We start from the raw sequence: 48,323 nt of genomic DNA, 5'->3' as shown, positions 1-48,323 counted from the left end.
TTCAGCCCGATCTTCTGGCCGGCCTGCTGCAGCAGCACGGCCATCTCGATCGACCCGTTCGCGTCGGACGTCGCATAGATCGGCGGCAACGTCGCGCCGAGCGCGCCCGCCTTCTGGAGCAGGAACTTCGCCTTGTCCGGATCGTGCGCCCGCTGCGGCAGCGACGCGTTGAAGTAGCGGTGCCCCGGCGGAATCGGCTGGTCGTTGCCGATCACCGAGTAGCCGCGGAACACCGACGTGCGCAGCTGCTCGCGATCGAACAGGTACTTCATCCCTTCGACGAAATCGGGACTCGAGACGATCGGGTTGTCGCTGCGCATGATCAGGTCGGTATAGAGGCCCGACTTGGTCTCCTTCAGCGCGTAGCCCGGCGTCGACGAGACCCGCTGCGTCGAGCGCGGGTCGATCGCGTTGATCAGGTGCACGTCGCCCGACAGCAGCGCGTTCAGGCGCGCGGCGCTGTCGCTGATGCCGATCAGCTCGATCTCGTCGAGATACGGCTTGCCCGGCTTGAAGTAGCTGTCGTTGCGCACGCCGATGGTCGACACGCCCGGCTTGAACGACTTCAGCTTGTACGGGCCGCAGCCGATGCCGGTCGAGAAGTCGGTCGTGCCGTCCTTGACGATCACGAGCTGCGGCGTCGCGAGGATCACCGGCAGGTCCGCGTTCGCGCTGGTGAGCGTGAGCGTGACTTCGTCCGGGCCGCTCGCCTTCGCGTCCGCGAACTGTTCGGCAAGCGTCTTGACCTTCGACGCGGTGGCCGCGTTCTTGTGGCGCATCAGCGAGAACACCACGTCGGCCGGGCCGACCGGCTTGCCGTCGTGGAACGTGACGCCCTTGCGCAGCTTGATGATCCACGTCTTCGCATCGGTCGTCTGCAGCGATTCGGCGAGGTTCATCTGCGGCGTGAGGCTCGCGTCGAGCTGCGTGAGGCCGCTGTAGAACATGAAGAAGCGCGTGTAGTCCGCGCCCGTCGAGCCCTTGGCCGGGTCGAGCGTATCGGCCGTCGAGCCGGCTTCGTTCGCGACCCGGATCTTGCCGCCACGCTTCGGCGCGGGCGCGGCGAATGCAGCGCCGGGGGTCATCAGCAGTCCGCCGGCGCCGGCGGCCATCATGCCGCCCGCCGCCATGACCTTCATCATGTCGCGGCGCGTGATGCCGCCCTTGCCGCCATTGTCGATATCGTCGCTCATCCGAACTGCTCCTGACTGTGGGAAGTAGGTCCAAGGGTCCAGCGTGGTTGTTCAGTCCCGCCGCGCCCGCTTGCTGGTGGCGGGCGCGACGTCGTACACATGCAATTCATTTAAGCATCGCCAAAATGCGGTTTGTCGCGATTCGGGCGCCCCGCACGATACGAATCGACCGTTTTGGGTGGCCTGCGCAGCATGATTAGCTGCGTGCGCGCACGTGTCGCCGTGTGCCCGGCGGCGTGTCGCGGCGGCTGCCGAACCCGTGTCGATGCAGGAAATCGTAAGGCCGCAGCCGCCGCAGATTGCGCCGACAAAATTGCCCGTTCGGCATCCGGCGCGCGTTTGGCTCGCGCAAACCACACGTTTGTGTCGAATGCGTGCGCGCCTGCCGACGACGGCCGAAACGAGCGGTGCGTCGCGACAGATCGCCGCCCGCACGGGCGTCGGCGATGGGGATCGCGACGGTGCGCCGCGCGGGAAAGTTCAGAAGAATGCCGCTCGATCGGAACGGCTTTGGGGGAAGGCGGAAGGATGACGGGGCTGCCCGGAAACCTGGCCAGTGCAGCCGTCAGAAACCGCGCCGCCAGGCGGCGACGCGTCCGTCACCGGCACATCACCGGCATGTCGGCGCGCACGCCGGGCGTGTGCCGGCGTGGCGTGAAGGCGGCGGGGGTGATGCGCTGGCGGGCAGTGAGCGGCACGAAGCCGTCACGCAGCGAGCCGGAAGACCGATACGGCGGCCCGCAGGCGCGCCGCCTGCTCGTCTAGCGACGACGCGGCCGCAGCCGCCTGTTCGACGAGCGCCGCGTTCTGCTGGGTGACTTCGTCCATTTGCGCGACCGCCAGCCCGATCTGTTCGATGCCAAGACGTCGAGGAAACCCTCCAGTGACGTCGACGGCCGCCGGCCGTACCACTGCAGGGACTGCCGCAGGACCGCGCGCCGGGAGTTGGCCTTGGGGGTGTTGCCGGTGATGAGTGCGCGCGGTTCCAGTGCGGCGAAGGCGGATTCGACGGCCACCTCGTACTCGTCGCGGTCGTCGACGACGCTGGCGAAGTCGGGTAGCGGCTGAAACGACAGCGGTCTGCCGCCACCGCGACCCGGCGTCCACACCACCACCTCGGTGTTGGCCAGGTAGTCGGCGGCCCGGGGCGTGTCGGACGGCCGCCAGCCGCTCGGCGGCTCCGGCCACGGTGCGCCCAGCCGCGCCAGGTCGTTGTTGGGGTCCAACACGATCGACGAGACGCCGCGCAGCGCGCACTCCTCGACGATCCGGCGGATGAGCACCGTCTTGCCGGATCCGGAGCCGGCGAAGATCGCGGTGTGCTTGCGCAATGCCAACAGCTCCACGTCGAGCGCGTCACCCGAGGCGTCGTCGACGCCCAACGGGATCGCCGTCGTCGGCTCGTCTCGAAGGGGCTCGCGCTTCAGACTCTTCGAACGCTTGGCCCACGGTTCGATGTCCGGCGCAGGCTCGTCCTCGGGCTGGTCGACCACCTCGGGCATGTTGGGCGGGAGCGGTCCCGCATCGTCGCCGAGCGCCTCGCGGAGGAACGTCACCCCGTGCGCCGGTCTGCGGGACACCAGCCAGCCGACCAGATCGGGGTGGTTGTCGTCGACCAAGTCCCGCAGCGCTGATGCGGTGCGCAGGTCGTCCTCGGACAGCGTGAGCGTGCGCCCGCCTGCGGCTTCGAAGTCGGCGACCGTCTGCGCGGTCTTCGTGCCGCTGGGCCATGGATCGTTTCTCAACAGGAACAGCTGACGCCGGTCGGCGTTGGAGCCGAAACCCGCTGCCACACAGGCATTCTTGATGCGGTTCTGCACCGAGATCGGATGCGTGCTGGCGATGGCCCGGAAGGCCCAGTGGCGCTCGTCGTCGGTCGCGGCGTCGAGGCGCTCCCTCAACCGGCTGTGCAACCGGACCTGCTTGCCGGGCGGCGGGTCGAGGGAGAATGTCTGCTCGACGTCACCGCGCTCGACGATCCATGCGTCCAGCACCGCGGACAGCAGGCTGGGCACCGTGGTGTCCTCGCCCTCGGGGTCCAGTGCCGCCGCACCCACCGCTCGACGACGGTAATCGGCGAACCGGCGATCCAGATCGGTTGTCTCCGAGGGTGCTTCGCCTGTCTGCCGGGAGCTGGTGTCGATGGTGTCGGCGAGGTGTGTCAGCTCCTCCACCACGTCGTTGTCCAGGCACGCCCGCACGTGAGCGTCGACCCGCTGCAGCAGTCGGCGCGGGGTGTACTCCGGCGCGTCGTCGAATGCCGACGGCAGGATCGGCCAGCTCGGGTACGGCGGGGTGAAGTCGACCTCCCGGTAGCTCGCGGTGAAGCGGCGTTCCAGGATCGCCCGTCCGACGTCGGCGCTCGGCAAGCCCTCCAGAGTCGTCGTCACCCGGAACCGGTCACCCACGGTGGCCGTCGCCCTGGATCGGATCGACTCCCACACCGACGGGAGGCAGGCCACGACCTCCGCGGTGCGCCGCATCGTCTCCCGGACCGACATCAGTCCGTGGGCGACGTGTTCGAGGTCGCGGTTGTCCGTCACGCCGTCGTCGCGCCCCGTGGTCGACGTGGCCGATTGCGCCAGCAGGGTGTCGATCTGGTCGATCGCCATGACGGCGGGTCCGGCGAGCGCGACGAGGCGCGAGATGTCGCGAACGCATTCCTGTGGCGTCAGCGTCGACACCCCGATGCCCCAGGTCCTGCGGCCGGTGTCGTCGACGTCCTCGGCGGAGTTCAGATAGGCCTGTCCGACGTCCTGCACGCCGAGGTCCGTCGCACCGAGTAGCACCAGCGCGCGCAGCGTGTGATGGGCGGGTCGAACGGTCTGCGGCTCCACCCGGTGCAGTGCGTTGACGAAGGACGCCAGGACTTCAGGCGTCAGTTCGTCCTCACCGGCGATCGCACGACGGTCGGCGCGAGACACGTGCGCCACCGACGCCAGCTGCCACAACAGCTGCTTGAGCTGAGTCTCGCGGTCGACGCCGGGGCGGCCAAGGCTCTCGAGGATGCTGCTGCGAGCAGACTCCCAGAAGCTCGTCGCGTCGAGAAGCTGCAGCAGGAAGAAGAACCCGCCGCCGGCCTGGACCCGTTCGCGCACCTGCCCCAGCAGGTGGGTCTTGCCCGAGCCCGCCTGGCCTCGGACCACCACGCCCAGCGGGCTGGACTCCGGATGACGGTCAGCGTCGGCGAAGGCGTCCATGACCTGTTCGAGGGCCTTGTCGTGCACGCCGGGGACGTGGAAGGCGCCCTGGGCGTTCCACAGGTCGTCGGCCGACGGCGCGAAGGACAACCGTAGCGACTTGAGGGCGTCGCGTTCCCTGGGATCCATCACGACTCGATCGCGATCAGGTGCTTGTCCTGTGCACCGATCGACACGGCGGCAGCCCGATCGGCGTCGGTGAGCACCTTCTGGTTCTCCTCGGGGATGAGGCTGACGCCGGGGATGCGGTACATCTTGGTCAGCGCGGCGTCCAGGTCGTGCCTGGACACGTCGGACAGTTCGTCGCGCAGACGCACCAGGTCCACCCAGCCGCCGTGGTGCGCCGCGAGCCGCACGTAGGCGGTGCGGACCCTAGCCTCGATCTGATCGCCGATCGCGTCCGGCTCATCAGCCGGCGCGTCCTCGTCGAGGGGGACGAAGACGTCACCGGGAGCCAGGTCGGCCCGGTCGAGGTAGCGGCGCAACGCCCGAAGCAGCGTGTAGAGGGTCTTGCCCTGACCCGAGGGGCGTTCTGGCGTCTGCGCGCCGATGAGCTTGGCGCACGTCGCCCAGCCCTTGTCGGTCAGCTCGAGCACCATCGTTCTGCTTTCGGTGGTCACCTCGATCAGACCCCTGCGGACCAGTTCGTCGCGATCGACCTTCTTCAGTTCCGGTCCCAGCGTCGCCAACTCGGGATTGCGCACGGGCCGCGATTCGGCCATCAGAACCAGGAGCACGGCCTGCTTGGTGCCGGTCAGTTCGTCGGGTTCGACGCTCACGACGCATTCCCTTCGGTGGTTCGCACGTTGCCGTCCACGGAACGCCGACCATTGTGGCCCATCGGGGCGGCGGGGGTTCAGAACGCCAGCTCAGGCAGCCGCGTCGCGGTGCGTTACTTGGCGGGCAAGCTGGCGGCGTGGCGGGTGCCGCGCTCCACCCAGGTGCGCAGTTGGCGCGTGGTCGTCAGACCATCGGTGGCGACGCGGATCCAGCCGCGGGTCTCCCGTCCGGCCATCACCATCGGCTCGACGTGCTCACGGGTGAGTAGCGCCTCGGTCTCCTCGGCGGGAACGCGGACCATCAGCCCGCCCTGACCGCTGACGCAGACGGCCATGTTGCCGCCGACCAGGAAGGCCAGACCGCCGAACATCCGTCGCTCCTCGGCGCCCCCGACGAGCTCACGAACGCGGTTCGCCAGGTCTTCGTCGTAGGCCACGCGTCCAGGTTCTCACGTGCTGGGCGTCCAGCCCAGCCGTGGTCCGAGACGTTCTGCGAGATCGGTGACGATCTGGCGGTAGTCGGCCTCCTCGAACGAGAACGGGAGAGCGACGGCCATCTCGTCGGCGCGCTGGAACCCGGCGTGCTCGTGGAGTTGGTCGGCCAATTCGTCGGACGTGCCGACGTAGTCGGGGGAGAACAGCATGTGCTTCGGGCCCTGGGGCGTCTTCGTGCGTTCGAATCGGCTCGCCGCATACTCGCGGTAGCGCCGGGTCTGGTCGTCGGTGGCCGAGTCGGTGGGGATGATCACCAATCCCTGTGACACGCGCGCACTCTCGGGTCGTGGATGGTTTGCGCGGTAGGCGTCGATCTGTTCGCCCTGGATGGTGGCGAAGTCCAGGGATTCGGTTCCGTCGGTGCTGACCACCGAACTCGTCAGATAGTTGACGCCCTGGGTGCCAGCCCATTTCGCCGATTCGAGGCCGCCGCCGTACCAGACCCGGTCGGCGAGTCCGGGGGAGTGTGGCTGCACGCGGCGGCTGAAGTGCTCGATGCCGACGACGCCCTCGAAGTCACTGACGGGCTCACCGCGAAGGGCACGCAGCAGGCGCAGCACACGGTCCTTGGAGAAGTCCTCGAGCTCGTGAGTGTCGGGGTAGAGCGCGGCCTTGTAGTGGTCGTACATCATCGGGGTGCCGACCGAGACCCCGGGGTTGACGCGGCCACCGGAGAGGACGTCGACGGTGGCGAGATCCTCGGCGAGTCGAAACGGGTTCTCCAGGCCCAGGGGGATGACGGCGGTGCCCAGCTCGATGCGCGAAGTGCGTTGGCTGGCCGCGGCCATGATCGCCACCGGGCTCGAGATGCCCGGTTGGAGGTGCCGGTCACGCAGCCACACGCTGTCGAAGCCCAGCGCCTCGGCGCGTTCGATTACCTCGAGGGTCTCCTCGATGCCCGGGCCGGGGTCGTTCTCGTCGAATCGGCCGATGGTGAGGAATCCGAGCTTGCGCAACGGGTCTCCGCGTCTGGGCACGTGGTCGTCTCCTTGGCTTGGAGTGGGTCGGGGTGGCGGGTGTGGGGGTGTGGCGCGGTCGGGGGCGTCATCATTTGATGACGTTCGTCAACGGTTGGTGACGGTGTGTGGGGTGGTGGTGGGTCGGGCTGGCGGGTGCTACCCGGCCATGCTGTCAGACCTCCCTCGCATACTGCGTTCGTGACGGCACCGACGCCCTGGTGGGTCAACGACCCCGAGATGGAGAAGATCCGCCGGCGCACGGCCGAGGAATTCGGAATCGACCTGGACGCAGCCAGATCCTCCGATCCCGGTGATCCGGACGACTTCGACGACCTCGAGGATCTGATCCTCGTTGAGGAGTCCGCGGAGCCCGACCCGGTCATGGTCGAATTCCTCGACGGCCGCTGCAGGGTGGAACTCGGCGCAGCCCGCGACGCCCTCACCGACGCCCGCACTCGGTACGACGCAGCGGTCCTGGCGGCTCGGGCCGCGGGGTACTCGTGGAGTGAGATCGGCAACGTCCTCGGCGTCTCGAAGCAGCAACTGCACCGACGGTTCGGCACACGACAGCGGGGCCGACCGTAGTCGACCCCGCTGTGCGTGCCATTGGTCAGGCCGCGACCTCCGCCGCGTCCGCCACCGGCTCAAGTGCCTGTGCGACGATGTCGGCCACGTCGGTCATCGGTCGGACATCCAGCGCCGCAAGCACTTCGGCCGGGACGTCGTCCAGGTCCGGCTCGTTGCGAGCCGGGATGAACACCGTCTTCAGGCCGTTGCGCTGCGCGGCGAGCAACTTCTGCTTCACCCCGCCGATCGGGAGCACCCGACCGTTCAGCGTGACCTCGCCGGTCATCCCGACGTCACCGCGAACCTTGCGGCCGGTGGCCATCGACACCAGCGCCGTCACCATCGTGACGCCCGCCGACGGACCGTCCTTGGGCACCGCGCCCGCCGGGAAGTGCACGTGAATCTGACGATCCAGTTCCGCGCGGTCGACGCCCAACTGCTCGGCGTGCGCCTTGACGTAGGACAGCGCGATCTGCGCCGACTCCTTCATCACGTCACCCAGCTGACCCGTCAACTGCAGACCTGCGTCACCGGAGTTCGAGTTCGCCTCGATGAACAGCACGTCACCGCCCAAGCCCGTGACGGCCAGACCGGTCGCCACGCCGGGCACCGCGGTGCGTTCCTCGGACTCGGGTGTGAAGCGCGGACGGCCAAGGTAGCCAACGAGATCGGGCTCGTCGATGATCAAGGCGTCAGCACCGTCGGCGAGTTTCGTGGTCGCCTTGCGCAATGCCTTGGCCAACAGCCGCTCGAACTGGCGCATGCCAGGCTCACGGGTGTAGTCGGCGGCGATCTTGCGCAGCGCCTCGTCGGTGACCGCGACCTCCTCGGTGGTCAGCGCTGCGCGCTCCCGCTGCCTCGGCAGCAGGAAGTCACGGGCGATGGCAACCTTGTCGTCCTCGGTGTACCCGTCGATCTGCACCAACTCCATCCGATCCAGCAGGGCCGACGGGATGTTCTCGATCACGTTCGCCGTCGCCAGGAACACGACGTCGGACAGGTCGAGATCTAGATCCAGGTAGTGGTCGCGGAACGTGTGGTTCTGCGCCGGGTCCAGGACTTCCAGCAGCGCCGCGCTCGGATCGCCTCGGTAGTCCGAACCCACCTTGTCGATCTCGTCGAGCAGCACGACGGGGTTCATCGACCCAGCCTCGCCAATGGCACGGACCAGCCGGCCGGGTAGCGCGCCGACATAGGTGCGCCGGTGACCTCGAATCTCGGCCTCGTCGCGCACACCGCCGAGGGCGACGCGAACGAACTTGCGGCCCAACGCCCGCGCCACCGACTCACCCAGCGACGTCTTGCCGACGCCGGGAGGACCCGCCAGCACCATCACCGCACCGGAACCCCGGCCGCCGACGACCTGCAGACCCCGCTGCGTACGACGGGCCCGCACGGCCAGGTATTCGACGATGCGATCCTTCACGTCGTCCAGCCCGTGGTGGTCGGCGTCGAGTATCTCCCGTGCGGACTCGAGGTCGGTGGAGTCCTCGGTCGTCACGTTCCACGGCAGGTCGAGCACGGTGTCCAACCACGTCCGAATCCAGCCGCCCTCGGGGCTCTGGTCGCTCGAGCGTTCCAGCTTGCCAACCTCGCGCAGCGCGGCCTCGCGAACCTTCTCGGGAAGGTCGGCGGCCTCCACGCGCGCGCGGTAGTCGTCGGATCCGTCGGGTTCGCCCTCGCCGAGCTCCTTGCGGATCGCGGCCAGCTGCTGACGCAGCAGGAATTCCTTCTGGGTCTTCTCCATGCCACTGCGCACGTCGTCGGCGATCTTGTCGTTGACCTCGGTCTCGGCGAGATGCTCTGCGGTGACGTCGATCAGCAGCCGCAACCGCTGCGCCACGTCCTCGGTCTCCAGCAACTCACGCTTCTGGACGTCGGTCAGGTACGACGCATAGCCGGCGGTGTCGGCCAATGCCGACGGGTCGGTGATCTTGTTGACCACGTCGATGATCTGCCACGCCTCGCGGCGCTGCAGCATGGCCAGCAGCAGCTTCTTGTACTCCGCGGCAAGCGTCCTGGTTTCGTCGGTGATCTCGGGCTCGGTGGCTTCATCCACCAGGACCCACAGGGCCGCACCGGGTCCGGTGGTGCCGGAGCCGATGTGGGCTCTCTTCTCACCACGAATCACCGCGGCCGCACCGCCGCCGGGGACGCGACCAACCTGCACGATCGACGCGATCACGCCATAGGTGGGGTAGCGGTCCTCCAGCCGGGGAGCGATGAGCAGCTTGCCGCTCTCACTGGCCTGCGCGGCGTCGACCGCGGCGCGTGCGGCCTCGTCCAGCTCGATCGGGACGACCATTCCTGGCAGGACGATCGGTTCGCTGACGAACAAGACCGGCACTGCGATGTTGTCTGACATCCATCCTCCAAAGTTAAGCCTGTTGCGCTCAACTGTGGGTGGGGGTGGTTTGTTCCCGACTCTCAGGCGGTGGATTCGGCGGCCGCCGCGGCCCGGCGGCCGATCACGACAGTCGCCAATACGAGGATGCCGATGACCGGCAGGGTGATCGCCGAGTTCACGCCGTTGGCGGCGTCGACCGACAGGCGCGAGATCACCATCAGCCGAATGGCGACCTCGACCAACAGGCCGACTCCCCACATCGCCGACAGCAGAACGTGCACCCGCCGAATCCGCCGGGCCTCCTCCGGCGTGGGCGCCGCCTCCCCGGCGGGGCGGAACCGCTCGCCAACGACCTGGGTCAGCGGCATGCCGACGACGCAACTGCCGAGGAACAGCAGCCCGCCGATACCGTTGACGAGAGTGTTGCCGACCAGGATCAGCTTGGGGTCGGTGGTGGCCAGTCCGACGGCCAGGCTCAGGCCGAAGGTCAGCAGCAGGTAGGCGGCGAAGGGATCCAGCCGGCGACTCTTGATCACGCCGTAGACGACTCGGACCCCCGACAATACGGTCGCCGACAACAGGGCGACGTACTCCGAGACACCCAGTGCGCGTAGCCCGTAGTAGGCGACCAATGGCGGCGCCACGTCGAGCAGGATCGTCTGGAACAACGGGCGCATCGAACGGCGCTGTGCCGGGGCCTGTTGGCTCACGTTCCCACTCTATGTACGTCACCTGTTAACTCGCTGTGGGGGAATAGACCCGGCGGCCCACCCGTCGTAGCTCTCGTGACCGAAACCACGATGAGGGCAGTTCGATTCGACGAATACGGCGACGTCGACGTGTTGGACGTACGTGACGTCCCGCGTCCCGTGCCGGCGGATGGCGAGGTGCTCGTCGAGGTGAAGGCGGCCGGCGTCAATCCCGGCGAGGCGATGATCCGCCAGGGTCTTCTGCACGACCGGTATCCCGCCACGTTTCCTTCCGGCGAGGGCAGCGATCTCGCCGGTGTCGTTGTCGAGCTAGGCAGCGATTCAACGGGGTTCGCGCTGGGGGACGAGGTGCTCGGATTCTCGTTCGGACGTTCCAGCCACGCCGAGTTCGTGGCGGTGCCAGCCGAACAGTTGACGCACAAGCCGGCCGCGGTGTCCTGGGAGGTGGCGGGCGGCCTCTACGTCGCGGGGTCGACGGCCTACGCTGCCGTCCGGTCCGTCAACGTGGCCGCCGGCGACGTGGTCGCCGTGTCCGCGGCGGCCGGCGGCGTCGGCACCCTCGCCGTACAGCTCGCACGACTAACGGGCGCAACGGTTCTCGGCATCGCCGGACCCGCTAACGACGACTGGCTGGCCGACCACGGCGTCATTCCGGTCAACTACGGGGACGGTCTGGCCGACCGCCTGCGGGAAGCGGCGTCGTCTAGTGCGACCGGCCGGGTCGACGCCTTCGTCGACCTGTTCGGCGGCGGGTACGTGAAACTAGCGGTGGAGGAGCTCGGTGTCGCGCCCGAACGGGTCGACACCGTCATCGACTTCGCCGCCGTCGAGCGGTACGGGGTCAAGGTCGAGGGCAGTGCGGAGGCCTCGACCGCGGAGGTGCTCGCCGAACTGGCCGGGCAGATCGCCGCCGGTGACCTCGAGGTGCCCCTTGCCGGAGTGTTCCCGCTCGAGGACGTTCGGAAGGCGTATCGGACTCTCGAGCAACGACATTCACGCGGAAAGATCGTCCTGGTCACCGATCGGCGGCCGTAACCGGCTCCGGCATCAGGCGGGCCAGCACGTCGGTCATGGTGACGAGCCCCGTCTCGCGGCCGTCGCCGTTGAACACGATCGCCACGTGGGTCCTGGCGTCACGCATGGTCGTCAGCGCCGTATAGGCGGGCGTCGTCGCGGCCAACTGCAGTGCCGGGCGCATCAGGCTCGCCGCCGCCACGTCCGGCGCGGCCAGGGTGTCACGCACGTGCACCACCCCGACGGCGTCGCTGCCGTCTCGCACCACCACACGCATGTGCCCGGTGTGGTGGGACACCTCTTGAACGTCGCGCCCCGTCGCCTGCGCGGACACCTCGACCGGGTCACGGCCGGCGTCGACGATGTCGCCGACCTCCAATCCCTGGAGTTGCAGCGCCCCGCTGAGCCGTCGGTGGTACTGCTCGTCGAGGGTGCCCGCCGTCGCCGAGTGCTCGACCAGGTGCCTGAGGGTCTCTGGATCCTGGCCGGTCGAGACGTGGTCGACCGGTTCGACCCCGACGCGGCGCAGGCACCAGTTGGCGACGTGGTTGAGACCCACGATGACCGGTCGGGTCACCCACATGAAGGCGCGCATGGGAATCGCCAGCAGCACCGCTGATCGCTCGGGATGCGCGATGGCCCACGACTTGGGCGCCATCTCGCCGACCACCAGGTGCAGGAACGTCACCGCGGTCAAGGCCAGCACGAACCCGCCGGCGTCGGCCACCCACGACGGCGACCCCCACGACGCGATCAGCGGGGTGAGCCAGTCGTGTACGGCCGGTTTGGTCACCGCTCCCAACAGCAGTGTGCACACGGTGATGCCCAGCTGGGACCCGGCGAGCAGGACGGACAACTCCGACGAGCTGCGCAGGGCGGCGCGGGCCGAGCGGCTCTGCGTCGCAATGTCTTCCAACCGATGCTTGCGGGCAGCGATCAACGCGAACTCCACGGCGACGAAGAACGCACTGGCGGCGATCAGCCCCGCGGACACCAACACGATCACGGCGAGGTCATTCATGGCGTGATCCCGTGTGCGAGGTTCGCCCGACGGACACGAAGAGTTCTGCGGGGACGTGTCGTTCCACGGTGCGGACCTCGGCGGTCAACACCTCCGACGTTCCGTCGCCGGCGGCGATCTCGACGACGTCGCCGACCGCCGGCAACCCGCCGAACGCCCTCACCACCAGTCCGGCCAGGGTCTCGGCGTCGTGTCGGCGCAGGTCGACCGACAGGGCCCGACTGACTTCGTCCACGTGTGCCTGCCCGCCGACGTGCCAGCCGCCGTCCACGGCGACGATGTCCTGGAATGGGGGGTCGTGCTCGTCGGCGATCTCACCGACGAGTTCCTCGGCCATGTCCTCCACGGTCACGATCCCGGCGAAACCGCCGTATTCGTCTACGACGAGCGCCATTTCGTCGTCGGCCTCGACGAGCTGTGCCTGCACGGCCGTCAACGGCAGTGAGGTAGGCACGATCACCGCGGGCCGGCAATGCGATGCGACGCGGTCGTCGGGCGGCGCACCCAGCAGGTCGTGCAACCGGACCACCCCGAGGAGGTCGTCGGTGGAGTCACCGGTCACGGGATAACGGCTGTGACCCGTCGACGTCTTCGACAGCACTGCGGCGACGGACTCCCCGGCGCCGACCACGTCGATTCGCGTACGGGGTACCATCGCGTGTTCGGCAGTGCGAGTGGGGAAGTCGAGGATCCGGTCGAGCAGGGTGGACAGCTCGGCGGGCAGGTCACCCGAGCGGCGGGATTCGGCGACGATGTGCGCGAGGTCGCGCGGGGTGGCGGCATGCTCGACGTCGTGCACCGGCTCGATGCGCAGGAGTCGCAGCAGGGCGTTGGAGGCTGCGTCGAAGATCGAGATGAGCCAACCGAACACCGCCAGGTAGAGCGTCGTCGACCGGGCCAGCCAGCGGGCCACCGGTGCCGGCCGGGCAATGGCGAGGTTCTTCGGGAACAGCTCGCCGAAGACCATCTGCACTACCGTCGAGAACACCACGGCCGCTACGGCTCCCGCAGCGATCGACCAGCCGCGGGGAACGTCGCCGCCCACCAGGGTGGCGATGCTGCCACCGATGAGCGGCTCGGCGACGTAACCGACCAGCAGGCCGGTGACCGTGATGCCGAGTTGGGCGCCCGACAGCATGAACGACGTGCGGCGGGTCACGGCGAGTGCTCGCGTCGCCGCGCCGTCACCGGCCTCGGCGCGGGCCTTCAGCTGCGACCGGTCGACGGCCATGTAGGCGAATTCCTGGGCGACGAAGTAGCCGGTGAGGGCCGTGATCGCCAGCACGACGAGCAGTCCGACGAGCAGGGTCAGGATCGCGGTCACGATTGCGCTCCCGCGCGGTCGAGTTCGGTATCAGTTCGTCTGGGTGGGCGCGGCGCGCGTCTCATCGCTCTCTTCGGGTGGGTGGGTCTCGACGGGGTCTCAACTGTGTAGACGATCGAGCCGACCCGAGAGTTCCCGTCGCTGAGAGACTCTCAGCAACGCCGAGCCGTCGGCTACGGCGAGGCGCATCACCTCGGCTGCCGCCTCAGGCGAACTCCAGGGAATTCACCGACGTCGGCGTGACGCGCAGCACCGCCGTGGTGGACACGTCGTAGAACATGCCGTAGACCTCGACGTCGCCCCGGCGGTAGGCCTCCTCGATCATCGGGTGCCGAGTGAGGGCGGCGACCTGCTGGGCGACGTTGACCATGCTCAGCTGGTCGACGGGCCCGAAGCCGGCGTCGGCCGCGGAGCGCGCGACCGGATGCGCACCGCCGTCGAATGCCGCCACCGCGTTCCGGCCGTTGTCGAGCCATCTCGACATGTGCTGCTCACCCTGGCTGCGGGGGGCCTTGGCGCTCAGCAGGGCGTGCATGGCCCCGCAGCTGGAGTGCCCGCACACCACGATCGTCGAGACGCCCATCTTCTCCACCGCAAACGCCAGGGCCGCCTCGGTCGACGCGTCGGTCTGGTGTTCGGGTACGAGATTGCCGACGTTGCGCACCGTGAACAGGTCCCCGGGGCCGCTGCCGGTGATCTGGTCGGGCGCGATGCGCGAGTCGGTACAGGTGATGAACAACGTGTCGGGTCGTTGCGCGTGGGCCAGCGGTTCGACCAACGGTGACGTCCGGCTCGGGATGTCGCGAACCGGCGGTCCGTCGAGCGCACTGTCCATCTCGACCGTGCCGTGCTGGCGGATGTCCACCGAACCACCCGAGGCGCGATGCTGGCGACGCCAGTCGGCGATCGCACCGTGGGCCGCATGGTCGATGAAGTCCACCGACAGGTCGACGGTGACCCTGGCACCCGGTGGCACCGAGGCCAGCACACTGGTGAGGCGGGGCAGCGACAGGAAGCTGCACGAGCCCTCGATCACGATGCGCCACGCGCCGCCGTCGCCGCCGACGGATTCGGCGACGGATTCGGCGACGATGCGTGTGCGGACCACGCGCCAGACCGTCAGCGCGATGGACAGCGCCAGTCCGATCAGCACGCCCTCGAGCAGGTTGAGGAAGACGACGCCGAGGACGGTGACCGCGTAGACCGCGATGTCACCTGTGCGGCGGGCGGTTTCGATGTGCGCCCGCTTGACCAACTGAATGCCGACGACGATCAGCAGGCCGGCGAGGGCGGCCATCGGAATCCTTTCGGCCAGCCCGGCGAAGGGCAGCGCGAACACCAACACCCACACCCCGTGCATGACGGCAGAGGCGCGGGTCCGTGCGCCAGCCGCCACGTTCGTCGAACTCCGCACGATCACGCCCGTCACGGGTAGGCCGCCCAGGGTGCCCGACACGATGTTGGCGGTACCCTGGCCGATCAGTTCGCGGTCGAAGTTGGTGCGTGGACCGTTCTGCATCCGGTCGACCGACACCGCCGAGAGCAGGCTCTCCACGCTGGCGATCAGGGCGACGGTGAGCACGCCGACGGCGAAGGTGCCCCACTTGCCCTCGGGAAGACTCGGCAGTGCGATCGCATCGAGCAGCGATCCGTCCAAGGTGACGCGGTCGACGTCGAACCGGAAGACCACCGCGACCACCGTCGCCGCCACGATGGCGACCAGGGGGCCCGGCACCTTGCCGAGCCGCCCCGGGACCCGTTTCCAGCCCACCAGGATGGCGATGACGAGCACACCCAGGATCACCCCTGGGCCGTGCGCACCGAGCACCTGTCCTGGCAGTTCCGTCACGTTGGCCCACGCCGAACTCTGCGATGCGCCTCCCAGCAATACGTGGACCTGTTGTAGTGCGATCACGAGTCCGATGCCCGCCAGCATCGCGTGCACCACCACCGGCGAGATCGCCAGCGCGGCGCGCGCCACCTTGCTCAACCCGAAGAGCACCTGCAGGACGCCGGCCGCAACGGTGATGGCGCAGGTCACCTTCCAGCCGAACTCGCCGACGAGGCCGGCGACGATGACGGTGAGACCGGCTGCCGGCCCGCTGACCTGCAGCGGTGATCCGCCGAGCGCGCCGGCGACGATGCCGCCCACCACCGCCGCGATCAGGCCGGCCAGCGCGGGAGCGCCCGAGGCGATCGCGATGCCCAACGACAGCGGCAGCGCCACCAGGAACACCACCAGCGACGCGGGCAGGTCGTGCCGGAGAATGGGACCGATGCGTTGGGGGAGCGAAGCCTCCGAGCGTTCCTTGATGTCGAGCTCCTGTCGGTGACGGCTGCCGGGGGTCGGCCGCCTCTGCTGATTGGTTCGCGACATCGGGTATTGACGTAGGCGAAAGCGATTCTCCTGCAATTCAAATGGCGAGATGCAGGTCAATTGACAAGTGCGAGAGTATTAATCGTGATGTGACGCGGCAATGACATCGCTGCGACGCATAGAGAATGCAAAGACTCGACCGGTCGACCGGTGTTGGGGCCGTCACATCGTCGAGCGCCGTCGGCGCCGATCGGGTACGACCGAAGACGTTGAGTGACAATGGAGTACGAATCGAGACGAGCGCACGACCGGGGCGTTCCGCCGGGGCCGAACATGAGAAGAACCTGTGAGTTCAGTGACAGCTGCGCCGATCGTCGGGACACTCGCAGATATGACGACGACGCCGATGAACACCGGCACCCGGCAACCCCGCTCGGCCGTGCTGGGCCAGTTGCCCCCAATCCGTCGACCGGACGGGTCCGCGATCAAGGTACTGCTGGTCGACGACGAGCGCGCGTTGACCAACCTGGTCACCATGGCCTTGAAGTACGAGGGATGGGAGGTCGACGTCGCCCACGACGGGCGCGAGGCGCTCACCAAGTTCGCCGCGACCGATCCGGACATCCTGGTGCTGGACATCATGCTGCCCGACGTCGACGGCCTTCGGATCCTTCAGCGGGTTCGGGCCGCGGGCACCTACACCCCGGTGCTGTTCCTGACCGCGCGCGACTCCGTGAGCGATCGCGTCACCGGCCTGACCGCCGGCGCCGACGACTACCTCACCAAACCCTTCGACCTGGAGGAACTGGTGCTGCGGTTGCGCGGGCTGTTGCGCCGCGGCGTCGACCCCAACGCGTCGGTCGACGAACCCGAGGACGAGACGCTCCACGTCGCCGACCTCACCCTAGACGTGGCCAGCCGCGAGGTGACTCGCGGCGGCGAGCGCGTCGAGCTGACGACCACGGAGTTCGACCTGCTGCGGTACCTGATGCGCAATCCGCGCCGGGCGTTGACGCGCGAGCAGATCCTCGAGCAGGTGTGGAATTACTCCTTCGGCGGCCGGACGAGCATCGTCGACCTCTACGTGTCCTACCTTCGAAAGAAGATCGACCGCGGTCGCGAGCCGTTGATTCACACCATTCGCGGTGTGGGATACCAAATTCGGCCACCTCAGTGACCCCGTGGTGGCGTCCCCGGACGCTCAGTAGGCAGCTCGTCGGCGGCGTCGCCGTGCTCGTCACCGTGGTCACGTTCGGTACCGGTGCGCTCTCGGTCTACAGCCTGCACACCTACATGACGACGATGAGCGACGCCGAGGTCGAACACTCGCTGGCCGCCTTCGAGCATTCCTACGACAAGCTGAGCAAGGGTCCGTCGGACGCTGACGGCGAGCCGCTGACCGACTTCACCGGTCAGGCCCCGGGGACGCTCATCGCGGTGATGGACGGGGACTCGGTCGTCGACTCGGTGCTGTTCTCCGACGGCGACACCGATCCCACACCTGGCCCGGCGGTCAACTCACTGCAGTCCACGGCGTGGAACACCGATCAGCCGCAGACCGTCGAACTCAACGGGCTGGGCCGATACCGCGCCGCGAGCACGGAGGCGGCCGACGGCAGGCGGCTGGTGTCGGCGGTCTCGATGGAGAGTGCCAACAAGGTGGTGGCCTCGAAGACGGTCGCCGTCGTCGTCATGACGGTGGTGGCGGCACTGCTGGCTGGCGTCGGCACCGTGCTGCTGGTGCGCTGGGCGCTGCGTCCGCTGCGCCGGGTTGCGGCCACCGCGGCGAGGGCGGCCAAGATGCCGCTGGCCGACGAGGATCACCGCATCACCACACGCGTGCGGCAAGCCGACTCCGATCCCGACAACGAGGTCGGCATCGTCGGCGAGACGCTCAACCGTCTGCTGGCCAACATCGACTCTGCCTTGGCCGCCCGTGCGATGTCCGATCGACGCATGCGCCGCTTCCTGACCGACGCCAGTCACGAACTACGCACGCCACTGGCCGCCATCCACGGATACGCCCAGCTGACCCGTCAGGAGAGCGCGGCGCTGCCGCCCACGACGGAATATGCGTTGGCGCGCATCGAATCCGAGTCACGCCGGATGACGGCCCTGGTGGGCGACATGCTGCTCCTGTCCCGGCTCGACGAGAGGCAGGGTCTGGAGATCCAGCGGGTCGACCTGACCGGTCTGGTCGCCGACGCGGTCAACGACACCATCGTCTCCTCGCCGGACCATGAGTGGCCGGTCGACCTGCCCGAGGAGCCCGTGTGGGTGATGGGTGACCGGGCGAGGCTCCATCAGGTGGTGAGCAACCTGCTGTCCAACGCTCGCCACCACACGCCGCCGGGGACCACGATCACCACCGCATTGCGGCTGGTGACCGACGACGCCGGGACCAGGGTGCGGTTGACCGTCACCGACGACGGCCCGGGTATCGACGCCAAGTTGCTTCCGGAGCTCTTCGAGCGGTTCGTCCGGGGGAGTCGGGCGCGTGCCGACCAGCCGGAGTCGACGGGCCTGGGTCTGTCGATCGTGGCATCCATCACCGAGGCCCACGGTGGCTCCGTGTCGGCCCGATCCAGTGCGGGCCGCACGGAGTTCACGGTGCTGCTGCCTCCCGCCGAGGAGACACGCTAGGGGTTGTGGCACACGACGTCGACGTAGACCGTGCTGTGCAGGTCGGGGTCGATCTTGTTGCCCGACTCGTCGTAGTTGGACCCGTTCAAGCCGCTCATGCCGGTGACCTTGCACTGGGACAGTGGCACCGCACCCGTCGAGCCGTTGAGCTGAACATGGTGCCCCTGGGCTTCGAGCTGCGCAATGGTGTCGGCGGTCGAGCCGACGTTGCTCGCGGTAGCGGGGGCAGCCAAGCCGAGTCCCAGTGCGGCTGCGAAGCCGAAGGCCGCCGCCGAGATCCCGATCTTCGTCATCTGTGAACTCCTTTGTCCGTGGGTCTGTTTCGTACTTCGGCTACCAGCCTAGGGCGGTGCCGAACTACCCCGGGCAGGAGGGGAATTCAATTCGTGGAACGAAAATGACTGTCCAACAACATCTTTGATCGATATTCACGGTGTCGGCACGGCAACGGCCGTGTGCGGTTCAGGCCGGATTCACATGTTTGGCGGCTCGGGTGCCGAGTTACATTTGTGTTTCGCATGAACGGCGTCGCAGATGATGAAAGATGGTCTGCTGTCGGTAAATTGGATCTTGTCAGCCGAGAGGGAATCTCGAGGCACCGAGTAAGGGAGTAGAAGATGAAGATGCGTTACGTCGCAGCCAGCCTGATGACCGGATTCGCCGCAGCGGCCATTGCCGCGGCCCCGATCGCCGGCGCTGCCGCTAACCCCAGCACCGTCACCGACAACGGTCGTGCCACCATCACCGACAAGAAGGGGCACAACGCGATCGTCGTGCAACCGCCGTCGGTCTCGTCGCCCAATTCATACGGCAACTTCTCCTCGCCGGCGCCGTTCATGTTCTTCGATTGATGTTCGGCAGGCGGGTGACCGCCACACCGACGGCGCGAGAACCGTTGTCGACCAACGGCGAAGGGCCCTGACACACGGTGTGTGTCAGGGCCCTTCCTGGTTCCTCAGTGCTCCGTCAGGCGGAGGCTTGAGCTCCCAGCGTCCGCTGGACGTCGGGGATCATCTGCTGCAACTGCTGACCCCAGTAGCCCCAGCTGTGCGTGCCGGTGGCCGGGAAGTTGAACACACCGTTGGTGCCGCCCGCGGCGATGTAGTTGTCGCGGAAGGTCTGGTTGGTGCGCAACGTGAAGCCCTCGAGGAACTGCGCCGACATCAGGTTGCCGCCGTCACCGGTGTCGAGATCCGACGGCGTACCGGTGCCGCAGTAGATCCAGATGCGGGTGTTGTTGGCGACGAGCTGGTTGACGTTGACCATCGGATCGTTGCGCTTCCAGGCGGGGTCGCTGGACGGGCCCCACATGCTCTCGGCGTTGTAGCCGCCGGCGTCGTTCATCGCCAGCCCGATCAGCATCGGCCACCAGCCCTCGGAGGGGTTGAGGAAGCCCGACAGCGACGAGGCGTAGATCCAGTTCTGCGGGTGGTAGATCGCGTAGGTCAGCGCGCTACCACCGGCCATGGACAGGCCGACGACCGCGTTGCCGGTCTGCGAGACACCGTAGTTGGCCTCCAGGTAGGCGGGCAGCTCCTGGTTGAGGAACGTCTCCCACTTGTAGGTATAGTCCTGGCCGTTGCCCTGTGAAGGCTGGTACCAGTCGGTGTAGAAGCTGGACTGGCCGCCGACGGGCATCACCGTCGACAGGCCGGACTGGTAGGTCCACTCGAAGGCGCTGGTGTTGATGTCCCAGCCGTTGAAGTCGTCCTGGGCACGAAGACCGTCGAGCAGGTAGATGGCATGCGGTCCGCCACCCTGGAACTGGATCTTGATGTCACGGTTCATCGCGGCGGAGTGCACCATCAGGTATTCGACCGGCAGACCCGGCCGAGAGAACGCCCCAGCCGTCGCCGATCCTCCGACGAAGCCGATCAGCCCGGGCAAGGTCACCGCTGCCATCAGGCCAACGGCCAACCGGCGCAACCACGTACCACGAATCATTCTGTCGAACTTCATAACGGCAACAGACCGCCTCTCTCTTTGCTTCTCATGTCTTCAAGCAATCGCCGTTGCTCTTCGAAAGAGAGTGAATCACGTGGATGTGGTTCGACACCGCCCTCGACACCGTCTGGTGACGTCGCGGTTGGCTAACGATTCCGACTCGGGGCAGAGACCTTCGCTCCGGGCCTGGGGCCTAGTTGGCCTGTGACCTGTGTGATTGAAGTGGTCAGTGTGGTTCCGGTGGTATCGCGCCCCGTCACGTCAGGCGTCGGCCCCGATGCGCTGAACTGCGTATACGCGTCAATCAGTGAACCCGCGCCGTGCCGTCCGACCCCAGGGCGACCCGAACCGAGTGGGCCGTCACCCGGGCGTTCGATGACGGGGGCGTCGAATCTAGCAAACTCGACGGCGGGCGCCAGAGCCGGTCAGTCGGCGGTCGTGACGGCGAGCGCGCGCCGCACGTCCGCGTCGCGCTCCTCGATGGTGCGGCCGATCTCCTGCAGCAGCAGGGGCTTTCGCGCCACCAGCTCCTCGATGTCGGCCCGCTCGATCTGCAGCACCGTCACCTCGCCGAGGGCATAGGCCCCGCCGGTCACGGGTTCGCGCGTCAAGGTGCTGGCGCCGAGGAAATCGCCTTCCTCCAGCGTGCGAACCGGCACGATCTCACCGTCCGTGCCACGGGCGACCAGGCGTACCCGGCCGCTGACGATGAAGGTCATCCGCTTGGGCACCGTGCCGGGGGTCTGGATCGCCTCGTCGGCGCCATAGCGGGTGAGCCGAATGCTCGGGGTCAACGACTCCCGGTCGTCGTCGTTCAGTCGCAACGTCGGTGCGAGCATCCGCATCGACGTCTCGAGGCGCTTCTCGCTGCCGAAGTCGTCCTCGACCTCGTCGAGCCGCAATCCTGCCCGCCGAGACGCGTACCAGAGCCATCGCAGGAACGTGGCACGCGTGACGGAGTCGTCGGCGGGGGAGCGTAGCGGTATGGCGGTGGTGTACTCCCCGGCGCCGCTGGTGACGCTGGATGGTGCGGACTCGGGCCGCAGATGTGGCAGAGCGCTCGCCACCTGGGTCAGCAGGGCGCACACGTCGTCGGGTGGGTCGTTGGAGGCGAAGGTGGTCTTCACCGTGATGGAGTGCTCGCCGGGCGGGCGGCTCAGGTTGACGAAGGACGCCGCGGCCAGCACCGAGTTCGGAATGATGTGCAGACCGCTGCCGGTGTCGATGTGGGTTGCGCGCCAGTTGACTTCGACGACGCGGCCCCTCGCCGAGGTCACGTCGACCCAGTCACCGATCCGGAAGGGCTGCTCGAAGAGCAGCAACAGACCCGAGATGATCTGCCCGACCGAGTTCTGCAGGGTCAGGCCCAAGACGATCGAGGTGATGCCGAGCGCGGTGAAGAGGCCTCCGACGTTGGCGCCCCAGATGTAGGAGAAGATCACCGCCAAGCCAACGGCGATCACCACGAAGCGGGCGACGTCGAGGAAGATCGACGGAATTCGCTTGCGCCAGGACCCTTCCGGCGCGCCCTGGAAGAGCGTCGCATTCAATCCCGAGAGCATCAGTACCAGCAGGACGAAGCCGAGCACGGTGGCGAGGATGCGCACCGGTGTTGCCTGGGCGGGCACCTCGGTGGCCTTGATGAGCAGCAACAGCAGCGCGGCCAACGGCAGGATGTAGTTGCGCACCAACCCGACCGGGCGGGCCAGACCGCTGCCGCGGCGAGCCAGGGCGACCCGAATCTCGGTGAGCACGACCAAGCCGATCGGCAGTCCGATCGCCACGCCGACCGCCCAGTAGAACCAGGAGGAGTCGACCACCCTGGTCACGACTGACGCTCCCCGAGCCGCCAAATGGGTTGGGACTCCTCGCCCACCGTCACCTCGCCGGCCGGGGTGAACTCGCGGGTGTCGCGCATCGCGTCGTAGACGCCGGCCGTCACGTAGACCCCGGGCTGCGGCGAACCGCTCTGCACCTGATAGGCGAGATCGACCGCGGCGCCCCACATGTCGTAGGCCACGCTGGACCTGCCGACGAGTCCGCTGCTCACCCGGCCGGTGTCGATGCCCGCCCTCAGACGCAAGGAGTGACGGCCCTCGGCGTTGAACCGGTCCACGATGCGGTTCATCTCGACGGCGAAGTCGACCGTGCGCCGGACGTTGTCGATGCGCGGTACGTTCAGCCCGCAACTGGCGAGGTACCCGTTGCGCAGCGATCGGACCCGCTCGATCCCCAGACTCTCTGCCGCAGCGTCGAATTGCCGCACCAGCTTGTTCAGGATGGCCAGCGACTCCGCGGAGCTCAGGCCCGCCGACAGTTCGTCGAGACCGACGACGTCGGCGAAGATGACGGTGACGTCCTGATGGTCCTGGGAGATGGTCTCCTCGCCCTCGCGATAGCGCGCCACCACCTGCTCGGGCATCAACGACAGCATGATGCGGTCGTTCTCGCGTCGCTGCTCGTTGAGCAGATCCTCCTTGATGGCCAAGTTTCGGCTCATGTCGTTGAACGCCACGGTCAGATCCCCGAATTCGTCGCGGGACGCCACCGGGATCGTCGTGCCGTAATCGCCGGAACTGATCTGTTGCGCGCCGCTCTCCAACCGCCGGATCGGCCGCACGAACAACCGGGCCAGCAGCATCGCGGCGATGCAGACCACGAAGATGATGCCCACCGTCGAGAGCACCAGCCGTCTGGTGAATGCCGAGACGGGCTCGAACGCCTCGGACGTGTCGATCTTGGCCACCACCGCCCACCGCAGTCCTGGGATGTCGGCCGGCGCATAGGCCTGTAGCGTCTCGTGACCAAGGTAGTCATCGGCGATCAACGTTCCCCGCTGGCCCTGCTGCGCCAGTTTGGTGGCCTCGGTGGCGACCGGTTGGACGAGCGTGGTGCCGTGCTGGCGAATCGAGTCCTGGGCGACGTCGGGTGGCGTGCCCGCCTCGACGGCGTCGCGTTCGTAGGCCTTCGCGTCCTCGATGAACAGGCGCGAGTTGGACCGCATCAAATCGTCGGGGCCGACGATGAAGGTCTCTCCCGTCTGGCCCATTCCAGACCGCTCCCATTGACCGTCGAACGTCATCAGCTGGTTGATCTTCGAGATCGGGAACTGCAGCGCCAACACGCCTTCGACCCGGCCTTGCGGTCCGACCGGTGACACGAACCAGGCCGTCGGTTCGGTGGCGGGTTGATAGTCGCCGAAGTCGGTCAGCCCCACGTAGTCGACGGCGTTGGAGTCGACCGCCTCCTGGAACGCGTCGCCGAGTTTGCTTCCCTTGTAGGGCCCGGTGAGGATGTTGGTGCCGAGGTCGACGCCCTTGTAGGCGCTGTAGACCACGTTGCCGCGGGTGTCGAGCAGCAGGGCATCCTCGAATTTGAAGCGGGTGACGATCTCGCGGAAGAAGTCGTTGTAGCGGGCGTTCGCCGCCGACCAAGCGCTGCCGTCGCGCGCGTCGTCGTAGGCGATCGCTCGGTCCCAGTCGGCGGTGGGCTCGTCGTAGGCGCCGAACGGCACGGTGTAGAGCGACTGCAGGTACGCCGCCGCTCCGGAGGTCGGCAGCAGCGCCGCCACGTCGACGTCCGCGCCCGTTTGAGCGGCCTCGTCCACGGCGAAGCGTTTCGTGTAGTACTCCGCGAGAGCCTGTTCGCGCGCCGGGTCGACGGTGGCGGTCGCGAGTTGGTCGAAACCGGCGGTGAAGTCGCCGATGGCCTGTGTCGCCGTCGACCCTCGCGAGTACACCACCAGAGAGTTCTTCAGATCCTGCAGGCCGTTCTGCAGGCTGCGGCTCTGCGATTGCCGGATCTCGGTCAGCCGGTCGAACACCGACGCCCGCAGCGAGTTACGTCCCGACTGGTAGCCGATGGCGCCCACGACGGCCGCCGAGAGGATGCTCGTCAGCAGAAGCATCACCAGGAGCTTGGACTGGATGCTGACGCGCGACATCAGCCTGCGGCGGCTGCGCCTGGCCGATGCGGTCGAGTCGGCCGTCCCCACCTGCGCGTCGTCATCTGTCGAGGTCGTCATCGGTTGGTCAGACTAGCCGTCGAAACCGCTGGTGGCGCCGACTCGCGAATGTTCGGCGCGCTCGACGCGCACGCGCGCTTCGGGCACGGTGGACCCATGGACGATCCATACCGCCTGCAGCGCTTCCTCGAGGCCCAAGAACCCGTCGTCGACGCCGTGTTCGACGAACTGCGCGCCGGGCGCAAGCGGTCGCACTGGATGTGGTTCGTCTTCCCCCAGATGCGCGGGCTGGGTAGCACTCCGACGGCCCAGTTCTACGGGATCGGCTCCCGCGAGGAGGCGTCGGCCTACCTTGCCCACGACGTGCTCGGCCCCCGTCTGGGTCGGTGCGCGCGGGTGGTCGTCGAGTCGGGTGCGGTCAGCGCCGAGGCCCTGATGGGACCGGTCGACGCGCTCAAGCTGCGGTCGTCGATGACGCTGTTCGCCGAGGTGGCCGACGACGAGCGCGACTTCGTGGCGGTCCTCGAGACGTTCTACGGCGGCGTGCGGGACGCGACGACCCTGGGACTACTGGGCGGCCGCTAGACGGTCAGGACGGCCCAGCCGTGCGGCTCGACGTCGACCGAGTCGACGACGTCCTGCGGCGGTACGCCCGACCCGGCCACGACCGTGCCGCTGCCGAAACCCAATTCGGTCAACGACATTCGCAACGGCGAGTCGTCGACGTTGAGTGCGACGACGAGGGTCCCCTCCTCCGACGAGGTCCGGTAGACGTACTGGCCGTTGGTCAGGTGCAGGGCCGAGGAGCGCGCGCGATACAGCCACGGGTGCCGACGACGCAGGCCGATGAGGTGCTGATGCAGGCGGAACGTGTCGTGCCCGAGGTGCTCGGATTCACCTGGGTGAGAGGGGAATTCCGGGCGGACCGCGTCGTCGCCCCCGACGCGCTCCTCCTTGACACCGCGGTAGGCCCACTCGTCGCCGGCGTACACGCTGGGCGTGCCGCCGACGGTCAGCAGCACCGCGAGGGCGTGGCCGACGTGCCGCTCGTCGGAGAGTTGGCTGGCGATGCGCGTGACGTCGTGGTTGCCGACGAACGTCAACGGCGCGAACGTGTCGAGGAAGGTGTCATGGCGGGTCAGCGCGTGGTCGAGTTCGTGGAAGTTGACGTCGTTGAGACTGCTCCACGTCGCCTTCCACAGTTCGTACTGCGTCACCGAGTCGAACGTCGACGCCGACACCGTGCCCGCGTAGTCGCCGTGGATGACCTCGCCGACGAACCAGGCGTCGGGGAATTCGGCACGCACCCGGGGCAACACCTTCGCCCAGAACTCGTCGGGTACCGCATACGCGGCGTCCAGACGCCAACCGTCTGCGCCGCGGCGCAGCCAATGGGTCATGACGTCGACGACGTAGTCGACCACCTCGGGATTGCGGTGGTTCAGGGTGATCAGTCCGCCGTGACCCTCGAAGGTGGCGAAACCGTTGCGGCCCTTGCGGAACCAGGAGTCGTCACCACCGGCGAGTGCCTCCTGATGTCGCCCGAACTCGGTGCCGACGTGGTTGAAGACGCCGTCGAGCAGGAGCCGGAGGCCGCGGGTGCGGGCTTGTTCGACGAGGTGGTCGAAGTCGGTGTCGTCACCGAGACGGGGGTCGACGGCGTAGTGGTCGACCGTGTCGTAACCGTGGGTCTGGGAGGCGAACAGCGGACCGAGCGCGATCCCGGAGGCACCGAGTTCCAGGGCGTGGTCGAACCACTCCGCGACACGACGCAGTCGGTGTTCATCGGCGGTGGGTGCGGGATCGGCGGGGAACGCTCCCACGAAGCCCAACGGGTAGACCTGCCACCAGATGGCGTGTTCGACCCAGCCCGGGCCGCTCATGCTCTAAACGCCTTCTCGTACATCGCCTTCATCTCCTCGGCCAATTCGGGTGCTGGACCGTCGACCTGGACGCCGGGGGCGATGGTCGGGATCGGCAGCGGCGCCACCGGTGACGCGGACACCCCCCACCCTTGCTGCCAGGCGACGAGCTGCGCGCTGGACGCCGCGTAGACGATCCGACCTAGCCCTACCCACGCGTGGGCGGCGGCACACATCGGGCAGTGCTCACCGGAGGTGTACACCGTGGCGCGGGCCCGCTCGTCGGCGGAGAGGTTGGACGTCGACCAGCGGGCTATGGCGAATTCGGGATGCCGCGTCGCGTCGCCGTCCTTGATCCGGTTGCGGTCCTCGAAGCGGACCACGCCCTCGGCGTCGACCAGCAGCGAACCGAACGGCTCGTCACCCGCGATCAGCGCTTCTCTGGCCAACTCCACGCAGCGGCGGAGGTGCCCGAGGTCGTCTTCGCTGATCGCCACAGCCGGAGTGTACGCAGGCGCGGACGCGCCGCGGCCACGCGTCAGCGGGTAGCAGGCCAGTCCGATGAGCAGGGCGCAGAGATGGCCCAGGGAGGTGAAGGAGGTCTGGTACAGCAGGCCGCCGACGACGAGCGCGACCATCGCCGCCAGATATCCCCAGCGCCACCGCCGCGGCACCCGATAGAACAGCACCCCTGCGATCCCGACGACGAAGTAGCTCACCCCGACGTCACGCGCGTCGATCAGGCGCGAGGATGCGGCGTTCTCGTGGATGATCCAGTAGAGGTAGCCCTCGCTGAGGTAGGTCGCGCCCACGTGGCAGATCAGCCCGGCGACGGCCCAGCGCAGATGCCCCAGCCAGCGCTCTGCCGGTGCCACGAACACGGTGAAGATCAGCAGGTAGGGCCACCAGTAGCGGCCGTCGATCCACAGCAGACTCTGGAACAGCACCCGCAGAGGATCCGACGCGAGGTGGTGGATGTTCGTCGACGTCGACTGCAACAGCGTGCGAAGGGTCCGCGGCGTCAGCTGATGCTGCACCAACGTCGTCGCCAGCAGGACGGCGAGCCACGCGTACGTCAGGGGGGCGCTGCGGACGTAGTCCCGCGCCCGGTCCCACAGTCGGGTCACGGTCACCGACGATAGAGGGCGGAGACGACGGCCGTGGAGGTCTACGCCGGGCCGCAGCAATCGTCGGTCGCCTCCGCGACCCGGCCCTGCTCGAGGAGCAGCGCACCGTAGGCGTGCCGCGTCGGCTGCATCCAGCAACACGGTTCGTCGTAGGGCCTGGGTGGATGACCCACCTCAAGACCGCATTTGCGAAGGGCAACCTGCAGATTTGGAGTTGCCGTCAGCCCGAGACCCGATCGCGCTGGGCGGAATACCTCAGGCCCTGAACGGTGCGCGCCTCTTCACAAGCCAGTTCTCGATCGAGCACAAACCATGACTCTGATAACGGAACAATCAAACTATACCTGTATAAGCAGATCAGAGGCATTATTTAGACTTAGCCATTCCTTTACTAGCTCAACTGATCGATCGAGGCTGGAAAAGGCACTAGCGCTGGCCGCCGGAGCGGGTGGCGCCTGCGAGCCGTCAAATGGCCAAATAGGGATGACATGACGCGACACACGTCCGTTCCTTGACTTGACATCACGCATGCGTATGATTCTGGGCAGGACAAGTACCTTCTGCAGAACAAGGAATGGATTGACTACCCATGAGCACTTCCGAGTCCGAGCTCGAACCCGAAGATCCGATCCGGCAGGCGGCGGCAGCGGCCTTGGCCGATGTCGATGCCCTCGAGGCGTCCGGCGATGACCGGAGCATCCTCTTAAAGGCGCTACTCGAAGCCAGGTTACCGCGTCCAAACGGATTCTCACCGTTGCCTTTGCCCGTTGCCTCTGTTCAAGCACCCCCCGTCTCGCCGGGTGCACCTCCTAGCACCCAACACGTGGAGGCCGGCGACGTCTTGGGGCATATCTGCGCCGCATTAAAGGTCGACCGCGACCTCATCGACTTGGTTTACACATTGCAGGACGGTGAACCTCACATCGTGGTTTCCCCGAAGAGGATCGCGACCAACAAGGCGCAAGCCACAAGGCACCTTGCGCAGTTGGTGGCCGCCTCACGGCAGGCGGCTGGCCTGGAGGAGTGGACGTCTGTGACTAGCATCCGCAAGGTGGTCACAGACTATGGGCGGCTGGACAGCGGGAACTTCGCGTCGTACTTGCAAAACCTTGACGGTGTGGCACTCCTCCGAGGAAAGGGGCAGCAAAGGGAAATCAAGATCACCAAGCCGGGCTACGAGGCAACGGGTGATCTTGTTCGTGCCCTTGTGGGTACTGACTGATGCCGACCGCACTTGCTGCTGGCTCGGGCGAGAGCTTGCGCCTCCGGCTGCAAGGACTTCCGGCGCAGACGCGTGTCCTCGCAGTTGGGGCGCTGGCGGCACTATCCGCCGACAACGGCACGTTCAGCACGCGCCAGGTAGCCGATCTAATGTCGGAGCTGCGGCTACCCCCAATCGCCAATCTCAGCGACGCTTTGAGTCGCTTGAGGCAGCAGGACGTCTTGATGCGTCCGAGCCGTAATGTGTGGGCGTTGACTCCGAAAGGCGTGGCATACCTTGATGTGAGCGCTTCAAATGTGCCCGTGCAGGCTCTCGCGTCAGATCTTGGTCGAGCGCCAGGGTCGGACTTCGGCGACCGACAGCACACGCTAATTCCACCATTTCTTGGTCCGATGGGAGCGGCTCCGGGACTAACGCGAATTCTCAGCGACTCGGCATTTGAACAGAACGTCATGCTCATCACGCGATTCCCAAGAGGGATTGAGGACCATTTCGCACAACTGATTCTGAAGTTGAGGGGGGCTACCGCCGCCCACGGCCTGAAGTTGCAAGTCGCTAGCGATGGCATGGCTGAGGACACGCTATGGGCAAATGTCGTGACGTATATGTGGGCGTGCAAGTACGCAATCGTATTGATGGACAGTGCCGATGGCGTGCTCAACAGCAATGTGTTGATCGAGATTGGCGGCATGTTGATGACCGGGCGCCGGTGCGCAATCCTTCGCGACAAGTCCGTTCCTGCAATGCCTTCCGATCTGGTGGGCCATATCTACAAGTCAGCCGATTTGGCCGACCACAATTCCAGTGTTGCCGCTATTCACCAGTGGATTCGGGATGACCTCGGACTCGCTGCCTGCGCAGATTGTCCGTCGACTGAACTGCCGGCCCAACGGTAGGTCTAGGCGACACCGCAGAGCGTGACAGCCGAGTTTTCCCTTTGTCGTACCATCTATAGTGGAGCGCGCACCGGTTCTAAACTCGTTCGAGCACGGCTATAGATACTTGGAATATCGCCATCCCAATCTGCGGGCCGTTGTCAGCCGACGATGCCTACAACTTTCAGGCGTTCGTTACTGGCGAGGGCGAGGTCTCGTTCAAGGCCGTCCGGATTGAGCAGAAGGTCGTCAGGATCGTGAATGAAACAAACCAGCGTCGTCGCTCCTCGATTAGCCGCAGGGTCGCTGTAGCGCGTGACGTCCTCGGCCAACTCGCTTCCGACTTTGGCATCAAGCAGAGTAGGTCGTGTTTTCTTAACTTCGATGATTATGCCTCCGTCAGGCAATAAAAAGTCAGTTCGCGATGCGCCGCCCAAGTAGGTCGGGTTCCAGGACTCAGCACGGACGTCAGCGAACTCGATCCGGAGCAATGCGTGAATCAAGTCCTGAACGTCGTACTCATCCTTTATCTCAAACGGAGCGCGGCCTCCGTACCTGCGGAGTAGTTGGCGTCGTACGGCATTAAAGCGCCGACAGAGCTTTATCACGTGGTCGAGCGCATCCATCGGTTGCGCTAGGGATTGGATCGGTGACAGGGAGCCAGGTGCTTTTGTCACCCATTCGTTGGTGACGTCGAGCATCGACTTGAATAGGTCGTATTCCCCGAACCGTGTCCGGGCCGCATGCTCATCGACCTCATGATCGGTAGAAGCCACCTTCAAGTAGCTGATGTCGTCGCCGGGCAGAGTGCGTCCAGCCCACGTGATCGGCCGGCCCTCGTCGTGGGGAGCGACAAATCGATCGCGGAGCTGTTCCTCGGTGAGGTTAAAGGCGTACAGCTCACCGAGATGCTTTTGGTCTGTGCTCTTTGGCCAGATGGTCACGTGAAACGGCACGTGGAGGACTCTAACGGAATGGCACTGGACTAAGAGAAGCGAAACCACATTGACGTTAAGACTGTTGGTCAAGTTCTGGATAGGTAATCGGCGGCACCATCGCTGTACCGCTGGCGACCCGTGTCGACGTTGACCGTTGAGGGCGATGGGGGCCTGGTCGACTTCTGGCTGGAGCGCGTGGCGTTCAGCTAGCAGCACCCGGTGTCGAGCCGGCACGCGCACGACGCCACGATCGGTACGTCGGCCCGGGCGGCGGCCTCGTGCAACTCCTCGGCGACGGCGGCCGCCTCGTCCGCGCGCCCCAACCGCGTCAGGCATTCGTGGTACCCGTGCAGGCTCCACACGTTGCCCGGGTGCTGGCAGCAGCGGCTCAGCGTGCCGTCGAGCCCGAGGTCGGCGGCGTACACCGTGGCCGCCTCCTCGACGCGGTCCCGTTCGAGTAGCAGCGCGCCCAAGGCATGTCGGGTCGGCTGCATCCAGCCCCACGGCTCGTCATAGGGCAGCGCGTCGTCGAGTTCGACCGCCTGCCGCAGACGTTCGAACGCCTCGTCGAAACGTCCTTCGCGATAAGCGATCTCACCGTCGAGCATCGCCACGGCGACCGCGAGGATGTCGCGGCTGGTGTTGTTGAACAGGTATCTGCTCTCGGGGATCGTGGCGTACGCGGCGTGCAGGGCGTCCCGCTCGGCGCGCGCCCGGGTCACCCGCGCGGTCGCTGCGTAGGCGATGCCCCGGCCGTAGTGGACGGTCGCCGCGGTGGTGCAGTACAGCTCGGGATCGTCGGGGAGGGGGTGGGCGAGAAGGTCCTCCCACCGACCGAAGCGGATCAGCACGTGCACCCGCAGCGGGACGAATGCCTCGAGCCAGTCGGCCATCGGGGGCGAGTCGATGGACAGCAGTTCGGGCGTCAGCTGGGCGGCCAGTTCCTCGGCCGCCGCGATCGCCGTCCGATATTGGCCCTCGAACATCGCCGAGTAGACGACGAAGTGCAGGTCGTGCGCCCGGTACAGGGAGTAGAAGTTGAGCGGGCCCTCGCGTTCGACGAACCGTCGATCTGCTTGCACTGCAGCGGTATTGGAGTCGATCGAGCTGCGGTAGTCCCCGCAGAGCACGTCGATGTGGCTGGGCATGTGCTGCAGATGGCCGGCGTCTGGCACCAACCCCCGCAACAGGTTGGCCGCCGGAAGGGCCACCTCGGGACGGGCGGACATCTCCATCGCGTGCAGGTAGAGGTGCAGGACGCCGGGGTGCCGTCGGCCCTCGTCGGTGGCGAGGGCGGCCTCCAGGATCCGGGTGGCCTCCAGCACGCGCGAACCCGACGCCGGCTCACCGGTTCTGGTGTCCCACAAGGCCCATGCCGAGACGTTCATGGCCGCGTCGGCCGCCAGTGCCGCCACGTCGACGTCCTGCGGGAATTCGACGGCCAGGGCGGCCATGGCGTCGGCGTAGCGGGCGTGCCCGGCCGCCAGGTCGTCGGTGGGAAAGCGCGTGGCGAGCGCGGCGATCAGCCCCCGCTCGACGTCGGAGGCTCGGCCGTCGACCGCCAGGTCGAGCTCGCCGCGCGCCCGGGCCAATGACGCTGCCAGATCCTGCGGGTCGAACGCGTCCCAGGCCTTGTTGTAGTTGGGGCCGACCGCATAGGCGATGCCCCACCGGGCGATCGCGAGATCGGGATCCAATGCCAGGGCCCGCTCGAAGCAGCGAATCGATTCCTCGTGGTTGAACGCGTACGCCCAGACCAGGCCGCGGTCGAACCACAGCTGGGCCTGGGCGGACGGCGTCTCAGTCGACCGATGAAAGGACCCGAGGTCGTAGTACGGCTCCTCCGGCGCGGACGCGGTAACGGTCATGACTGGCACGATAAGTCGTCCACGCCTTGGGGGCGAGCACGGCGATCACGGCGAGCACCAGGCCGGCCGCGCCCCACGTGGTGAGCACGAGGATCGGGGTCAGCGCGCCGTTGCCGCCGAAGTAGGTGACGCTGCGCAACAGCGCTACGCCCGAGCCTTGGGGGACGATCGCGTTGAACGTCCGGTAGAAGCCCGTCAGCAGCGGTAGTCCGACCGGCCCGGCGGCCGCGGCGTTGCCGACGATGATCAGGAACAGCGTCACCACGGCCGACGCGACGGTGCCGAAGGCGGCGGCGACGCCGGTGACGGCGCCCGCGACGCCGAAGGCGTAGAGCCACAGTGCGCCGAACACCTGCCACGTGTGCGCGGTCAGCGCGCCGAGGACGGCGTCGACGTACACGGTTACCGCACCCGCCAGGAGCGCGGAGTACGCGGCGAGGCTCAGCGTGCGCAGCGCGAGGGTCGACAACCTGCGGACGCTGCCCATCATCAAGCCGAATGCCGCGGCGCCCATGGTCGCCCCGATCGACAGGAAGATGACGGCGTAGAACTCGACGGTGCCCTGCGGGTCGGCGGCCGGGGTGGGCGCGACGTCCTCGACGCTGGGCGTCAATCCGGCCTTCGCCGCGATGGCTCGGCCGACGGCCTCCGAGGCGTTGGCGACGCTGCGTCCGCCGCCACCGGCGACGTAGATCTTCAGCTCACCGGTTGGGCCGACGGCCAGCGCGGCGTCGGTCTTGCGTTCGTAGACCTGCGCGCGGGCGGCCGCGGCGTCGGCCACCGGCGTCACCTCGAGGTTGCCCTGGGCTGCCATGCCGTCCACCAGCCGTTGAGGCCCGGCGACGGCCACGTCGAGGTGGTGCAGGGTCGGCTTGGCGAACGCTCCGGAGTAGCTCGCGATCATCGCGACGACGAAGACGGTCAGCGCCGCCATCGCCAGGGCCATCTTGCGGACGTCGGCGCGCGAGACGTGCCGGTTGGCCAGGGGCAGATCGTGGGCGAGGTGTAGTTGGTGTTCGTGGGGGGCTTCGTGCTTACCCATGGGTGGGTGCCTTTCTCAGCGGGTGGGGTCGGTGGGTGAGGGCAGACGCAGCAGTGCGTCCACCGTGTCGAGTGCGGCGCCCACGCGGGCGCGAAGGTCCGAGGCCGGGTCCTCGGGTGAGGGGTCCTCCATCCAGGACCGCAGCACCTCCTGGAAGCCGCCGACCAGGAAGCGGCTGACGGCCTCGGGTGCCACGTCGGCGATCGGGCCGACGACGGCCATGCCCTGCGCGGCGATCTCCTCGCAAGCGGGCAGCAGTTCGTCGCGAAACGCCATCACCACGCGCTGGGTGACGGCGCTGGGCACCACGTTGCGGTACATCGCGCGGTGCTCGGCGGCGAAGGCGAACAGGCCGGTGATCCGGGCCCGGGCGTCACCCTCGATCTCGGCTACCGCGGCGGCGAAGGCCGCGGTGACGGCGGTCGCGACCGCGTCGTCGCGATCGGTGAAGTGCCGGTAGAACACCTGTCGGCTCACTCCGGCGCGGGCGACCAGGTCGCCGACGGTGATCTCGTCGACCGGCCGCTCGTGTGCGAGGTCGAACGCGGCGGTACGCAGCAGGCTGCGGACGCGTTCGGCGCGCGGATCGGCGCTGAGGGTGCGACTGGGCATGCGTTCAGCGTAGGCCACTTCGTGGACAAGTGACTACGAAGTGAGGCGTTAGATGCGGCACCCCAACGCGGTGATGTGACGGCCGCCTCCGCCAATCGATCTAGTGGCCCGCCACCACGTCGGCCTCGTCGACCGTGACCGGATCCTTGGCCCCCGGAAGGAACGAATACGCCACGCACACGACGCCGAAGAACAGATAGCCAAGGGCGACCGAGGGATTCGCGGCCCAGGCGACCTGCGGGGCGTGGATCAGCCCGATGAACGACAGCACCGCGCCGACGCCGGATGCGATGGCCGCGTAGAGGAACTTCTTCTCCAGGATGAAGGTGACCATCGTGCCGAGAACCAACCCGACCAACACCGCACCCTCGCCCAAGGTCTGCAGTCCCTCGTAGACCACGCCGGCGCCGTTGAGCTTCTCCATGCCGACCGCGCTCGCCGACGTGCCCGCCGCGTTCAACGCGTTGTCGATCAGGCCGCTGGCCCACTGGGCGAGGTTCGGCAGGATGGCCGCCACCACGGCGATCGCGTGCAACCGCGGCACGGCCTGAAACGCCTGCGCGCCGATGAGCAACCCGATGTACAACAGGATCGGCACGATCGCCGGTACGGGCAGCAGCGCGTCGAGCACGCCGAAGAGGCCCAGGAAGCAGAGGATTCCGATGACGACGCCACTGGCCAGGGAGTAGCCGGCGCGGCCACCCGCGTCCTTCCAGCCCGGGTGTCCGATGTACACCGCCGGCGGAAAGGGCGACCCGAAGGCCGACCCGATGCAGGCTCCGGCGCCGTCGGCCAGCAGGACGCTGCGCAGGTTGTAGTCGTCACCGGCCGCGGCGGCGCTCTCGACGTTGCTCATGGCCTCGGTGAAGTTGTAGACGCCCAACGGAATCGCGGTGCCGAGCAACGGCGCGAGGTTGGCCAGTCCCGAGACGAGCATGTCGACCCGCAGATCCGGCACCCCGATCGCGATGTCCGAGACCGCCTTGGCGACGTCCGGTGCCGACATGTACCCGCCGATCCAGCCGATCGCCGTGCCGACCAGCAACGCCACCAACCCGACGGGGATGCCGAAGGGCAGACGCACGTCGGTGAAGAACCCGATCAGGATGATCGCCATGACGGGCAGGCCGATCCACGCGGCCTCCCACATCTGCGCGGCCGGCCGCATGGAGATGAACGTGATCGAGATGCCGGCCAGCGTGCCCAGCATGGCGGCGCGAGGCGTCAGCCGACGAATGTGCGGTCCGACGAACGCGCCGATCATCACGATGACACCGATCATGAACGCCCATGCCAGACCTGCCTGCCAGGCCTGCATCGCGTCCCTGGTGTTCAGATACACCGGCAGCATCACCACGAAGACGACGATGAACATGTGCGGGACGCTCGGGCCGTAGGGCAATGCCGTGACGTCCGTGCGGTTCTCGCGCTTGGCCAGACGCCGTGCGAGGAACGTGTAATACAGATTCCCGAGGATCAGCGCCACCCCGAGCGCCGGAAGTACCGTCCCCAGCACGTCACCGGCGGGCACGTTGACCACGCCGATCATCAGACCGGTCAGAGTGAGCACGTTGACGAGGATGTTGAACCCCAGGCCGAAGAACGCGTTCGTGTCACCCCGCGTCCACCACGGAATCGACGCCAGTGGGTCGGACGGGGTCTCGGTGACGTCGGTAGACATGGCTGGTCCTCTCAGGACTCGGAAGTCGTTGCGATGGAGAGAGATTGAATCGCCGATATCACGGCGGCGCTGTCGGCGACCCATCCGAAGATGCCGCCCTGGGCCTTGATCATCTCCAGGCCGACGCGTTGAAACTCCGGGAAGTACGAACCGACGCAGTCGGATACGACCAGGCACTCGTAGCCGCGGTCGTTGGCCTCCCTGGTGGTGGTGTGTACGCACACCTCGGTCGTCACGCCGGTGATCAGTAGCTGGGTGACGCCTGCGTCGGTGAGGATCGTCGACAGGTCGGTGGCGTAGAAGGCGCCCTTGCCTGGCTTGTCGATCACCACTTCGCCCTCAATCGGGGCGAGTTCGTCGACGATGTCGTGGCCGTACTCGCCGCGGATCAGGATGCGGCCGTACTTGCCCGGATCACCGATGCGCTTGCTCGGCGCACCGCGGTTGAGCTTGGCCGGCGGGCAATCCGACAGATCCGGCCGGTGACCCTCACGGGTGTGCACGATCAACATCCCGGCCTCGCGCGCCGCCGCGATCAGGGCCGCCAGCGGCGGCACCACCGCGTGCAGTTGGTCGACGTCGTTGCCCAGGCTCTCGCCGAACCCGCCGGGCAGGATGAAGTCGCGCTGCATGTCGATGACGATCAGAGCGGTGCGGCCGGCGACGAGCGGGAACTCGAACGGCTCGGCATCGACCTCGGCCCTGGCGGTCATGCCGGCAGCTCCTGCGGCGAGGTCGCGGCGACGGCCGCCGGACTGGCGGCACGGGGCTCGTCGAGCACCCGGGCCGCCACGTGGAGCACCGTGTCGTCGCTCAGGGCCGGACCGAGAAGCATTGCGCTGTAGGGCCGCCCGTCGGTGGTGGTGCCCAGCGGCACCGCGACGCCGAGCAGATCCAGCAGGTTGCCGAAGTGGGTGTAGTGGCCGAGGACGGTGTTGCACTCGATGGGCCGGGCCAGCACCTCGGAGACGGTGAAGGTGGTCCCGATGGTGGGGACGACGAGCACGTCGACCCTCGCCCACAGTCGCCCGACCTCCGCCTTGAGCTCTTGCAGCCGCTGCAGTGCGGCGAACGCGTCGACGGCGGTGTACTTCTCACCGCTGCGCAGGATGTCGCGCACCACTGGGTGGATCGACTCCGGCTTCGCGGCGAGGAAGTCGCCGAATTCGACGAGACGTTCGGCGACCCAGGGCCCTTGGTAGAGCAGCGCGCCGGCGGCCAGGAACGGTGCCAGGGAGATCTCGACCACCGTGGCGTGGTGGGCGAGTTGCTCGCGAAAGCCCAGATGCGCGGTGCGCATGGCGTCGTCGCCGAAGAAGTCGAGTTCCTCGACCGGGGGCAGTCCGATGCGGACGTCGTCGCCGCGCAGGCGCGGCCCGCGGTCCCGCGACCACGGGTCGGCGTCATCCCGTCCGGCGATCACGTCCATCACGCGGTCGACGTCGTCGACGGACCCCGCCATCAGGCTGATGCAGTCCAGGGACTTGCACGCCGGTACCAAGCCGACCGTGCTGATCAGCCCGCGCGAGGGTTTGTAGCCGACGACGCCGTTGAGCGCCGCCGGCACCCGGCCCGAGCCCGCGGTGTCGGTGGCCACCGCGAACGGCACCTGGCCCAAGGCGACCGCCAGGGCCGAGCCCGAACTGGAGCCGCCTGAGATCAGATCGCCGCCGTACACGCTGCGGGGCACGGTGTAGGGCGTCCTCGTGCCGTTCAGTCCGGTCGCGAACTGATCCAGGTTGGTCTTGCCGACGTAGAGTGCGCCGGCGTCGAGCAGGCGTTGCACCGCGGGCGCCGTCGCCGTCGCGACATAGCCGTAGTCGGGGCACGAGAGCGTGGTGGGCACGCCCTCGACGTCGATGCTGTCCTTGACTCCGAACGGCACGCCGTAGAGCGGCAGAGTCCTTGCACCAGAACGGTTCTCGACGTCAGCCGCCGCCGCCAGCAGTTGGTCGCGTGGCACCGTTGACAGCCAGGTGCCGTCGTCACCGCGGGCGGCGATCGCGTCGGCCACCCGGGCCGCGGTCTTCGTCGGTGATCCCGTCCCCGCGGCATGGGAGGCGAGGATCTCGGCCACCGAGGGGCCGACCGACGGTCCGCGTGCGTTCTGAGCCATAACCGTCGATTGTCGGCGGATTCATTCCGGTCGCAGTACGGCCGTGTGTCGATCGTGTTAGCAGTTCGTCGTCACCCGGCGGTGCTCGGCAGCAGGCACTCCCGGCGCACCAAGTCCTCGAATGTCTCCCGGCGCACCGCCAGCCGTGACTCGCCGTCGCGGCAGAACACCACCGGCGGTCGCAACGCCGCGTTGTAGTTGTTCGACATCGTGTAGCAGTACGCGCCGGTCACCGGGACGGTCACCAGGTCGCCCACCCGTGGCGAGACCATCTCGACGCCGTGGGCCAGTTCGTCGCCAGATTCGCAATGCCGCCCCACGAGGTCGACGATCTCGGCCGGACCGCTGCGGTCGACGACCGACGGTTGGAAGGCCTGTCCGTACAGCGAGACCTCGAGATTGTCGCCCATGCCGCCGTCGACGGCGACGTGGGTCCGTATGCCCCGCTTGACCGTCACCACCCGGTAGGCGGTGATGGCGTTGCGCGCCACCATCGAGCGGCCGGGCTCGACCAACAACTCGACGTCGGCACCCAGGTGCCGGTGCACGGCCTTGACGAGTCGCTCGGCGTACTCGTCGACCGACGGCGCGGCGTCGGTGCTGGTGTATCGAACGCCCAGACCGCCGCCCAGGTCGTAGACGCCGAATCGCCCGAAGGCGGCCACCGCCCGGACCGCCGCCTCGAACTGGTCCAGGTCGAGCAGTTGAGACCCGACGTGGGCGTGCAGACCGCGCAAATCGAGCATCGGTTCCCGCCGGATTCGTCGGATCACGTCGTCGACCTGATCCGACGGGATGCCGAACTTGGACGCGTCATGACCGGTCATCATGGCCGCGTGGGTCTTCGCGTCCAGGGACGGACTCACCCGCAGCAACACCGGCACCGGTTGGCGAGCCAGTCGGGCGATGCGCTCGACGTCGTCGAGATTGTCGACCACGACGTAACGCACGCCCGCGGTGAGGGCTGCCCGGACGTCGTCGTCGGTCTTCGCGTTGCCGTGGAAGACGGCCTTCGCGGGGTCGGCTCCGGCCGCGAGCGCCACTCCCAGTTCACCTGCCGAGGCGGCGTCGACGCCGCACCCCTCCTGCGTCAGTACGCCGATCACCGATGCCGACGGGAAGCTCTTGGAGGCGAACAGCACCAGGGAGTTGGGATGACGGCTGGTGAACGCCTCGACGTAGGAGCGTGCCGTGCGGCGAAGGGCGCCCTCGTCGACGAGATAGGCGGGCGTGCCGTACGTCTCGGCGAGTTCGGCGACCGCACACCCTCCGATCAGCAACCGCCCGGCGGCGTCGATGGACGTGCCGTCGGGGTACAGGCTCAGGTCGACGGCCGGGGACGTGGGCGAGTCGGTCATGGTGGCCAGTGTCGCAGGCGTGGTGCCACCAGGTGAGCGGCCACGGGCGACCCGCGCTCGACACCGGAGCTGGAACGTGTTCTAGTTCAGACGTGCTTGACTTCCCCGTGGAGAACCTCAGCGCCGAGGACGTCGCACGCCTGCGCGGCATCTTCGAGCCGCTCACCAACTCCGTGCGTGACCTGATCGACGCGACCATCCGCACCGAGGCCGACGCCGAGGCCGTCGCCCTGGCGAAGGCCGAGATCGACGCCGCCACCGCCCGGCTGCGAGAACGACAGCTCGAGGGGTCGTTCGGCGTCCGCTTCGGCAGCGACGGCGACCAAATGCCGTGGGGCAACGTCGTCATCGGCATGCGCAACCCCGTGGCCCCGCCGCTGGTGTTCCTGCCGACCGACGACGGCGGGGTGCGTGCCGACTTCCATCTCGGCGCGGCCTACGAGGGGCCGCCCGGGCACGTCCACGGCGGGGTCGCCGCTCTGATCCTCGACCACGCGCTCGGCGGAGCGGCGAGCTCGTCGGACGAGCCGCGACTGACCGGCACCATCACCGTGCGCTACCGACGGCTGACGCCGCTGGGCGACCTCCACGTCGACGCCGCGGTCGTCCGCACCGAGGGCGTCAAGACCTTCGCCGTCGGCCACCTGTCCGACTCCGAGGGCGTCACGGTCGAGGCCGAGGGCGTGTTCATCCGGCCCCGATGGGCCCGCGACTGAGTCCGACGGTCAGTCGGTGATGCCGACGAGACTGCGCGTGATGTCGCCGATCTCGGCCACCAGGACGCGGCTCGACGTGTCGTCGGGCCCCAGATTGCGGCCGGCCTCGCGGATGCGTTGCTCGGCGGCGGCCAGCCGGTCTCCGTCGAGACGCCACGGAGCACCGGGTGCGGTGGGTGCACCCGACAGCGCCTCGGCGTACTCGTCGACCGCGACCACGAAGTCGGTGTGCAGCGTGGCCGGCGGCTGCGCGGGCAGATTCGACTCCAGCGTCGCGCACGACGTGGTGATCGCGTTGAGTGCCGTGCGGTAGGACTTGAGCCAGCGCCGCAGGTCACCGGAGTCCGACGTGGTCGCCCCGGCGGCGGCCTCGAACGCCGCCCGTGCGCGGAAGGCCCGCTCCCACGCCGCCGCGAGGGCCTCGCCGGGATGGTCGAGATCGTGCACGAACGCCTTGATCACCGTCGCGGCGTAGTCGATCTCGGTCTTGAGCAGCTCACCGGCCCGCTGCCGAAGGCGCACGAGGGAGTCGTCGGGCAGGACGACGTGGACGAGCACCGCCATCGCCCCGCCGATCAACGTCGCGATCAACCGGTCGGTCGCGGTGCCGGCGTCGGCGGCAGCACTGACGTCGACGAGGAACACCACCACCGCGGCCAGGGCGGCGCTCGTCGCGACGTACCCGTAGCCGGACACGACGTAGGCGATTCCGAGGGCGAGTAGCGCGAGGACGGCGGCCGCCACTCCGGTCGGGTGCCAGATCACGGTCACCACCGACGCGGCGACGATGCCGACGGCGTTGCCGGCCACCCGGCCCGCGCAGCGCGTATAGGTGTGGGCGGTCTCGGGCCGCAGCACCATCAGCACGGTCAGCGGAATCCAGTACCCGTAGGGCACGTCGGCGAACCGCTCCACGGCCACCGCGGCGCCGACGCCCGCGGCGAGACGGACCGCGTGCCGCAGGATGGGCGAACCCCAGACCAGGTGGGACCTGATCGCGGCCGCGGCGATCGGCATCGCCGACAGTGCGCCGCGGCGCCGCAGGCGCGAGACGTGCTCGACGTCGGGCGTCAGCTCGCCGAAGCGCAGCGCGACGGCCTCCCGTAGCTGGTGGGAAAGGCGATGTGCGAGCGCCACGTTGGCGATCGCAACGGCGTCGCAGGCGGCTTCGACCTGCAGCACCCCGAGGCTGGCGTCACGTTTCGCGGTGCGGCTGCGGCTCGCGACCACGTCCAGCACCCCTGCCGCGGCGCGCAACACGGTGGCCACCGCCGGGTCCTCGGCCGAACGGCCCGCCAGCGCGGTCAGCGTCACCGATATGCGTTGGGGCAGGCCGTACCAGGCCCGGTAGGCCAACGGCCGGCGCTTGGCCTGGCGGTCGCTCATGGTCACCGTGTCACGCAGCCATTGCAGCGGCGACGGGTCGACGCCCGCGGCCGGGTCGGCGGCCAAGCGGGTGGCGTCGGCGCCGAGTGACCGGTAGGCCCTCGTCAGGGCGTCACGCTGCATCCGCCACCGGCGCCGCGGCCACAGCCCGATCAACACGGCCTGCACCAAACCTCCGCCGAGCGCCAGCACGGTCGCCGACAGCACGCTCACCGGAGTCGGCGCCACGGGCGGGGCGGTGACGAGCAGCGCGCCCGACGCGGCCGCGATCAACCCGGCATTGGTGCTGACCGCCCACTGGATGCCTGCGAGGAAGCACCACGCCGTGGCCGCCAGCACGAAGAGCACGCCGTAGGACGAGGTGGACGTGCCCAACGCCACCGCCAGGCTCATCTGCACCGAGATGGCACCGACCAGGACCAGTGGTCCGCGCGGACTGTCTTGCAGCGCAGCGGCTCCCGCGATCGCGGCCGCACCGGCGGCGGCCGTCGCCGCACCACCCGTGCCCCAGTGCAAGCCGGCGATCGCGGCGAGCAGGACGCCGACGAGGCTGCGTCCCACCGCGCCGAGATCGGGCATGGCGAGTCGCTGCGGTAGCCCCTTCATCGCCTGCCCGTCACAACGCCACAAAACTACCGGGCCGATCGGCGATTGTGGGTCAGGGCGACCGCCGTGGCGGTACGTTCGACCCGTGGAGAAGGTGATCGTCACCCTCAGGGCGGCCCCGGGCGACGACGCATGGTGCACGCGACTGCGCACCGAGGTCGCCGACGACCTGCTGGCACTGGGGGCCCCGGGGCTCGTCGTCAACGTCCGGGACGCCGCGGTCGGCGACTCGTTGATGACGCTGACGACACTCGACCCGCCCGTCGTGGGTTTCGTCGGGATCTGGACCCAGCAGTCCTACGGTCCGCACGTGACGGGCGCGCTGGCGCGACTCGAGGCCGAGTGCGACCGGGTCGACGCCTACCTGGTGACCGAATCGGTGCCGCTGCCGCCGCCGCCCACGGCGCCCGGCGCCCGCACGCCCGGCTTCGCGAACGTCGCGCTGCTGCGGCGTCCGGCCGAACTCGACGAGGAAACCTGGCTGGCGCGTTGGCATGTCGACCACACCCCGGTGGCGATCGCGACCCAGTCGACGTTCGGCTACGTCCAGAATGCCGTCGTGCGCCCGTTGACCACCGGCGCACCGGTTCTCGACGCGATCGTCGAGGAGCTCTTCCCGCTGGAGGCGACGAGGGATCTGCACGCCTTCTTCGGGGCGGCCGACGACGCCGACCTCGGCGACCGGATGAACCGCATGGTGGCCAGCACGTCGGCGTTCGGCGCGAACCGCGACGTCGACACCGTGCCCACGAGCCGCTACGTGCTGCGCTCGCCGTTCGCCGCGGAGCTGTCGCGATGACCCTCGACGAGGCCGTCGCGCTGGCGTCGGGGGAGAGCGGGTTGGCGGTGGTCTCCACCGTCCGCGGTGACGGCACCGTGCAGGCGTCGCTGGTCAACGCGGGCGTCGTCGCCCATCCCGGAACCGGGAAACCGGCGTGTGCGTTCGTCACCTACGGCAAGGTCAAACTGGCCAACCTGCGTGCGCGGCCGCCGATCGCGGTGACGTTCCGCGACGGGTGGCGGTGGGCCACGGTCGAGGGCAGCGCCGAACTCGCGGGCCCCGACGACCCGCAGCCGTGGGTGACCGGCGACGCGCTGCGGCTGCTGCTGCGGGAGGTGTTCACCGCCGCCGGTGGCACGCACGACGACTGGGCCTCCTACGACCGTGTGATGGCCGAGCAACGGCGGACGGTCGTCCTCGTCGCACCCAGCCGCGTGTACTCCAACGGCTAGCGCATACGCTGCAGCCGTGCTGGTCGAGATCGATGACGCCCACGGGGTGCGAACCCTGACCCTGAATCGTCCGGAGGCGCTCAACGCGTTCAACGAGGCGCTCTACGACGCGACCACCGTCGCCCTGCGCGACGCCGACGAGGACCCGTCGGTCGCAGTCGTGCTGCTGACCGGTTCCGGCCGGGCGTTCAGCGCCGGCAACGACCTGGTCGAGATGCAGGCCCGGATCACCGACCCGGACTTCCAAACCGGTCGGTACGGGTTCCCCGGCATGATCGAAACCCTTACGGCACTTCGGAAGCCGCTGATCCTCGCGGTCAACGGACTCGGAGTCGGCATCGGGGCGACGATCCTCGGTTATGCCGACCTGGTGTTCATGTCCACCTCGGCCCGGCTGAAGTGTCCGTTCACCAGCCTTGGCGTCGCGCCGGAGGCGGCGTCGTCCTACCTGATGCCGCAACTCGTCGGGCGGCAGAACGCGGCGTGGATGCTGCTGTCCTCGGAGTGGGTCGACGCCGCCGAAGCCCAGCGGATGGGCGTCGTCTGGAAGGTGTGCGAGCCCGAGGACCTGCTGCCCGAAGCTCGCCGGCACGCCGAAATCCTTGCCGCGCGGCCAATCTCGAGCCTGATCGCGGTCAAGCAGACGATGGTCGAGCCCACCCGCGGTGAGATCGCGGCGGCCGCGGCGCGCGAGTACGCACAGTTCGAGGAACTGCTCGGGGGAGTGGCCAATGCCGATGCGCTGGCGTCGTTCGCCGATCGGCGCGAGACGAGCTAGTCAGCTGGCGGCATGCAGGGGGCAGGCCGTCTTCGCGCTGGCGGCCTCGATGATGGCGCGCACCGTGCGCCGGCAGCGGCCGCAGTCGAGCCCTGCTCCGCAGGCGTCGGCGACCTGCTTCGACGTCGACGCCCCCGAGGCGACGAGCTCGGTGACGGCTTGACTCGTCACGCCGGTGCACAGGCAGACGAACATCAGTGTGTCGCGTCCTTGCTCATCAGCTGCGTGCTCATCGACTCCGCCTCGACGTCGGGTGGGCGCCCGGAACGCCGAGCCACCACATCAGGTTAGCTCAGACTAACCTTACTAAGGGTAGCCAGTCCATCCCGGGGTGCAGATCTCGCCGGAGCGGTCATCCTCGGCTGCGGGTTGCGCTTCAGAATGGTCACCGGCGACACGCCAGCGGCGGCCCGTGTTACCTCTCCTCCCCGCGCCCGGTGAACTAGATTGTGGGGGCGATCGCGCCTCGCACGAGGCGTTCGGCACAGCCCACGGCCGACACGTGATCAGCCCTCACGATGTCGTTAGGAGCGAGGTACATGTACGGCGATCCCGAGGTCCTTAAGCTGCTCAACGAGCAACTGACCAGCGAGTTGACGGCGATCAACCAGTACTTCCTGCATTCGAAGATGCAGGAGAACTGGGGCTTCACCGAACTCGCCGCGCACACCCGCAAGGAAGCCTTCGAGGAGATGAACCACGCGGAGGCCATCACCGACCGCATCCTGCTGCTCGACGGCCTGCCGAACTACCAGCGCCTGTTCTCCCTCAAGGTCGGTCAGACCCTACGTGAGCAGTTCGAGGCCGACCTGACGATCGAGTACGACGTGATGGCACGGCTCAAGCCGGGTGTCATCATGTGCCGCCAGAAGGAGGATTCGACCAGCGCGATCCTGCTCGAGGGCATCCTCGCCGACGAGGAAGGGCACATCGACTACCTCGAGACCCAGCTCGAGCTGATGGACAAGCTCGGCGAGCAGCTCTACGCCGCGCAGTGCGTGGCGCGCCCGCCGCAGTAGTACGCACCCAGCGCCCTAGACGCGCAGGGAGTCGACCATGCTCCGCAGGATTCGACGTGCGGTGTCCTGGTCGGCGCGGGTCAATCCCGAGGTCATCCTGAGTTCGACGGCCCGGACCGCGGTGGACGCCTCGGCCAGGCTGCGCCGACCGCGGGCGGTGAGCCGCGTCGGAAGTGTCTTGCCGACGGGCGCCTCCGCGGGTCTGGTCACATAACCGTCTCGCTCCAGATTCTGCAGCAGCACGTTCATGGACTGCCGCGTGACGAATGTGCCCCGGGCGAGGTCGGAGTTCGACGATCCGGGGCGTTGTGCCAGCAGCTCCAGGCACGAGTAGTGGGTGATGCTCATGCCCAAGGGCCGCAACACTTCTTCCATGGCGGTGCGCAGCGCGCTCGACGCCTCCTTCAGCAGGTAGCCCAGTGACGTCTCCAGGTCGACCGCGTCTTGACTCATGTCAGTATTCTGACATACGCTCCGTCATGTGTCAGATAACTGACACGAAGACCCCGACCAAGGAGCGTTCCATGCCCGTCACCGGCCCCGACTTCATCTCCCTGCAGGCGCGAGACCTCGACGCCTCGCGTGCCTTCTACGAGCACTACCTCGGACTGGTTCGCTCGGAAGCCGGGCCACCGCACGCCGTGGTCTTCGACACTGCGCCGATCGCCTTCGCGCTGCGCGAGGTCGTGCCGGGCACCGATCTGGCGGCCGCCCAACCCGGCATCGGTGCCGGGATCTGGTTGCACGCCAACGGGGTTCAGGCCATTCACGACGCGCTGGCCGCCGACGGGCACACCGTCGTCACGGCACCGTTCGACGGGCCCTTCGGCCGAACGTTCACCTTCGCCGACCCCGACGGGTACCAGATCACGCTGCACGATCGGGCCTGATCGCGAGAAACTAGAACCTGTTCCAGAAATTGGGTCTCCGGCGTAGGATGCGCCCATGAGCAGAATCGGAGACTTCGCCGACGACGACGCCGCCGCTTGGATCACGCGCTCACCCGACATCGGCGTGGCCATGGCCGGCTTCACCCACGCGGTCTACCAGAAGAACCGGTTGCCCATGCGCACCCGCGAACTGGCTCGCATGGTGCTCGCGCTGGACAACGAATGCGTGGTCTGCCAGAACACCCGCGACGCCGAGGGCGCGGCGGCGGGTGTGGACGAAGACCTCTACGACCACGCCGCGCAATGGCAGACCTGGCCCGGCTACTCCCCGCAGGAGCGCGTCGCCGCCGAGTTCGCCGCCCGTTTCGCCAAGGGACACACGGAGTTACGTGACGACGAGGACTTCTGGGAGCGCTGCAACGAGCAGTTCAGTCCCGAACTGCTGACCGACCTGGCTCTGTCGTGCGCGATGTGGCTGGGCATGGGCCGCATGCTGCGGACGCTGGACATCGGTCAAGCCTGCAAAGTCACGCTCTAACCTGCGCCGCCGCCCAGCCCGTGCAGAATGGGGCCATGGCAGCCACTCCGTTCACCGCCGCGGCCACGTCCACTCTCGAGTCGGCGGGCGTCGTCACCCTGGTCGGCACCGTCGTCAACGCCGCGGGTCTTTGTCACGCCAAGACCGTCCCGCTGAGCAGGATGAGCGCCTTCGCCAATCCCGGTCTCGGCGCCAGCCCGGTGTGGCACGTGTTCACCGTCGACCAGACGGGCATTGCCCTTGGCGGCGCGATCGGTGTCGTCGGCGACCAACGGATCCGCATCGACACCGACGCGCTGCGGATCCTCGGAGACGGTCTGGCGTGGGCGCCGGGATCGTTCTTCGGCCAAGACGGTGCCCCGGACCCGTTCTGCAGCCGAGGCGCCCTGGCGCGCATCGAAGACCGCCTCGCCGCAGCGGGTCTCACCGCACTGGTCGGCCACGAGATGGAATTCGTCCTGGTGGGACCCGACGGTTCTGCGTTGCCCTCGCACCTGTGGGCACAGTACGGATTGGCCGGCGTCCTGGAGTTCGAGGACTTCGTCCGCGACGTCACCGACGCGGCGGCCGTCGCCGGCGTGTCGATCGAGCAGTTCCACCCCGAGTACGGCGCGAACCAGTTCGAGATCTCCCTGGCACCCAAGACGCCGATCGCCGCCGCCGATCAACTGATCGCCGCGCGCATCGTGATCGGCAGGACCGCGAGGAAGCATGGTCTGCGGGTGAGCCTCTCGCCGGTGCCGTTCGCCGGTAGCGTCGGTTCCGGCGCGCATCAACACTTCTCGCTACGTCACGATGGCGTTCCGCTGTTCTCCGGCGGCCAGGGAGCCCAGGGGATGCGCCCCGCGGGTGAGGCCGCCGTCGCCGGGGTGCTGGCCGGTCTGTCCGAGGCGCAGGCCCTGTTGTGCGGCTCCATCCTCTCCGGCCTTCGGATGCAGCTGGGCAGCTGGTCGGGCGCCAGCATCTGCTGGGGCACCGAGAACCGGGAGGCAGCGGTCCGCTTCCTGCGCGGTGGCCCGGGCAACGCGCACGGGGCCAACGTCGAGGTGAAGGTCGTCGACCCCTCGGCCAACCCCTACCTCGCGTCTGCGGCGATCCTGGGCCTTGCCCTCGACGGCATCGAACGCGAACTCCCGTTGCCGGCGGAGGTGCCGATGGATCCCGGGACGCTCTCGGCCGACGAGCGCAGCGCCGCGGGGATCGGTCTGCTGTCCGACGACCAGGGGGTCGTCGTCGATGCCCTGGCCGAATCAGCCCTGCTGCGAGGTATTCTCGGCGATCCCGCGGTGGACTCGGTCGTGGCGGTGCGCCGCTACGAACACGAACACTTCGCTGATCTGGCGCCGGACGAACTGGCGGAGCGGTTCAGGCTGGCGTGGAGCGTCTAGGGGCGCAGGGGCTTTACCACCCACCTCCGACGATTCTGGGCGTCTAGGCGGGGTTGTCCACAGATCTGCCAGTTGTCCACAGAACGCTTGTAGCAGAACGAACACTTCGCTGATCTGGCGCCGGACGAACTGGCGGAGCGGTTCAGGCTGGCGTGGAGCGTCTAGGAGCGCAGGGGCTTTACCACCCACCTCCGACAATTCAGGGCGTCTAGGCGGGGTTGTCCACAGATCTGCCAGTTGTCCACAGAACGCTTGTAGCAGAACGATTTTCGTCAGTATTACGCCCTAGACTGAACTCATGTTCGATCAGTTGGTGGACGCGACGACCGGCACCCGCGGTGCCGGAGCGCTGTCGGCGTGGACGCGGACGGAATCGGCCGCTTGCGCCCGCAAGGTCGCGACGATGGCCGCCATGCTCGACGAGGCCTATGCGCTGTCCGGATCCGCCGATCGGGACCAATGGTGCCTGGACGATTTCGACGCCGTCGCCGCCCACATCGGCGCCGCCCAAAACATCACCCCCGGAGCGGCCGGCAATCAACTGCTGATTGCGGTCGCACTGCACGAACGGTTCCCGAAGGTGGCGGCGGT

Annotated in this window: 45 protein-coding genes and 1 pseudogene; 18 read left to right on the top strand and 28 right to left on the bottom strand. The window is 67.8% G+C overall.

Annotated features, from left to right (window positions below; all coding sequences use genetic code 11):
• A partial coding sequence (locus ABZ195_RS27105; RefSeq protein ID WP_355222986.1) for an ABC transporter substrate-binding protein occupies nt 1-1,193 on the bottom strand: 1,193 nt, incomplete at its 3' end.
• Between the two features lie 528 nt (nt 1,194-1,721).
• On the opposite strand from ABZ195_RS27105, the gene ABZ195_RS27100 reads away from it, so the two are divergent.
• Nucleotides 1,722-1,958: a hypothetical protein gene (locus tag ABZ195_RS27100; RefSeq protein ID WP_355222985.1), complete on the top strand. Its 237-nt coding sequence runs from the start codon at nt 1,722-1,724 to the stop codon at nt 1,956-1,958.
• Here the strand turns inward: ABZ195_RS27100 and ABZ195_RS27095 are convergent.
• The 4 genes from ABZ195_RS27095 to ABZ195_RS27080 form a co-directional block, all read right to left on the bottom strand.
• Entirely contained in the window at nt 1,955-4,522 is a 2,568-nt protein-coding gene (locus ABZ195_RS27095; protein WP_355222984.1) for a DUF87 domain-containing protein, read from the bottom strand. The two genes, ABZ195_RS27100 and ABZ195_RS27095, sit on opposite strands and share 4 nt — an antisense overlap.
• Entirely contained in the window at nt 4,522-5,172 is a 651-nt protein-coding gene (locus ABZ195_RS27090; protein ID WP_355222983.1) for a hypothetical protein, read from the bottom strand. The genes ABZ195_RS27095 and ABZ195_RS27090 overlap by 1 nt, the downstream gene beginning before the upstream one ends.
• A 113-nt stretch (nt 5,173-5,285) precedes the next feature.
• A complete protein-coding gene (locus ABZ195_RS27085) occupies nt 5,286-5,609 on the bottom strand; it encodes a TfoX/Sxy family protein (protein ID WP_355222982.1) in 324 nt (107 codons plus the stop codon).
• A 12-nt stretch (nt 5,610-5,621) separates the two neighbouring features.
• Nucleotides 5,622-6,644 carry an LLM class flavin-dependent oxidoreductase gene (locus ABZ195_RS27080; RefSeq protein WP_355222981.1) on the bottom strand — a complete coding sequence of 341 codons (1,023 nt, stop codon included), beginning with the start codon at nt 6,642-6,644 and terminating at the stop codon, nt 5,622-5,624.
• A gap of 180 nt (nt 6,645-6,824) precedes the next feature.
• On the opposite strand from ABZ195_RS27080, the gene ABZ195_RS27075 reads away from it, so the two are divergent.
• The gene (locus tag ABZ195_RS27075) at nt 6,825-7,211 is read left to right on the top strand and encodes a hypothetical protein (protein WP_355222980.1); all 387 of its coding nucleotides are present in this window, start codon (nt 6,825-6,827) and stop codon (nt 7,209-7,211) included.
• A 25-nt stretch (nt 7,212-7,236) separates the two neighbouring features.
• On the opposite strand, the gene lon is transcribed toward ABZ195_RS27075, so the two are convergent.
• Entirely contained in the window at nt 7,237-9,558 is a 2,322-nt protein-coding gene (gene lon, locus ABZ195_RS27070; protein WP_355222979.1) for an endopeptidase La, read from the bottom strand.
• 62 nt (nt 9,559-9,620) lie between these two features.
• The gene (locus ABZ195_RS27065) at nt 9,621-10,250 is read right to left on the bottom strand and encodes a VC0807 family protein (RefSeq protein WP_355222978.1); all 630 of its coding nucleotides are present in this window, start codon (nt 10,248-10,250) and stop codon (nt 9,621-9,623) included.
• Between the two features lie 90 nt (nt 10,251-10,340).
• On the opposite strand from ABZ195_RS27065, the gene ABZ195_RS27060 reads away from it, so the two are divergent.
• Nucleotides 10,341-11,285 carry an NADP-dependent oxidoreductase gene (locus ABZ195_RS27060; protein ID WP_355222977.1) on the top strand — a complete coding sequence of 315 codons (945 nt, stop codon included), beginning with the start codon at nt 10,341-10,343 and terminating at the stop codon, nt 11,283-11,285.
• Here the strand turns inward: ABZ195_RS27060 and ABZ195_RS27055 are convergent.
• The 3 genes from ABZ195_RS27055 to ABZ195_RS27045 all read right to left on the bottom strand — a co-directional run bounded on the left by ABZ195_RS27055 (nt 11,266) and on the right by ABZ195_RS27045 (nt 15,986).
• Entirely contained in the window at nt 11,266-12,285 is a 1,020-nt protein-coding gene (locus ABZ195_RS27055; protein WP_355222976.1) for a hemolysin family protein, read from the bottom strand. The two genes, ABZ195_RS27060 and ABZ195_RS27055, sit on opposite strands and share 20 nt — an antisense overlap.
• On the bottom strand, nt 12,278-13,612 hold the full coding sequence (locus tag ABZ195_RS27050) for a hemolysin family protein (protein WP_355222989.1): 1,335 nt from the start codon (nt 13,610-13,612) through the stop codon (nt 12,278-12,280). The genes ABZ195_RS27055 and ABZ195_RS27050 overlap by 8 nt, the downstream gene beginning before the upstream one ends.
• A gap of 202 nt (nt 13,613-13,814) precedes the next feature.
• A complete protein-coding gene (locus tag ABZ195_RS27045) occupies nt 13,815-15,986 on the bottom strand; it encodes a bifunctional SulP family inorganic anion transporter/carbonic anhydrase (protein ID WP_355222975.1) in 2,172 nt (723 codons plus the stop codon).
• A gap of 331 nt (nt 15,987-16,317) precedes the next feature.
• Here ABZ195_RS27045 and ABZ195_RS27040 point away from each other — a divergent pair, with 331 nt between their 5' ends.
• Together ABZ195_RS27040 and ABZ195_RS27035 are read left to right on the top strand one after the other, a co-directional pair.
• Nucleotides 16,318-17,103: a response regulator transcription factor gene (locus tag ABZ195_RS27040; protein WP_355222974.1), complete on the top strand. Its 786-nt coding sequence runs from the start codon at nt 16,318-16,320 to the stop codon at nt 17,101-17,103.
• Nucleotides 17,100-18,569, top strand: coding sequence for a HAMP domain-containing sensor histidine kinase (locus tag ABZ195_RS27035; RefSeq protein ID WP_355222973.1), 1,470 nt, complete (start codon nt 17,100-17,102; stop codon nt 18,567-18,569). The genes ABZ195_RS27040 and ABZ195_RS27035 overlap by 4 nt, the downstream gene beginning before the upstream one ends.
• Here ABZ195_RS27035 and ABZ195_RS27030 read toward each other — a convergent pair.
• Entirely contained in the window at nt 18,566-18,862 is a 297-nt protein-coding gene (locus tag ABZ195_RS27030; RefSeq protein ID WP_355222972.1) for a hypothetical protein, read from the bottom strand. The two genes, ABZ195_RS27035 and ABZ195_RS27030, sit on opposite strands and share 4 nt — an antisense overlap.
• 324 nt (nt 18,863-19,186) lie before the next feature.
• Here ABZ195_RS27030 and ABZ195_RS27025 point away from each other — a divergent pair, with 324 nt between their 5' ends.
• Entirely contained in the window at nt 19,187-19,420 is a 234-nt protein-coding gene (locus ABZ195_RS27025; protein WP_355222971.1) for a hypothetical protein, read from the top strand.
• A 115-nt stretch (nt 19,421-19,535) separates the two neighbouring features.
• Here ABZ195_RS27025 and ABZ195_RS27020 read toward each other — a convergent pair whose 3' ends face one another.
• The 3 genes from ABZ195_RS27020 to ABZ195_RS27010 form a co-directional block, all read right to left on the bottom strand.
• A complete protein-coding gene (locus ABZ195_RS27020; protein WP_355222970.1) occupies nt 19,536-20,528 on the bottom strand; it encodes an alpha/beta hydrolase family protein in 993 nt (330 codons plus the stop codon).
• Nucleotides 20,529-20,938: 410 nt separating this feature from the next.
• Nucleotides 20,939-22,342, bottom strand: a complete 1,404-nt coding sequence (locus tag ABZ195_RS27015; protein ID WP_355222969.1) for a mechanosensitive ion channel family protein — start codon at nt 22,340-22,342, stop codon at nt 20,939-20,941.
• Nucleotides 22,339-24,537: an adenylate/guanylate cyclase domain-containing protein gene (locus ABZ195_RS27010; RefSeq protein ID WP_355222968.1), complete on the bottom strand. Its 2,199-nt coding sequence runs from the start codon at nt 24,535-24,537 to the stop codon at nt 22,339-22,341. Before ABZ195_RS27010 ends, ABZ195_RS27015 begins: the two co-directional genes overlap by 4 nt.
• A gap of 96 nt (nt 24,538-24,633) precedes the next feature.
• Here ABZ195_RS27010 and ABZ195_RS27005 point away from each other — a divergent pair, with 96 nt between their 5' ends.
• Entirely contained in the window at nt 24,634-25,062 is a 429-nt protein-coding gene (locus ABZ195_RS27005; RefSeq protein ID WP_355222967.1) for a DUF1810 domain-containing protein, read from the top strand.
• On the opposite strand, the gene ABZ195_RS27000 is transcribed toward ABZ195_RS27005, so the two are convergent.
• The 3 genes and pseudogenes from ABZ195_RS27000 to ABZ195_RS26990 form a co-directional block, all read right to left on the bottom strand.
• Nucleotides 25,059-26,360 carry an alpha-amylase family protein gene (locus ABZ195_RS27000; RefSeq protein ID WP_355222966.1) on the bottom strand — a complete coding sequence of 434 codons (1,302 nt, stop codon included), beginning with the start codon at nt 26,358-26,360 and terminating at the stop codon, nt 25,059-25,061. The two genes, ABZ195_RS27005 and ABZ195_RS27000, sit on opposite strands and share 4 nt — an antisense overlap.
• A complete protein-coding gene (locus ABZ195_RS26995; protein WP_355222988.1) occupies nt 26,357-26,836 on the bottom strand; it encodes a nucleoside deaminase in 480 nt (159 codons plus the stop codon). Before ABZ195_RS26995 ends, ABZ195_RS27000 begins: the two co-directional genes overlap by 4 nt.
• 39 nt (nt 26,837-26,875) lie before the next feature.
• A pseudogene (locus ABZ195_RS26990) lies at nt 26,876-27,466 on the bottom strand (rhomboid-like protein); the annotation flags it as partial.
• A 589-nt stretch (nt 27,467-28,055) separates the two neighbouring features.
• On the opposite strand from ABZ195_RS26990, the gene ABZ195_RS26985 reads away from it, so the two are divergent.
• Both ABZ195_RS26985 and ABZ195_RS26980 read left to right on the top strand, forming a co-directional pair.
• Complete coding sequence (locus tag ABZ195_RS26985) at nt 28,056-28,688, top strand: hypothetical protein (protein ID WP_355222965.1); 633 nt, start codon at nt 28,056-28,058, stop codon at nt 28,686-28,688.
• Nucleotides 28,688-29,584, top strand: coding sequence for a hypothetical protein (locus ABZ195_RS26980; protein WP_355222964.1), 897 nt, complete (start codon nt 28,688-28,690; stop codon nt 29,582-29,584). Before ABZ195_RS26985 ends, ABZ195_RS26980 begins: the two co-directional genes overlap by 1 nt.
• Nucleotides 29,585-29,724: 140 nt before the next feature.
• Here ABZ195_RS26980 and ABZ195_RS26975 read toward each other — a convergent pair whose 3' ends face one another.
• From ABZ195_RS26975 to lysA, 8 genes are all read right to left on the bottom strand, one after another.
• Nucleotides 29,725-30,519 (bottom strand): hypothetical protein, encoded by a 795-nt coding sequence (locus tag ABZ195_RS26975; protein WP_355222963.1) that lies wholly within the window; start codon nt 30,517-30,519, stop codon nt 29,725-29,727.
• A gap of 188 nt (nt 30,520-30,707) precedes the next feature.
• A complete protein-coding gene (locus ABZ195_RS26970; RefSeq protein WP_355222962.1) occupies nt 30,708-32,369 on the bottom strand; it encodes a tetratricopeptide repeat protein in 1,662 nt (553 codons plus the stop codon).
• Nucleotides 32,302-33,315: a hypothetical protein gene (locus tag ABZ195_RS26965; protein ID WP_355222987.1), complete on the bottom strand. Its 1,014-nt coding sequence runs from the start codon at nt 33,313-33,315 to the stop codon at nt 32,302-32,304. The genes ABZ195_RS26970 and ABZ195_RS26965 overlap by 68 nt, the downstream gene beginning before the upstream one ends.
• A gap of 111 nt (nt 33,316-33,426) precedes the next feature.
• On the bottom strand, nt 33,427-34,023 hold the full coding sequence (locus tag ABZ195_RS26960; RefSeq protein WP_355222961.1) for a TetR/AcrR family transcriptional regulator: 597 nt from the start codon (nt 34,021-34,023) through the stop codon (nt 33,427-33,429).
• Nucleotides 34,024-34,123: 100 nt separating this feature from the next.
• Nucleotides 34,124-35,704 (bottom strand): regulator, encoded by a 1,581-nt coding sequence (locus ABZ195_RS26955; RefSeq protein WP_355222960.1) that lies wholly within the window; start codon nt 35,702-35,704, stop codon nt 34,124-34,126.
• 11 nt (nt 35,705-35,715) lie between these two features.
• On the bottom strand, nt 35,716-36,417 hold the full coding sequence (locus ABZ195_RS26950; protein WP_355222959.1) for a cysteine hydrolase: 702 nt from the start codon (nt 36,415-36,417) through the stop codon (nt 35,716-35,718).
• Nucleotides 36,414-37,820 (bottom strand): allophanate hydrolase, encoded by a 1,407-nt coding sequence (locus ABZ195_RS26945; RefSeq protein WP_355222958.1) that lies wholly within the window; start codon nt 37,818-37,820, stop codon nt 36,414-36,416. The genes ABZ195_RS26950 and ABZ195_RS26945 overlap by 4 nt, the downstream gene beginning before the upstream one ends.
• 71 nt (nt 37,821-37,891) lie before the next feature.
• Nucleotides 37,892-39,178 (bottom strand): diaminopimelate decarboxylase, encoded by a 1,287-nt coding sequence (gene lysA / locus ABZ195_RS26940; protein WP_355222957.1) that lies wholly within the window; start codon nt 39,176-39,178, stop codon nt 37,892-37,894.
• 92 nt (nt 39,179-39,270) lie between these two features.
• Here lysA and ABZ195_RS26935 point away from each other — a divergent pair, with 92 nt between their 5' ends.
• Complete coding sequence (locus tag ABZ195_RS26935; RefSeq protein ID WP_355222956.1) at nt 39,271-39,894, top strand: PaaI family thioesterase; 624 nt, start codon at nt 39,271-39,273, stop codon at nt 39,892-39,894.
• A 9-nt stretch (nt 39,895-39,903) separates the two neighbouring features.
• Here ABZ195_RS26935 and ABZ195_RS26930 read toward each other — a convergent pair whose 3' ends face one another.
• Nucleotides 39,904-41,886 (bottom strand): FUSC family protein, encoded by a 1,983-nt coding sequence (locus ABZ195_RS26930; RefSeq protein ID WP_355222955.1) that lies wholly within the window; start codon nt 41,884-41,886, stop codon nt 39,904-39,906.
• An 85-nt stretch (nt 41,887-41,971) separates the two neighbouring features.
• On the opposite strand from ABZ195_RS26930, the gene ABZ195_RS26925 reads away from it, so the two are divergent.
• The 3 genes from ABZ195_RS26925 to ABZ195_RS26915 are packed head-to-tail and all read left to right on the top strand — an operon-like array spanning nt 41,972 to nt 43,897.
• The gene (locus ABZ195_RS26925) at nt 41,972-42,685 is read left to right on the top strand and encodes a hypothetical protein (protein WP_355222954.1); all 714 of its coding nucleotides are present in this window, start codon (nt 41,972-41,974) and stop codon (nt 42,683-42,685) included.
• Nucleotides 42,682-43,119, top strand: a complete 438-nt coding sequence (locus ABZ195_RS26920; protein ID WP_355222953.1) for a TIGR03618 family F420-dependent PPOX class oxidoreductase — start codon at nt 42,682-42,684, stop codon at nt 43,117-43,119. Before ABZ195_RS26925 ends, ABZ195_RS26920 begins: the two co-directional genes overlap by 4 nt.
• A gap of 16 nt (nt 43,120-43,135) precedes the next feature.
• Complete coding sequence (locus ABZ195_RS26915; RefSeq protein WP_355222952.1) at nt 43,136-43,897, top strand: enoyl-CoA hydratase-related protein; 762 nt, start codon at nt 43,136-43,138, stop codon at nt 43,895-43,897.
• Here ABZ195_RS26915 and ABZ195_RS26910 read toward each other — a convergent pair whose 3' ends face one another.
• Nucleotides 43,898-44,092, bottom strand: coding sequence for a (2Fe-2S)-binding protein (locus tag ABZ195_RS26910; RefSeq protein ID WP_355222951.1), 195 nt, complete (start codon nt 44,090-44,092; stop codon nt 43,898-43,900).
• 344 nt (nt 44,093-44,436) lie between these two features.
• Between ABZ195_RS26910 and bfr the strand changes: the two genes are divergently transcribed.
• Entirely contained in the window at nt 44,437-44,916 is a 480-nt protein-coding gene (bfr, locus tag ABZ195_RS26905; protein WP_355222950.1) for a bacterioferritin, read from the top strand.
• Nucleotides 44,917-44,931: 15 nt separating this feature from the next.
• Here the strand turns inward: bfr and ABZ195_RS26900 are convergent, their stop codons facing one another.
• Nucleotides 44,932-45,369, bottom strand: coding sequence for a MarR family transcriptional regulator (locus tag ABZ195_RS26900; RefSeq protein ID WP_355222949.1), 438 nt, complete (start codon nt 45,367-45,369; stop codon nt 44,932-44,934).
• A gap of 71 nt (nt 45,370-45,440) precedes the next feature.
• Between ABZ195_RS26900 and ABZ195_RS26895 the strand changes: the two genes are divergently transcribed.
• The 4 genes from ABZ195_RS26895 to ABZ195_RS26880 form a co-directional block, all read left to right on the top strand.
• Nucleotides 45,441-45,806: a VOC family protein gene (locus tag ABZ195_RS26895; RefSeq protein WP_355222948.1), complete on the top strand. Its 366-nt coding sequence runs from the start codon at nt 45,441-45,443 to the stop codon at nt 45,804-45,806.
• Between the two features lie 55 nt (nt 45,807-45,861).
• Nucleotides 45,862-46,344 (top strand): carboxymuconolactone decarboxylase family protein, encoded by a 483-nt coding sequence (locus tag ABZ195_RS26890; RefSeq protein ID WP_355222947.1) that lies wholly within the window; start codon nt 45,862-45,864, stop codon nt 46,342-46,344.
• Between the two features lie 35 nt (nt 46,345-46,379).
• Nucleotides 46,380-47,732, top strand: coding sequence for a glutamine synthetase family protein (locus ABZ195_RS26885; protein ID WP_355222946.1), 1,353 nt, complete (start codon nt 46,380-46,382; stop codon nt 47,730-47,732).
• Between the two features lie 298 nt (nt 47,733-48,030).
• The coding region (locus tag ABZ195_RS26880) for a DUF222 domain-containing protein (RefSeq protein ID WP_355222945.1) at nt 48,031-48,323 on the top strand (293 nt) is incomplete at its 3' end.

Source organism: Mycobacterium sp. NPDC006124 (assembly GCF_040614235.1).
Lineage (GTDB): Bacteria > Actinomycetota > Actinomycetes > Mycobacteriales > Mycobacteriaceae > Mycobacterium.
Note: the sequence above shows the minus strand (reverse complement) of the source record. Positions and strands in the feature narration are given on the sequence as shown.

Bases quoted from the DNA above. Each gene is read 5' to 3' on its own strand.
- ABZ195_RS26960 (WP_355222961.1), bottom strand. From the start codon at position 34,023: ATGCCCAGTCGCACCCTCAGCGCCGATCCGCGCGCCGAACGCGTCCGC.
- ABZ195_RS26950 (WP_355222959.1), bottom strand. From the start codon at position 36,417: ATGACCGCCAGGGCCGAGGTCGATGCCGAGCCGTTCGAGTTCCCGCTC.
- ABZ195_RS27030 (WP_355222972.1), bottom strand. From the start codon at position 18,862: ATGACGAAGATCGGGATCTCGGCGGCGGCCTTCGGCTTCGCAGCCGCA.
- ABZ195_RS27095 (WP_355222984.1), bottom strand. From the start codon at position 4,522: ATGGATCCCAGGGAACGCGACGCCCTCAAGTCGCTACGGTTGTCCTTC.
- ABZ195_RS26885 (WP_355222946.1), top strand. From the start codon at position 46,380: ATGGCAGCCACTCCGTTCACCGCCGCGGCCACGTCCACTCTCGAGTCG.
- ABZ195_RS27100 (WP_355222985.1), top strand. From the start codon at position 1,722: ATGACGGGGCTGCCCGGAAACCTGGCCAGTGCAGCCGTCAGAAACCGC.
- ABZ195_RS27020 (WP_355222970.1), bottom strand. From the start codon at position 20,528: ATGAAGTTCGACAGAATGATTCGTGGTACGTGGTTGCGCCGGTTGGCC.
- ABZ195_RS26900 (WP_355222949.1), bottom strand. From the start codon at position 45,369: ATGAGTCAAGACGCGGTCGACCTGGAGACGTCACTGGGCTACCTGCTG.
- ABZ195_RS26980 (WP_355222964.1), top strand. From the start codon at position 28,688: ATGCCGACCGCACTTGCTGCTGGCTCGGGCGAGAGCTTGCGCCTCCGG.
- lysA (WP_355222957.1), bottom strand. From the start codon at position 39,178: ATGACCGACTCGCCCACGTCCCCGGCCGTCGACCTGAGCCTGTACCCC.
- ABZ195_RS26965 (WP_355222987.1), bottom strand. From the start codon at position 33,315: ATGGCCCTGGCGATGGCGGCGCTGACCGTCTTCGTCGTCGCGATGATC.
- ABZ195_RS26945 (WP_355222958.1), bottom strand. From the start codon at position 37,820: ATGGCTCAGAACGCACGCGGACCGTCGGTCGGCCCCTCGGTGGCCGAG.
- ABZ195_RS26920 (WP_355222953.1), top strand. From the start codon at position 42,682: ATGACCCTCGACGAGGCCGTCGCGCTGGCGTCGGGGGAGAGCGGGTTG.
- ABZ195_RS27010 (WP_355222968.1), bottom strand. From the start codon at position 24,537: ATGACGACCTCGACAGATGACGACGCGCAGGTGGGGACGGCCGACTCG.
- ABZ195_RS27005 (WP_355222967.1), top strand. From the start codon at position 24,634: ATGGACGATCCATACCGCCTGCAGCGCTTCCTCGAGGCCCAAGAACCC.
- ABZ195_RS26910 (WP_355222951.1), bottom strand. From the start codon at position 44,092: ATGTTCGTCTGCCTGTGCACCGGCGTGACGAGTCAAGCCGTCACCGAG.
- ABZ195_RS27025 (WP_355222971.1), top strand. From the start codon at position 19,187: ATGAAGATGCGTTACGTCGCAGCCAGCCTGATGACCGGATTCGCCGCA.
- ABZ195_RS26930 (WP_355222955.1), bottom strand. From the start codon at position 41,886: ATGAAGGGGCTACCGCAGCGACTCGCCATGCCCGATCTCGGCGCGGTG.
- ABZ195_RS26895 (WP_355222948.1), top strand. From the start codon at position 45,441: ATGCCCGTCACCGGCCCCGACTTCATCTCCCTGCAGGCGCGAGACCTC.
- ABZ195_RS26955 (WP_355222960.1), bottom strand. From the start codon at position 35,704: ATGTCTACCGACGTCACCGAGACCCCGTCCGACCCACTGGCGTCGATT.
- bfr (WP_355222950.1), top strand. From the start codon at position 44,437: ATGTACGGCGATCCCGAGGTCCTTAAGCTGCTCAACGAGCAACTGACC.
- lon (WP_355222979.1), bottom strand. From the start codon at position 9,558: ATGTCAGACAACATCGCAGTGCCGGTCTTGTTCGTCAGCGAACCGATC.
- ABZ195_RS27055 (WP_355222976.1), bottom strand. From the start codon at position 12,285: ATGAATGACCTCGCCGTGATCGTGTTGGTGTCCGCGGGGCTGATCGCC.
- ABZ195_RS27045 (WP_355222975.1), bottom strand. From the start codon at position 15,986: ATGTCGCGAACCAATCAGCAGAGGCGGCCGACCCCCGGCAGCCGTCAC.
- ABZ195_RS26985 (WP_355222965.1), top strand. From the start codon at position 28,056: ATGAGCACTTCCGAGTCCGAGCTCGAACCCGAAGATCCGATCCGGCAG.
- ABZ195_RS26970 (WP_355222962.1), bottom strand. From the start codon at position 32,369: ATGACCGTTACCGCGTCCGCGCCGGAGGAGCCGTACTACGACCTCGGG.
- ABZ195_RS27060 (WP_355222977.1), top strand. From the start codon at position 10,341: ATGAGGGCAGTTCGATTCGACGAATACGGCGACGTCGACGTGTTGGAC.
- ABZ195_RS26890 (WP_355222947.1), top strand. From the start codon at position 45,862: ATGAGCAGAATCGGAGACTTCGCCGACGACGACGCCGCCGCTTGGATC.
- ABZ195_RS27040 (WP_355222974.1), top strand. From the start codon at position 16,318: ATGACGACGACGCCGATGAACACCGGCACCCGGCAACCCCGCTCGGCC.
- ABZ195_RS27000 (WP_355222966.1), bottom strand. From the start codon at position 26,360: ATGAGCGGCCCGGGCTGGGTCGAACACGCCATCTGGTGGCAGGTCTAC.